This window comes from Pseudomonas sp. NPDC089554 (assembly GCF_050280645.1).
Lineage (GTDB): Bacteria > Pseudomonadota > Gammaproteobacteria > Pseudomonadales > Pseudomonadaceae > Aquipseudomonas.
On sequence record NZ_JBNNVR010000035.1, the window covers coordinates 1 to 47,756 of the forward strand.

Consider the following 47,756-nt stretch of genomic DNA (forward strand, 5'->3'; position numbering starts at 1 on the left):
TTTTTTTGTTTGGTTGGGTGGGGTTTGGGGGGGGCCCCCCCCCCCCCCCGCTCCCCGGGGGGGGGGGGGGGGCGGCACTTTGCGTGTGGGAGCGGGCTTGCCCCGCGATAGGGCCGAGCCTGCCCAGCCTAGATTTTCCCTTCACGCCATTCCGATGGGCTCATGCCCGTCCGGCGCCGGAACACCCGCGCCAGTGCCGAGGGGCTTTGGTATCCCACCTCATCCGCTACCAAGGCCAAGGGACGCCCTTCGCGAATGCGCTTCTGCGCCAGCCCCACACGCCAGCCCGCCAGGTAATCCCCCGGCGTGTCACCCACCACCGCCCGAAAATGCGCGGCGAAGCTTGCCCGAGACATCCCCGCCAAGGTTGCCAACGCCTCCACGCTCCAGTTCTGAGCTGGCGCGTCGTGCATGGCTACCAGCGCCCGTGCCAGGCGCTTGTCAGCCAGCCCCGCGAGCATGCCGGCGCCCAGGCTGCCATCGCTGAGCAACTGGCGCAGGAGTTGGATCACCATCAGCTCGAACAAGCGGTTGAGCACCAGCGCCCGTCCACACTCGTCGCTTTCGGCTTCGGCAAACAGCCAATCGGTACTGGCCTGTAGACCGGTCAGGGCGCTCAATGGGCTGATCAGTACGTCAGGCAAGGCCGCCGTCAGGGGGTTGTGCGGCCCTCCGATGAAATTCAACGTGGCGCAGACCAGTTCAGCCTGGTCGTCTTCGTACGCGCTCAAGCGATGGGCCTGGGGGCGCACCAGCAGGATCAGGCTGGGTTCCTCGACTACCGATGCCTGGCCGCCCGGCCCTTCGAAGCGCAGGCGTCCTGCTCGCAGCAGGTGGACATGGCCCACCTGGGTGTCGCCAGGATACCCTGACAGGCCACAGAAGCTGCCTTGGTGGAAGGTATCGGCACTGAAGGCGAAATGGCTGAGCAACGTGGCAAGGCGGTCCATGGCGTTCTCATGATTAGACGATCAGTCGCATAAGTTGGATTATTCGAACCCAAAAGGCAAATTCTCCTGGGTAATCTGTGCCCAAGCTTGAACAACAAGCCCTTTACCCAAACAGGAGAAACATCATGACCCGTCTCAATGCACTGACTGTCGAACAAGCCCCGAACGCCGCTCGCCCGGCCCTGCAAGGGATCGAAAAAGGCATGGGCTTTATCCCCAACGCCTTCGCCACCATGGCCCACTCGCCGGCAGCCCTGGGCGGCTACCTGGCCCTGGCCCAGGCGCTGGGCAAGAACAGCCTTACCGCGCAGGAGCGCGAAGTAGTAGCGCTGGCAGCCTCGGAAGTGAACGGTTGCGAATACTGCACCGCCGCCCATACCTTCCTGGGCGGCAAGTCGGGGCTGAGCGCCGCCGACGTGCTGGCCGCTCGCGCCGGTACCTTGAGCCCGGTGGCGGCGTTCACCCGCTCGGTCACCCTGAGCCGTGGCCAAGTCAGCGATGAGGTGTTGACGGCGGCCCGCGAAGGCGGGTTGGACGAGGCGCGGATCGTCGATGTGATCGCCCAGGTGACGTTGATGACCTTGACCAACTACCTGAACAACGTTGCCCAGACCGAGGTGGATTTCCCGCCGCCTTCGGCCTGACAGCGCAGTTGGCAACACCGGCCTCTTCGCGGGCTTGCCCGCGAAAGGGCCGGTACTGCCGCCCTCACTTTCAAAGAAATACCGAAAGTCTTCCTGCCACTCCCTGGTTTTTCAGCTAAACCCCAAGCGCTAACCTAGCTCCATTCCTACTTCACAACGGAGCCAGCCCCCATGAAAGCCATCGTCTTCACCGAACACGGCCTGCCCATCGACCACCCCGAGGCCCTGTTCGACAGCGAACTGCCCCGCCCTACCCCTGGCCCACGCGACCTGCTGGTGCAAGTGCAGGCGATTTCCGTCAACCCGGTGGACACCAAGATCCGCGCAGGCTCCGGCAGCACTGCCCAGCGCGTGCTGGGCTGGGATGCGGTGGGCATCGTGCGTGAAGTCGGCGCCCAGGTGACCCTGTTCCAACCCGGCGACGAGGTTTATTACGCTGGCGCCATCGACCGCCCCGGCAGCAACAGCGAGCTGCACCTGGTGGATGAGCGCATCGTCGGTCACAAGCCACGCAGCCTCGATGCCGCAAGCGCTGCTGCGCTGCCGCTGACCGCCATCACCGCCTGGGAACTGCTGTTCGACCGCCTGGGCGTCGTCCAGGGTGGCGGTCAGGGGCAAAGCCTGCTGATCGTCGGCGCCGCCGGCGGCGTGGGTTCGATCCTCACCCAGCTGGCCCGCCAGCTCACCGGCCTGACCGTGATCGGCACTGCCTCGCGTACCGAGACCCGCCAGTGGGTCGAAGACCTTGGCGCGCACCACGTCATCGACCACACCCAGCCGCTGGTCAGCCAGCTGCAAGCCATCGGCATTGGCCAAGTCGACATGGTCATCAGCCTCACCCACACCGACAGCCACTTCGCGCAGTTGATCGAAGCCCTGCGCCCGCAAGGCCGCCTGGCGCTGATCGATGACCCGGCGACCCTGGACGTGGTGCCGCTCAAGCGCAAGTCGCTGTCGCTGCACTGGGAACTGATGTTCACCCGCTCGCTGTACCAAACCGACGACATGATCAAGCAGCACGCGTTGCTGGAGCAGGTGGCCAAGCTGGTCGACCAGGGCGTGCTGAAAACCACCCTGGGCGAGCACTTCGGCGCGATCAACGCCGCCAACCTGCGTCGTGCCCATGCCCTGATCGAAAGCGGCAAGGCCAAGGGCAAGATCGTGCTCGAAGGTTTCCGCTGATCCCGCCCTGCTGAACGGCCCTGTCACGGTGCGGCCTGCGAAGGCGCACGGTGACAGGGGCCGCCGTTGACAGCCCGCCCCTGCTCATATGCGCCCATCGATGGTGCAAGGGCACATATCATTCCGCGTGATAATAACCTTCGCATCATTCGATTCGTGCGCCGCGCGCACGCCGAGCAGAATCCGCCCACTATCACTAATACATTGGCGGAGTTCTCCATGGATCATTCACTCAAACCTTTGCGCTTACCCCTTGCTGCCTTGGCAGTGGTGGTGCTGAGCGCGTGCGGTCGAACCCCAGATGCCGTGCAGGCTCCCGCCGCGCCCAAGGTCAGTGTGGCCAAGGTGATCGAGCAGCCAATCAATGAATGGGACGAGTTCACCGGCCGCCTCGAGGCGCCGGAAACCGTCGAGGTGCGCCCACGGGTCTCCGGCCAGATCGACCTGGTAGCCTTCACCGAAGGTGCCCAGGTCAAAAAAGGCGACCTGCTGTTCCAGATCGACCCGCGCCCGTTCCAGGCTGAAGTACGCCGCCTCGAAGCCCAACTGCAACAGGCCAAGGCCACCGCCATTCGCAGTGCCAACGAAGCCCGCCGCGGTGAGCGCCTGCGTGACAGCAACGCCATCTCCGCAGAACTGGCCGAGTCGCGCAGCAGCGCCGCTTCCGAAGCCCGCGCCGGTGTCGACGCGATCCAGGCCCAACTGGACCTGGCCCGCCTGAACCTGAGCTTCACCCGCGTCACCTCGCCGATCAGCGGCCGCGTCAGCCGCGCCGACTACACCGCCGGCAACATCGTCAGCGCCGATGTCACCCCGCTGACCAGCGTGGTTTCCACCGACAAGGTCTACGCCTACTTCGACGCCGACGAGCGCGTGTACCTCAAGTACACCCAGCTCGCCCGCCAAGGCCAGCGCGGCCAGACCACCCCGGTGTACCTGGGCCTGAGCAACGAAACCGGCAACCCGCACCTGGGCCAGATGAACTTCGTCGACAACCAGGTCAACCCGCGCACCGGCACCATCCGTGGCCGCGCCGTGTTCGACAACCGCGACGGCCAGTTCACCCCCGGCCTGTATGCCCGCCTGAAGCTGGTCGGCAGCGCCACCTACAACGCCGTGCTGATCAACGACGAAGCGGTCGGCACCGACCTTGGCAAGAAGTTCGTGCTGGTCATGGACCAGAACAACAACGCGACCTACCGCGCCGTCGAGCTGGGCCCGAAACTCGAAGGCCTGCGTATCGTGCGCAGCGGCCTGAACAAGGAAGACCGCATCGTGGTCAAGGGCTTGCAGCGCGTGCGCCCAGGCTCGCCGGTCACGCCTGAGGAAACCCCGATGGCCAGCGAACAGACCCTCGCCACCCTCGCCCAGCAGCGCCAGGCCCTCGAAGCCAGCATCCAGGCCAAGCGTGTGGTCGGCCCCAGTGTGAAAGTCGCCAGTGCTCAAGCACCGCGCGGTTAAGGGACAACACCGATGAACTTCTCTAAATTCTTCATCACCCGGCCGATCTTCGCCGCCGTGCTTTCGCTCGTGCTGCTGATCGCCGGTTCCATCTCGCTGTTCCAGCTACCGATCAGCGAATACCCGGAAGTAGTGCCGCCCACCGTAGTGGTACGCGCCAACTTCCCCGGCGCCAACCCCAAGGTGATCGGCGAAACCGTCGCCGCACCGCTCGAGCAGGCCATCACCGGTGTGGAGAACATGCTGTACATGTCCTCGCAGTCCACCGCTGATGGCAAGCTGACCCTGACCATCACCTTCGCCCTGGGCACCGACCTGGACAACGCGCAGGTGCAGGTGCAGAACCGCGTGACCCGGACCCAGCCCAAGCTGCCCGAGGAAGTCACCCGTATCGGTATCACCGTCGACAAGGCCTCGCCCGACCTGACCATGGTCGTGCACCTGACCTCGCCGGATAACCGCTACGACATGCTCTACCTGTCCAACTACGCCATCCTCAACATCAAGGATGAACTGGCCCGCCTGGGCGGCGTGGGCGACGTGCAGCTGTTCGGCATGGGCGACTACTCGCTGCGGGTCTGGCTCGACCCGAACAAGACCGCTTCGCGCAACCTCACCGCCAGCGACGTGGTCAACGCCATTCGCGAGCAGAACCGCCAGGTAGCCGCCGGCCAGCTGGGCGCACCGCCCGCGCCAGGCAGCACCAGCTTCCAGCTGTCGATCAACACCCAGGGCCGCCTGGTCAACGAGGAAGAGTTCGAGAACATCATCGTGCGTGCCGGTGCCGATGGCGAAATCACCCGCCTGAAGGACATCGCCCGGGTCGAGCTCGGCTCCAGCCAGTACGCCCTGCGCTCGCTGCTGAACAACCAGCCGGCCGTGGCCATTCCAATCTTCCAGCGCCCAGGCTCGAATGCCATCGAGATCTCCGATGAAGTGCGGGCGAAGATGGCAGAGCTGAAGAAAGATTTCCCGCAAGGTATGGACTACAGCATCGTCTATGACCCAACCGTGTTCGTCCGCGGCTCGATCGAAGCGGTGGTGCACACCCTGTTCGAAGCCCTGGTGCTGGTGGTGCTGGTGGTGATCCTGTTCCTGCAGACCTGGCGCGCCTCGATCATCCCGCTGCTGGCGGTGCCGGTGTCGCTGATCGGTACCTTCGCGGTCATGCACCTGTTCGGTTTCTCGCTCAACGCTCTGTCGCTATTCGGACTGGTATTGGCGATCGGTATCGTGGTGGACGACGCCATCGTCGTGGTGGAGAACGTCGAACGTAACATCGGCCTAGGCCTCAACCCGCTGGAGGCCACGCAGAAAGCCATGGGCGAGGTGACCGGCCCGATCGTCGCCACCGCGCTGGTGCTGTGCGCCGTGTTCGTGCCGGCGGCGTTCATCTCCGGCCTTACCGGGCAGTTCTACAAGCAGTTCGCCCTGACCATCGCCATTTCCACCGTGATCTCGGCGTTCAACTCGCTGACCTTGTCGCCGGCCCTGGCCGCCGTGCTGCTCAAGGACCACCACGCACCGAAGGACCGCTTCTCGCGCATTCTCGAGAAGCTGTTCGGCGGCTGGCTGTTCGCCCCGTTCAACCGCTTCTTCGACCGTGCCAGCAACAACTACGTCGGCGGCGTGCGCCGGGTCATCCGCTCCAGCGGCATCGCCCTGTTCGTGTATGCCGGCTTGATGGGCCTGACCTACCTGGGCTTCTCGTCCACCCCGACCGGCTTCGTGCCGGCCCAGGACAAGCAGTACCTGGTGGCCTTCGCCCAACTGCCGGACGCGGCCAGCCTCGACCGCACCGAAGCGGTCATCAAGAAGATGAGCGAAATCGCCCTGGAGCAACCGGGCGTTGCCGACTCGGTAGCCTTCCCGGGCCTGTCGATCAACGGTTTCACCAACAGCCCCAACAGCGGCATCGTATTCACCCCGCTCAAGCCGTTCGATGAGCGTAAGGATCCGAGCCAGTCGGCAGCAGCGATCGCCGCAGCGCTCAATGCCAAGTTCGCCGACATCCAGGACGCCTACATCGCGATCTTCCCACCGCCGCCAGTACAGGGCATGGGCACCATCGGCGGTTTCCGCCTGCAGATCGAGGACCGCGGCAACCTGGGCTACGAGGCGCTGTACAAGGAAACCCAGAACATCATCGCCAAGAGCCATAGCGTGCCGGAGCTGGCGAACCTGTTCACCAGCTACCAGGTCAACGTGCCGCAGGTCGATGCTGCCATCGACCGGGAAAAGGCCAAGACCCACGGCGTGGCGATCAACGATATCTTCGACACCCTGCAGGTCTACCTGGGCTCGCTGTATACCAACGACTTCAACCGCTTTGGCCGCACCTACCAGGTCAACGTCCAGGCTGAACAGCAGTTCCGCCTCGATGCCGAGCAGATCGGCCAGCTGAAGGTGCGCAACAACCTGGGCGAGATGATTCCGCTGGCGACCTTCCTGAAGGTCAGCGACACCTCCGGCCCTGACCGGGTCATGCACTACAACGGCTATATCACCGCCGAGATCAACGGTGCCGCAGCCCCAGGCTACAGCTCCGGCCAGGCGGAGGCTGCGATCGAGAAACTGCTGAAAGAGGAACTGCCCAACGGCATGACCTACGAGTGGACCGACCTGACCTACCAGCAGATCCTCTCGGGTAACACCGCACTGTTGGTCTTCCCGCTCTGCGTACTGCTGGCCTTCCTGGTGCTGGCTGCCCAGTACGAAAGCTGGAGCCTGCCGCTGGCGGTGATCCTGATCGTACCGATGACCCTGCTGTCGGCCATCACCGGCGTGATCATCGCCGGCAGTGACAACAACATCTTCACCCAGATCGGCTTGATCGTATTGGTGGGCTTGGCCTGTAAGAACGCGATCCTGATCGTCGAGTTCGCCAAGGATAAACAAGCCGAGGGCCTCGACCCGCTGGCTGCGGTGCTGGAGGCGTGCCGCCTGCGTCTGCGCCCGATCCTGATGACCTCGATTGCCTTCATCATGGGCGTGGTACCGCTGGTGTTCTCCTCCGGTGCCGGTGCCGAGATGCGTCATGCCATGGGTGTGGCGGTGTTCTCGGGGATGATCGGCGTGACGATATTCGGCCTGTTCCTGACCCCGGTGTTCTTCTTCCTGATCCGCCGTTTCGTCGAACGCCGCGAAGCCCGCAAGGCCGAACGCGCGCCTTCGCTGGAGAACCATGCATGAACCTGCTCAAACCCTTGACCCCTAGCCTGCTGGCACTGGCCCTGGCGGCCTGTGCAGTAGGCCCGGACTACCAGAGCCCGCAAACCCAGGCGGCGCGCTTCGACAGCGAAGCGCCAGTCAAAGCCCTGGACCGCAGCCGCTTCGAAGGTACCTGGTGGAAGCAGTTCGACGACCCGGTGCTGGACCAGTTGGTGCAGGCCTCCCTGCAAGGCAACCGTGACCTGCAAGTGGCCTTCGCCCGCCTGAAGGCGGCGCGGGCGATCCGCGATGACGTGTCCAACGACGACCTGCCGGTGGTCACCAGCCGCGCCAGCAGCGAGATCGGCAGAGGGCAGATTCCTGGCCAGACCGAGAGCCGGGTCAACAGCGAGCGCTACGACCTGGGCCTGGACATGGCCTGGGAAGTCGACCTGTTCGGCCGTATCCAACGTCAGATCGAGGCCAGCAAGGCTCAGGAAGACGCTGCCGAAGCCGACCTGCAACAACTGCAAGTGAGCCTGATCGCTGAACTGGTGGATGCCTACGGTCAACTGCGCGGTGCCCAGCTGCGCGAGAAGATCGCCCTGGCCAACCTCAAGACCCAGCAGGATTCGCGCAGCATCACCGTGACCCTGCGTGATACCGGCGTGGGCAACGAGCTTGACGTAGTACGCGCCGATGCCCGCCTGGCCGCAGTGGAGGCCACCGTGCCGCAGCTGCAGGCCGAGCAGGTGCGTTCGCGCAACCGTATCGCCACCTTGCTGGGCGAGCGCCCGGACAGCTTGAGCGTGGACCTTTCGCCCAAGCAGTTGCCGGCCATCGACAAGGCACTGCCAGTGGGCGACCCGGGCGAGCTGCTGCGCCGCCGCCCGGACATCCGCAGCGCCGAGCGCCAGCTGGCCGCCGCCACCGCCAATGTCGGCGTGGCCACCGCCGACCTGTTCCCACGGGTCAGCCTGAGCGGTTTCCTCGGCTTCACTGCCGCGCGCGGCTCGCAGATCGGCTCCTCGGCCGCCAACGCCTGGGGCCTGGGCCCCAGCATCACCTGGGCAGCCTTCGACCTGGGCAGCGTGCGGGCTCGCTTGCGCGGCGCCAAGGCCGATGCCGACGGTGCGCTGGCCAACTACGAGCAGCAGGTATTGCTGGCACTGGAAGAGTCGTCCAACGCCTTCAGCGACTACGGCAAGCGCCAGCAGCGCCTGCTGGCGCTGATGCGCCAGAGCGATGCCAGCCGAAAGGCGGCAGACCTGGCGTCGATCCGCTACCGCGAAGGCACGGTGGACTACCTGGTGCTGCTCGACGCCGAGCGCGAGAAGCTGGGCGCCGAGGATGCCCAGGCCCAGGGCGAGATCGAGCTGTACCGCGGCATGGTCTCGATCTACAAGGCCCTGGGTGGCGGCTGGCAGCCTGAGACGGTGGCCAGCGCGCGTTGAGATATCGGTAACTCCGGTCGGTTGGATCCCTCCCCCAACCCCACTTGCCCCGCGGGCTTGCGCTTGCGGGGCTTTTTTATGCTGGCCTTACCGGCGTCTTCGCGGGCAAGCCCGCTCCTACAGGTACTGCGCGAATCCTGTAGGAGCGGGCTTGCCCGCGAATAGGCCAGCAATGGCACCCTCACCCATCCGTCGAACGGCTAACGTCCTCCCACCTCGCAATCTCCTCCTCCATCGCCTCCAGCTTCGCCCTCACCAAGCCCAGCGCATCGCTACCCAGCAACAAATGCGCAGGCGGCTGCTCGCTGCCGATCACCGCCAGCATCGCCCGAGCAGCCTTCACCGGGTCGCCCAGCTGCTTGCCGCTCTTGGCCTCGCGGGCACTGCGGATGGGGTCGAACAGCGCGTCGTAATCGGCGATGGAACGTTCCGTACGGGCCATCGAGCGCCCTGCCCAATCGGTGCGGAACGACCCCGGCGCAACAGCCGTAACGTGGATACCGAACGCACTTACCTCCTTGCCCAGCACCTCGGAAATGCCTTCCAGGGCGAACTTGCTGCCGCAGTAGTAGGCGATGCCCGGCATCGTGATGAAGCCGCCCATGGAGGTGATGTTGAGGATGTGCCCGCGCCGACGTGTACGCATGAAAGGCAACACCGCCTTGGTCATGGCCACCGGGCCGAATACGTTCACTTCGAACTGGCGGCGCATCTCGTCCAGAGAGGACTCTTCGAGAATGCCTTCGTGCCCATACCCTGCGTTGTTGACCAGTACATCGATGGCGCCGATGTTTGCTTCGATATCGGCCACCAGCGTATCGATCGCGGCGAAGTCGGTCACATCGAGCACCCGGCCGATGGCGTTCGCCGGGTGCAACGCTGCGAAGTCCTGGCGCGCCTGCTCGCTACGTACCGTACCGACCACCCGATGCCCGACCTGAAGTGCTTCGAGGGCCAAGGCCCGGCCAAACCCGCTGCTGACGCCAGTGATGAGAATGAGTTTGCTGGATGACATGCCTACGTTCTCGCTCCAATGAATGAGAACTGTACGATATTCTTTGATTAGCTCTGGCGTCAGGCTCAAGAGACTACTTTTATTGCCTATTCCTATGAGCCCATCAGAGACATCGATGTCCTTGCAACAGCGCATGGTCAGCCAACTGCTGGCCCAGGCCCCTCAGGAGGGCTACAACCTCACCGCCCTGCCCGACGTGCGTATCCTGCGCTCGGACCGTCCGTTGGCGCGCACGCCGGTGCTGTACGACCCCGGCATCGTGATCGTCTGCCAAGGCCGCAAGCGGGGCTACTTCGGCGACCGGCTCTACCTCTACGACGAGCAGCACTACCTAGCCGTGGCAGTGCCGGTGCCCTTCACCATGGAAACCGAAGCCAGCGCCGAGCACCCCTTGCTGGCCCTGTACCTGCATCTGGATTTCCAACTGGCCGCCGACCTGCTGGTGCAACTCGAACAGCACCAGGCTCCGGCACCTGCCCAAGCGCCGCTGAGCATGATGTCCAGCCCCATGGACGACGCCTTTCGCGCCACGGTGCTGCGCCTGCTCGAGGCCCTGGGGCAGCCGCTGGAAGCGGCGGTGCTGGGCCCTGCGCTAGTGCGTGAGCTGTACTTTCGTGTGCTTACTGGCGCCCAGGGCGAGGCGATGCGCGCCGCCTTGGCCATGCGCGGGCAGTTCGGCAAGATCGGCCGGGCCTTGCGGCGCATCCACAGTGCCTACGCGCAGCCGCTGGACCTGGCGCAATTGGCCGCCGAGGCCGGCATGAGCGTGCCGACCTTCCACAGTCATTTCCGGGCAATCACCCAGACCTCGCCGATGCAGTACGTCAAATCCACCCGGCTGCACCAGGCGCGCCTGCTGATGGTGCGCGAAGGCATCAGCGCCGAAGCGGCCAGCCATGCCGTGGGCTATGCCAGTGCCTCGCAGTTCAACCGCGAATTCAAGCGCCTGTTCAGCCTGACGCCTGCGGCCGAGGCCAGGCGCCTGCGCGAGCAGTTCGCCTTGCCACCGGCATTCGCCAACGCCGACTATGTGTCATCGCACTGATACGCTGGCCTGCTCTGCACTGTCCTCGCGCGCCGCATAGCGCTGCGCCAACACCGCACAGACCATCAGCTGGATCTGGTGGAACAGCATCAGCGGCAGGATGATCGCGCCGATGCCGCTGCCGACGAACAGCACCTGGGCCATCGGCACACCGGTGGCCAGGCTCTTCTTGGAGCCGGCGAACAGGATGGTGATGCGGTCTTCGAGGTTGAACCCCAGCACTCGCCCAAGCAGGCTGGTGCCCACCAACACCAGGGTCAGCAGCACACCGCAGGCGACGAACAGGCCAACCAGATGCTGCGGCGAGACGGTGTGCCACAACCCGGTCACCACCGCTTCGCTGAACGCGGTGTAGACCACCAGCAGGATCGAGCCCTGGTCGACCTTCTTCAGCCAGCCCGCGTTACGCTTGACCCAGGCGCCGATCCAGCGCCGCGCCAGTTGCCCCGCAACGAAGGGCACCAGCAGTTGCAGGGTGATCTTCAGCACCGCATCCAGGCCAGAGCCGGTGTCGCCATCGGCGCCGAGCAGCAGCATTACCAGCAGCGGGGTCAGGAAGATGCCCAGCAGGCTGGAGGCCGCCGCGCTGCAAATGGCAGCCGGCACATTGCCGCGGGCCAGGGAGGTGAAAGCGATGGCCGACTGCACGGTGGCCGGCAAGGCGCACAGGTACAGCAGGCCCAGGTACAGCTCGTTGCCCACCAAGGGCACGAACAATGGCTTGAGCGCCATGCCCAGCAGCGGGAACAGCACGAAGGTGCAGGAGAACACCAGCGCGTGCAGGCGCCAGTGGCCGGCGCCTGCGATGATCGCCTCGCGCGACAGCTTGGCGCCATGCAGGAAGAACAACAGGCCGATGGCCAGGTTGGTCAGCCAGCCGAACACCACCGCCCCCTCGCCATAGCAAGGCAGCACCGTGGCGATGAACACCACCGCAAGCAGGGCCAGGGTGAACTTGTCGAAGAGCATGCGCAGGTACTTCATGGCGGTTCCGTGTTGTCAGGGGCTGGGGCAGACGATAAGGTCTGGCCCGGTTACCTGCTAACGCCGGAACTCCCGCCAGTGTCGCTGAACGGACACACGATCAGCCATCAAAGGACTTACCCCATGCACCTCCCTCGCTCCCTGCTGTTGGCCGTCCTCCTGGCCGCTAGCCAAGCCCAGGCCGATACCCTGCAAAACCAGGTCGACTCGGTCATCGAACCGATGATGCGCGAGCACGACATCGCCGGCATGGCCGTGGCGGTCTACGCCAACGGCCAGGAGCACTATTTCAGCTATGGGCTAGCCAGCAAGGCCGAGCGTACACCGGTGACCCGCGACACGCTGTTCGAGGTCGGCTCGGTCAGCAAGACCTACACCGCGACCTTGGTCGCCCTGGCCAGTGCCGAAGGCAAGCTCGACCTTAAAGCCCCCGCCAGCCGCTACCAGCCGGCGCTGTCCGGTACGCCGCTGGGCGAGGCCAGCGTGCTCGAACTGGGCGCCTACAGCGCCGACTGCCTGCCGTTGCAGTTCCCCGACGAAATCAAGAACGACGCCCAGGCCCTGGGTTTCCTGCAACAATGGAAACGCCGCTTCGCGCCCGCCACCCAGCGCTGCTATTCCAACCCCAGCCTCGGCCTGTTCGGCAACCTGGCGGCGCTCGCCCAGCAGCAGCCCTTCGCCCAGTTGATGGGCCAGAGCTTGCTGGCGCAGCTGAGGCTCCAGCATACCTACCTGCAAGTGCCTGCCCAGGCCCGCGGCCTGTACGCCCAGGGCTACGACGCCAAGAACCAGCCAGTGCGGGTCAACCCTGGCCCGTTCGCCGATGAGGCCTACGGCATCAAGACCAGCGCTGACGACCTGCTGCGCTATGTGCGCCTGCAACTCGACCCGCGCCTGCTCAAACCGGTGCAGGCCCAGGCCATCGCCCTCACCCAGGCGGGTTACTTCCAGGTAGGCGAGATGACCCAGGGCCTGGGTTGGGAACGCTACCCCTACCCCGTGGCGCTGGACACCCTGCTGCAAGGCAACGGCGCGCAGATGATCCGCGAACCCCAGGCGATCCGTCGGCTGGACCCACCGCAACCGGCAGCGCCGGGCTTCTGGTACAACAAGACCGGCGCCACCAGCGGCTTCGGCGCCTATGTCGCGTTCGTGCCGTCCAAGGGCATGGGTATCGTGTTGCTGGCCAACCGCAACTACCCCAACGAGGCCCGGGTGAGCGCCGCCTACCGCATTCTCACGACCCTTGAACCATGACTGACCAGTACTAATTCCTACAATAAAAACAGGATTGTCAGACAAGATGTAGTGACTAAAAATTTTCACTACAAAACCATTGACGCCTTTCCTCGGCCTTGGGCATGATGAGGCCGTCTCCCTGATCGGGAGCGGTGGCAAGGGTGTTCCAAACGGCCTGCGCGGTAACGCAGGCCGTTCGTGGAGAGGGAAACTGCCCAGAAGGCAGCGTGAGAAAGCCCCTGTTGCGATGCTGCTGTAGCAGCCTGAGGTGTGCGCTACATCCTGTGGCGCCAACTATGAAAATCACCAACGAATGGGTAATGGGGGCTTTATGATGAACTTGAACAACAATCCTACGATCGACCAATTGGCCGAACTGTTCGCTGCACGCAAGGACAGCCTCGACGACCACCTGCTGTGGGTCAGCCAGACCGGCGAGGTACGCCTCGACCGCCTGCCGCCGAACACCGTCGAAGATGAATTCGAATCGCACATGCCCAGCATGCGTGCGCGCTTCAAGGTCTACCGCCGTGGCCAGGGCTTCGTCGGCAAGAAGGCCGCCGCCGACACCCAGTTCGTCGGCCGCGTGCTCGAGACCCTGCAACAAGAATGGCCCGCCGCCCGTGAGCGGCAGGCAATCAAGGTGATCGAACCGCTGCACTGATTCGCACCACCGCTACTTGAGCCCGGCCCCTTTCAGGCCGGGCTTTTTCATGCCTGCCTGAATACTATGTTTTTTCCGTCTCGCAGGTACGCCTACACCCGTATTTACTGCGAAATCACCTTCAGAACAATGACCTGAAGCGAATCCAAAACAGCCTGGATAGTGCCGAAAAACTACAGTACAAGTACCCGGCAAAGTTCCCGATTACTTGTGAAAAGTTTAAGGTTTACCCAATAGCCAAGTGGCGACTACACTGCACTCAGCGAACAGCTCTACCTACCTGCGTGGCCGACGTTAATTGTTGTTCCATGTTCGTCACGTCACGCCACGGCTGACTTACAGGAGTGATGAAAGTGTCCAGACTTGCAGAGTTTCGTGCCGCCGAAAAAGCACTTCAGGAACAAATGGCGCAACTGGAGGCATTGAAAAAGGATGCCGGCCTGAAACGTGAAATCGAGTTCGAGCGCAAGCTGCTCGACCTCATGAAACACTACGACAAGGGCCTGCGCGAGATCATCGCCCTGCTCGACCCCAAGGCTGCCAAGGCAGGCGTCAAGGCCAGCGGCAGCGCACCGAAACAGCAACGTCGACCACGGGTGGTCAAGGTCTATGAAAACCCCCACACCGGTGAGCTGATTGAAACCAAGGGCGGTAACCACCGCGGCCTGAAAGCCTGGAAAAACCAATACGGCGCGGCCACCGTGGAAACCTGGGTGCGATGATGAAACATCCACACGCGCTTCACATTTTTTTTACATCGCCTGGCTCATTATCGAACCAGCTAAAGGATTAGCGACCCCATCACGCGCCCGCACACGCGGGCCTCTCTTCCAGGCGCCCTGCACACATTCGTGCAGGGCGCTTTCATTTGCGCAATCGCTTCACTGCCGTATCATGGCCCGCCTGTCTTCATCGTCGGCACCTTCCGAGCCGACCCCGTCTCTGGAGCCCCCATGAGCCTGCACGACCTGCAAACCCTGCCTGGCGTCACCGCACAGCCGGATACTGCCACCGCGCAATTCGTCTTCAACCACACCATGCTGCGCGTCAAGGACATCGAGAAGTCGCTGGACTTCTACACCCGCGTGCTGGGTTTCCGCCTGGTCGACAAGCGCGACTTCCCGGAAGCGGCTTTCAGCCTGTACTTCCTGGCCCTGGTCGACCCGGCGCAGATCCCCGCCGATGACGCCGAACGCCACCAGTGGATGAAGTCCATCCCTGGCGTACTGGAGCTGACCCACAACCACGGCACCGAGAACGACCCGGCCTTCGCCTACCACAACGGCAACACCGACCCGCGCGGCTTCGGCCACATCTGCATCTCGGTGCCGGACGTACGTGCCGCGTGCGAGCGCTTCGAGGCCCTGGAAGTGCCATTCCAGAAGCGCCTGGCCGATGGCCGCATGAACCACCTGGCGTTCATCAAGGACCCGGACGGCTACTGGGTGGAAGTGATCCAGCCAGCCGAACTCAAGGGCTAAGCTTAGCGGCACGCGCTCGTCGGGCCGGGAACTCCCGGCCCCTCGCTGTGGTATATGAAGGTAAGTGCTTCCAAGCCACCACAGCGAGGTAAGGACGATGCAAACCCTTCACTGTGCATACCGCGACCACACCATCACTGCCAGCGTCATGCCCCACCCGGGGTCTCCCCTGCCCTATGCCGCCGGCTGCCTGATCACCACCCCCGAAGAACACACCAGCCGACGCTTGTCGCTGCCGGTGCGCATGGCGTTCTTCTCCGACCTGGAAAATGCCCAGCATGCCGCGCTTGCCCATGGCAGGTGGCTGGTGGACCAGCAGCTGGATGGGAAACGCAAGTTGTTCTGAACCTGCCCCATAGGCGGTGTTCTTTTCGCGGGCAAGCCCGCTCCCACAGATATAGCGTCGTATTCAAGAGCGACGCTATATCTGTGGGAGCGGGCTTGCCCCCGAAGGCGTCAACGCAATCTCAAGCCTGGCGGGCAAACGCCACCGCCGCCGCCACCTGCTGGTCCGTCGGCCTCACTCCCGTGTACAACACGAATTGCTCCAACGCCTGCAAAGCGATCACATCGAGCCCGGTAATCACCGGTTTGCCCAGCGCTTCAGCGCGGCGTATCAATGGCGTTTGCGCGGGCATGGCGACCACATCGAACACCCGCTCGGCCGACTCGATCGCAGTTTCCGGGAATGCCAGTTCATCCGCTTCTGACCCACCCGCCATGCCGATCGGCGTCACGTTCACCAGCATTGGCGGGCAGATATCGTCCAGTTGCGCCTGCCAACGGTAGCCACAGGCATCTGCCAACTGGCGCCCGGCCTGCTCATTGCGAGCGACGATGACCCCCTCGGCGAACCCCGCATCGCGCAGCGCACTGGCCACGGCCTTGGCCATGCCACCGCTGCCGCGCAGGGCGAAGGCGGTACGTGGGTCTATCGCGTGCTCCTCGAGTAGCTGACGCACCGCCAGGTAGTCGGTGTTGTAGGCCTTCAGGTGGCCATCGGTATTCACCAGGGTATTGACCGAGTCGATGGCCGCCGCAGAGGGGTCGACCTCATCCACCAGCGCCAGGCACGCCTCCTTGTAAGGCATGGATACGCCACAGCCACGGATGCCCAGCGCACGGATGCCGGCCACTGCCGCGGGCAGGTCCTGGGTGGTCATGGCCTTGTAGTAGTAGTCCAGCCCCAACTGCTGGTAGAGGTGGTTGTGAAACCGCACGCCGAACGTACCCGGTCGCCCGGCCAGGGAAATGCACAACAGGGTATCCCTGCTCGGTGGAATGCTCATCGATAACTCCTTGCGCACTGACTGAATCGATTCTTCCAGCCTACCAGACTGACCGCCAGTCGCCCCTTACACAACCTTTACCTTGCGCCAGTGCCGGACGGCGGGCGTTCGTGGTCATAGTGATAAGCCCCATGTACGGGGTGTAGCCCTGTGAGGACATTTTCCATGAACCGTTTCATTCCTGGAGTCGCCCTGTTGGTCGGCGCACTGGCCATCAGTGGGCAAGCATCCGCCCATGGCGGTGGTTGGCGGGGCCCGGGCCCGGTGCTCGGCGCAGCCGTGGTCGGTGCCGTGGTCGGCGCGGCGGTTTCGGGGGGCCATGACCGCACGGTGTACGTCGAGCGTGCACCGGCCTACTACCCACCGCCGCCGGTGTATTACGGCCCTCCGCCGCCGGTGTACTACCAGCCCTACGTGGTCGAACGCTACGTACCGGCGCCGCCACCGGTGTACCGCCGCTACTACGGCCCACCGCCGGTGTACTACGGCCCGCCGCGCTGGTGATTGCAGGTCACGTTGAAAAAACCAATGACCACTATTGAGCGTGTTGATTTCAACAGCGCCCGGCCACTGGGTAAGGTAGGCCCATGTTTCAGAGGAGGTCCAACATGGCCACTATCCAGATCATGTCCGTCGTCGGCACTGCCGTTCCCCCAGCGCTTCGCGAGCAAGGCCTGCTGGCCTGCTGGTACTTGATGAGCAATGGTGAACCGGTCAGCGGCCCCCTGGCCTCCCGTGCCACTGCCCAGGCCATGGCCGAGCGCTTGCAGGCAGGCCGCCTGCTCGCCTGAACCCCGAATCTTGTTGTGCGTTGCTCCTTACGCTCTCCCTTTATGCCCGCCTCTGGCGGGCTTTTTTTTATGGGAGCGGCCTACCACCGGTGCCAGGCCCGCCCCGCCACACCGTCGGCGAAAAACCGTTCCAGCATGAAGGTTTTTTCATTTCAATGCGCCGCTGCAACGAGCAATCGACAGCCGCCGAGCCATACTCCATCATGCAGCGGCTTTTCAGGGGAAACCCTGCACAGCCAACGACATACCTACTTTTAGTGAGCCTCGACGTGAAAATTTCCCTGCCCATCGTCAGCCTGCTGCTGGCGCTCTCCGCCACCCTTACCCTTCCGTCGACCGCTGCTGCACAATCCCCGGCTCAAACGCAACGCGACCCGTCCAAGCTGCACCTGGCGTCCGGCAGTGCCTTGCTGATCGACCTGAATACCAACCAGGAGCTGTACTCCTACCACGCCGACCGGGTACGCCCAATCGCCTCGGTCACCAAGCTGATGACCGCCATGGTGGTACTCGACGCCAAGCTGCCGATGGACGAGATGCTGACCATGACCATCGCCAACAACCCGGAAATGAAAGGGGTGTACTCACGCGTGCGCCTGGGCAGCCAGCTCAACCGCCGCGAAACCCTGCTGATTACCCTGATGTCGTCGGAGAACCGCGCCGCCAACAGCCTGGCCAACCATTACCCCGGCGGCTACCCAGCCTTTATCAAGGCCATGAACGCCAAGGCCCGCGCCCTGGGCATGAGCCAGACGCGCTACGTGGAGCCGACCGGCCTGTCGACCCAGAACGTGTCCAACGCCCATGACCTGGTCAAGCTGCTGATGGCTGCACGCAAGTACCCGCAACTGGGCGAGCTGTCGAGCACTTCGGAGAAGACCGTCGCGTTTCGCAAGCCCAACTACACCCTGGGCTTTCGCAACACCGACCGCTTGGTCAACAAGAGCAACTGGGACATCGCCCTGACCAAGACCGGCTTCACCAACGAAGCCGGCCACTGCCTGGTGCTGCTGACGAAGATGGACAACCGCCCGGTGGCGATGGTGATCCTGGATGCGTTCGGCAAGTACACTCACTTCGCCGATGCCAGCCGCATGCGCCAGTGGCTGGAGACCGGCAGCGCCAAGCCGGCACCGGCAGCGGCCCTGCAATACAAGGCCGAACGCCAGAAAAGTGCGCTGGCGGCAGACTGACCGCAGCCCCGCTGACCCAGGCCTCAGGCCTGGGTATTGACCACACCGCCGGCGCTGCTGCCGCCGGCCTTGGCCAGGGCCTCGAGCAACTGCGCGGTGGCCACCTGGATCTGCCCATTGAGGGTGGAAATGCTCGCCTGCTTGGCGCTCACCAGGCTCAGCTTGGTGGTTTCATCCATTTTGCGCCTCATCAGCTCGCCCAGTTGCTTCTGCTCCTCGGCCAACTGTTTCTGCAACTGCTTGATCATCTCGCGCAATTGCTTGATGTGCGCCGGCTCGCTGTCGCCGCTACCGCTGCTGCCCTCGGCGGCTTTGCTGTTGCCGCTGCCGGTGACCCCGGAGAAGTCGACCTTGGTCGGGTCCTTTTCGCGTGCCCCGGTGTCGTCACCCTGCACCGTGACCTTCAAAGTCGACAGTTGCGAGACGCTCGATTGAATGCTGATACCCATGATGGCTGACATGTTCGCTTCCTGGCGGCAGTGACAATTATGCTGTTGCCCTTTGTATCGGCTCGCACCCGCCACGCTTGAGCCCTTCCAGCGCGTAAATTTCCCACCCTCTCGTTCGTCCACCTGATACCCGAGCCCTACCCGCCCGCAACGAGATGGCAATGACCAAGACCCGCTCCCGCAAAGCCCTGTACATCGGCCTGCCCCTGGCCCTGGCGATCGCCCTCGGTGCGGGCGCCGCCTACCTGCACTGGAGCAAGGACAGCGGGTACCCGCCACGGATCGTCGAACAGGCCAACCGCTTGCACGAGCACATGCTGTCGTTCGACAGCCACATTACCGTGCCCTTGACCTTCGGCAACCAGGACAACGAAGCCGACCGCGACGGCTTCGGCCAGTTCGACCTGGCCAAGGCCGGGCGCGGCAGGCTGTCGGGCGCAGCACTGACCATCTTCGGCTGGCCGGAAATCTGGAACGGCCCCAACGCACCGCACCGCCCCACGCCCGGCTTCGTCGACGAGGCCCGGCACCAGCAAGAGGTGCGCTACCAGATCATCCAGGGCATGGTGCGCGACTTCCCCAACCAGGTCGGCATCGCCTATACCCCCGAGGACTTCCGCCGCCTGCACCGCGAAGGCAAGTTCGCCATTTTCATCAGCATGCTCAACGCCTACCCGCTGGGCCACGACCTGTCCCAGCTCGACCGCTGGACGGCGCGCGGCATGCGCATGTTCGGCTTCAGCTACACCGGTAACAACGACTGGGCAGATTCGTCGCGCCCACTGCCATTCTTCAACGACACCGCCGACGCCCTCGACGGCCTCTCTCCCCTGGGCGAACAGGCTGTGACGCGTCTGAACGATCTGGGCGTAATCATCGACGTGTCGCAGATGTCGACCCTGGCCCTGCAAGACGTCGCCCGCCTCAGCCGCACCCCCATGGTCGCCTCGCACTCGGCGCCACGGGCGCTGGTCGATATTCCGCGCAACCTCAGCGACAAGGAAATGAAGCTGATCAAGGACAGCGGCGGTGTGATCCAGGTGGTGGGCTTCGGCCAGTACCTCAAGCCACTGAGCAAGCCGACCCTGGAGAAGCTCGAAGCCCTGCGCGCCCGCTTCGGCCTGCAACCCCTGCAAGGCCTGGCCAATGCGCTGATGCCGGGCGATGCGGTCATTGCCGCCTGGCCGGAATCACGCTTCGGCGAATACGCAGGGCAGCTGTACGCAATTCTTGAAGAAGAACCCAAGCCTGGGCTCGCCGACCTGGTCGATGCCATCGACTACACCGTGCGCAAGGTCGGTATCGACCACGTCGGCATCAGCTCGGACTTCAACGACGGCGGCGGGTTGGAAGGCTGGAAAGATGTCGGCGAGATCCGCAATGTCACAGCTGAATTGCTCAGCCGTGGGTACAGCGAAACTGACATTGCCAAGCTGTGGGCGGGGAATTTCCTGCGGGTGTGGGAACAGGTGCAGAAAGCGGCCAAGCCGGTGGCTGCCGTGGCGCCCTGAGCGGCGCCACGGCAGGTTCATCACAGGAAGGTAAACACGTCTTCGGTCGGCAGGCGCGACTTGCTCAGGCCGGCGTTGAAGTCTTCCTGGCTGCGGTAGCCCAGGCTCAGCAGCACCACGCTGGTGAAGCCTTGCTCGCGCAGGCCCAGCTCGGCGTCCAGCGCCTTGGCGTCGAAACCTTCGATCGGCGTGGCGTCCAGGCCATGAGCCACGGCGCCGAGCAGCGCGGTGCCCAGGGCCAGGTAGGTCTGCTTTTCCATCCAGTGTTGCAGGTCTTTCTGGTCGAAGCGGTGCAGGTTGACGTAGCTACGGCGCGTCTGGTCCTGCATGACGCGGCCCGGCTCGTCGCGGAAACGACCATCGGCACCTTCCTGGGCCAGCACGGCCTCGAGGTGCGCCTCGGTCATGTCGGTGCGGGTGGCGAACACGATCACGTGGGAGGCATTGAGGATCTTCGAGGTGTTGTAGGCAAAGGCCTCGGTGGCCTTGGCCAGGCGCGCCTTGCCTTCATCGCTTTGGGCAACGATGAAGTGCCAAGGCTGGGAGTTGACCGAAGACGGGCTGTGGCGCAACTGCTCGAGCAGCGCATCGATGGTTTCCTGGGGGATCTTGCGGCTGGCATCGTAGGCTTTGGTGGTGTAGCGGCGCTTGGCCAGGGTAACGGTATCCATCGAGACGGCTCCTGTAGAGAGGGAAGGTAATGGTTGCGTATCTTATCTTTCCTGTGAATAAGAAAAACCGGCACAATGCAGCAACACTTTCATTGCTGGAGTGAAAATGCTGCGTATCAGTGATCTTGAACTGTTCCTGCGCTCCAGCGCCCTGGGCAGTTTCACCGCTGCGGCCCACGAAGCAGGCCTGCTGCCCGGCCAGGTGGCCGCTGCAATCAAGCGCCTGGAACGGGAACTGGATGTACGCCTGTTCGCGCGTACCACCCGCAGCCTGCGCCTGACCGCAGAAGGTGAGCTCTACTTGCCCACCGCCCACAGCGTGCTGGAAACCCTGCGCCAGGGCCGTGACAGCCTGCATGCCAGCCAAAGCACCTTGCGTGGCATCTTGCAGGTTTCTGCCCCTTCGGACCTGGGGCGCAACCTGGTGATGCCCTGGCTGGTGGAGTTCCGCCGCCAGCACCCGCAACTGAACCTGCGCTGCTTCCTCTCCGACCAGATGGCCGACCTGTACCGCGACCCGGTGGACGTTGCCATCCGCTATGGCGGCGACGAACGGGCCAACTACATCGCCCTGCCCCTGGCCCCGCGTAACCGCCGCGTGCTGGTGGCCTCCCCCGCGTACCTGGCGCGACGCGGCCGCCCACAGCACCCGGACGACCTGCACCAGCACGACTGCCTGCTGTACCAACAGAACGAGCGCGCCTTCGACCGCTGGCAGCTGGGCGAGCACAGCGTGCAGGTCAGCGGCCCGCTGTTCTGCGACGATGCCGACGTAGTGCGGCGCTGGGCGTTGGCCGGCGAAGGCATCGCCTTCAAGTCGTGGCTGGATGTCAGCGCCAACGTCGCCGCGGGCGAACTGGAGCTGCTGCTGCCCGACTTCCCCGGCGACCTGCGCCCAGTGACGCTGGTGTGCCCGCACCGCAAGCAGCTGTCGCCGGCAGTGTCGCGGTTGCACCTGTGGCTGCGTGAACGCTTCGAGCAGTTGTTGCCCGCTACCGGCGATCAGGCTGCACATTCGTTCTAAACCCATGCCCTGCTTCTCGGTTATGGTGGGCTTTTCGCCACCTGCAAACGCGCCCATGAGCAACTGGATCGACCTCAAGCAAGACGCCGACAGCGGCATCGAGTCGGTGCGCGCGCATTTCGTCGGGCATGCCTACGACCCGCACTGGCATGACGCCTTTCTGGTCGGCGTCACCGAGCAAGGCGTGCAACAGTTCAACTGCCGCCGTGCCCGCCACCAAAGCACGCCGGGCCAGGTGTTCCTGCTCGAGCCCGGCGATATCCATGACGGCCAGGCGCCCACCGCAGAAGGCTTTACCTACTCGACCCTGTACCTGGAACCGACCTGGCTGGAAAACCAGCTGCGCCAATTGTTCGAACACGCCCCCAGTGCGTGCCTGCCCGGCTTCGCCGACACCCTGATCGCCGACCAGACCCTGGCCCTGGCTACCGCCCGCGCCTTCCAGGCCGTGCATGGCCAAGACCTGCGTATCGTGCGCCAGACCGCCACCGACGACCTGCTGGCCTGCCTCACCCGCCACCTGCTGTGGCGCCAGCGCCTGAACCCCGACCCACGCCTGCCGCTGACCGCCCAGCGCGCCCGCGACTACCTGCACGCCCACCTGGGCCAGGACATCGGCCTGGACGACGTGGCCAAGGCCTGCGGCGTCGATCGCTTTCGCCTCACCCGCGCCTTCAAGGCCGCATTCGGCCTGGCCCCGCATGCGTACTTGATCCAACTGCGACTGAACCACGCCCGGCGCCTGCTTGCACGCGGCCAGACACCCGCCGAGGTGGCCAGCAGCCTGGGCTTCGCCGACCAGAGCCACCTGGGCCGCTGGTTCCGCCGCGCCTACCGGCTGACCCCGGCGGACTACCGCAAGCGCTGCTCAAACCTTCCAGACTGACACCCTCGTCAGCGACGAGCATGGGGCCTCGATTTCCCGGAGCCCTGAGTCATGTCGCATTCGTTGTTGCCCTTCGTTCTGTTCGCCCTGGTCGCCAGCATCAGCCCCGGCCCGACCAACCTGTTGATCCTCGCCCACGGCGCGCGCCATGGCCTGCAGGCCAGCGTGGCGCCGATCCTGGCGGCCTGCGTGGCGGCCGCAGCGATCGTGCTGCTGGTCGGGTTGGGCCTGGCCGAGGTGCTGCTGCGCCACCCCCTGGCGCAGCAGCTGATGAGCTGGGGCGGCGTGCTGTGGTTGAGCTGGCTGGCCTGGCAACTGCTGCGCGCGGCGGGGGCACCGCTGCACGGCGAGGGCGAGCAACGCTTCGGCGCATTCAGCGCGGCCTCGCTGCAACTGATCAACCCCAAGGTGTGGATGATGGCCGTGGCGGTGATCGGCGTGTTCGCCACGCCCGGCCTGCCGGTGTGGCAACTGGCGCTGGTGTTCCTGGTGGTCGCCCTGCCCTGCATGACCGGCTGGGCACTGCTGGGGGTCGGCAGCGCCCGCTGGTTGCAATCGCCGCAACGGGTACGCCGCTTCAACCAGCTGCTGGCCGGGTTGCTGCTGGTGTCGGCGTGGTCGGCGGTGCTGGCCTGACTACAGGGTGCGGTCGACCAGGCGAATGCTGTTGCGCCCGCCGCGCTTGGAGGCATACAGCGCCACATCGCCCTGCTCGAGCAGCGCCGCCAGGCTGGCCGGGGCCTGCTGGAACAGGCTCGCGCCGATGCTCAGGGTTACCGCCTGGGGGGTGTGGAAAGCTTGTGTGGTGTAGGCCTGGAACTGGTCGCGCAAGGTGCCACCCAGCTCCACTACCTGCTCGCTGGACGCCTCGCCCAGCAGGATGACGAATTCATCGCCGCCCAGGCGCGCTGCCAGCGCGCCCTCGGGCAACGTGGCGCGGATCATGTCGCTCAGTGCCACCAGCAGGCGGTCGCCTGCAGCATGGCCGTGCAGGTCGTTGACCTGCTTGAAGTTATCGATATCGATCAGCAGCACGGCACCTGGGCGCTCCGGTGAAACATTCTCCAGCAGCCTGTAGGCGCGCGGCTCCAGGGCTCGGCGGTTGAACAAGGCGGTGAGCGGGTCGTGGGACGCCAGCCGGGAAATACGCTCTTCACGCCGGTAGCGCTCGCAGCCGGTCATCGACAGGGCGATCAGCATGGTCGCCATGGCGCCCTCGACCAGCGAGATCTGGATGATTTCGCCGCGAAAGTCGGTCAGGTCGATCAGGGTGCCCGGCACCACTGCCGGCACCATCTTGGCCAGGTAGAACAGGCCATGAACCAGCATCACATAGCGCAACTGCACGGCGCCCACGCTCAGCGAGTCGCCATGGGGGCGCAGCAGGAAGCTGGCACGCAGCGACAACACGGCCACCGCCAGCGAGTTGGCCACCAGCATGATCTTCGACCATTGCGGGCCTTCAGGCAGTAGAAGCAACCCAGCCCAGGCCACGAAGATCAGGTACCAGGCGCGCGATAGGCGCGTCTCGGTAAAGCGCGCCACCCCTAGCAGGAAGCAGAAATGCGCGACCACCAACAGCCCGTTGGCGAACCAGATACCTACCAGCAGCAGGCCATGCATACGCAGCAAAGCGAGGGTCGAGCCCACGGTGATGGTGGCGAATCCCGCACTCCAGAACAGCAGCGAAGGTTCGCGGATGCTACGCCACTCGATTGCCAGGTACAGCGAGGCAGCGGCTGCCAAGGCAACCGTGAGGGTAAGCATCGTGGGTGGATCGAGCGCCATAAAGCAAAGGGCCTGCATTGCGAAAAAAAGGTGATTGTAAGCGTTCGGCAGCGTTTGCGCAGGGGCCTGGAAGGCTCGCGGCAGACTGTTTGTCGGCCAAATCAAGGCCAATGGCCATTATTTAGTCATTAAGACCCCTAAAAATGTCATAACGACTACAAAATATCCTGGTCAGTATGACCATGGCGGGCCTCAACCCCAGGTTTTTCGGGCTTTCGAAGTTGGCACACATCCTGAAACCGTTGCTCATACAATCCCAACAGAGAGCCGCCCCATGAGTGAATTCATCCAACGCCTTGCCGTCGTCACCGGTGCCAGCTCCGGCATCGGCCTTGCCTTGACCGAAACCTTGCTGGAACGCGGTGCCACGGTACTGGCCATGGCCCGTCGACCCGAGGCCCCGGAACACCTGCGCGCGCGCTTTGGCGACCGCCTGCACTGGCAGGCCGGTGATGTCACCCGCCAGGCAGACCTCGATGCCCTCGCCGCCCGCGCTGCCACCCTCGGTCCGATCGACCTGCTGGTGCCCAATGCCGGCATCGCGCAACTGGCCGACGGCCTCGACGGCGAGGCCTTCGCCCGGCAATGGGCGGTCAACGGCGCCGGAGCCCTGGCGACCTTCGCCAGCCTCAGCGGGCAATTGGGCAAGCAAGCGGCGGTGGTGTTCATCGGCACTTTCCTGACCCAGGTGACATTCCCGGGCCTTGCCGCGTACATCGCCTCGAAATCGGCACTGATCGCCCACGCCCGCACCCTGGCGGTGGAGTGGGCGGCCAAAGGCGTGCGCATCAATATCGTCTCGCCCGGCCCGACCGACACGCCGATCTGGCCGTCCCTTGGGCTGGCGGACGAGCAGATTCGCGCGGTGGCCGATAGCGTCAACCAGCGCCTGCTCGATGGCAGCTTCCTCAGTGCCACGCAGGTGGCCGAGGCCATCGCCTTCCTGTTGTCGCCGCGGGCCAGCGGCATCTATGGGCAGGAGCTGATTGTCGATAAAGGCTACGGTTTGCGTTGACCCCCATGGCCTCTTCGCGGCGGTTCGGCGCGAAGAGGCCAGTACCGACACCACACCAGCCCGCTCACTGTCCCGACAGAAAACTCACCAACTGCCGCCCATGGGAACTCAACCCCTCCCAACTGCGAAAACAGATGCGCAATTCCAGGTTGGCCCAACGCTCCTCCAACACCACACGCTTCACCGCCAATTCCTGCTGGGCACGCAACGCCGCAATCTCCGGCATGACCGCAATACCCGCGCGCTGCGCCACCAACTGCGCGATGGCCTCGAAGCTCGGCGCCCGCACACGCACTTTCATCGGCATCGCCAAACTCATCGCCAGCTCCTCGACGAAACGCTGCATGGCCCGCTCGGCCGGCAGGCAGACGAACGCATGCCCCAAGGCATCGATCAGCCGCAGCTCCTCGCGCCCTGCCAGTGGGTGATCCGCCGCCACCAACAACACCAGGCGTTCGGTGCGAAACGGCAACGACACCAGGCCATCGTTGACCAGGTGACCATCGAACACGCCAATCTCGCACTCCCCAGCCAGCACCACCCGCAGCACGTCCACGCTCTTGTGCTCTACCAGTTGCAGGTCCAGCTCTGGGTAATCCGCCAGGAATGGCCCCAGCACCGTGGGCAGCAGCGTGCTATTGGTCACCGTGGACGCTGCCAGCCCCAGGTTGATACGGCGCTGGCCGGCCAACTCCTTGAGCGTGTCATCGAGCTTGCGTGCCTCGCCCAGCACGCCGCGCGCCGCCTCCAGCACCAGGCGCCCGGCAGGGGTCAGTTGCATGCCATCGGCGCGGCGGATGAACAGGGTCAGGCCACTGCGCTGCTCGAACAGGCGTAAGCGCGTGCTGGCCGCCGACACCGCCACCGGAAAGCTCGCCGCCGCCTTGCTCAGGCTGCCGGTGCTGGCAACGGCGGTGATCAGGCGCAGGTCGGCAAGGTCGAAATGCATGGGTTTCTCCAAAAGCGAACGCCACGTTCGAGAAAAAGCGATTCTAACGCAGCTCGCGTTCTGTTCAGAATAACCCGTGTCTTATTCTGTTACGGGCTCCCCATGAACCGCCTGCGCGCCTCCCTCCACCGCCAATTGCAGAACGGCAGCCTGTATGCCGTGCTGGCCGCCTTGGGTTTCAGCTTCAAGGCCATCTTCGTCAAGCTGTCCTACGCGGCCGGCCCTGTGGACGCCGTCAGCCTGCTGGCGATGCGCATGGGCCTGTCGCTGCCGCTGTTCGCCTGGCTGGTCTGGGCCAGCCGCCGCGAGGCCAACACGCCGCTGACGCCACTGGACCTGCTGCGCGTCGCACTGCTGGGCCTGCTTGGCTACTACCTGTCGAGCCTGTTCGACTTCTACGGCTTGCAGTACATCAGTGCGGGCCTTGAGCGGATGATCCTGTTCACCTACCCGACCCTGGTGCTGATTTTCCAGGCCATCGCCCTGCGCGAACGCCCCACCCCACGCACACTGCTGGCCATGGGCTTGTGCTACCTGGGCCTGGGCATCGCCTTCGTGCACGACCTGGGTAATACCAGTGGCGGGCAGCAGGTGCTGGTCGGTTCGCTGTGGGTGTTCGCCAGTGCGGTCACCTATGCGCTGTTCTATTCCGGCACCGGCATGATGCTCAAGCGCATGGGCGGCATGCGCCTGGCCGGGTTGTGCGGCGTGGCCTCGTCGTTGATGGTACTGGGGCATTTCCTGGTGGTGGCGGACATCAAGCAGTTGTGGCAATTGCCGCCGGCGATCTGGACCTATGCCGGCATGATGGCGCTGTTTTCCACGGTGTTGCCAATCTACTGGGTCGCATTGGCGATCCAGCGCCTGGGGCCAACGCAAACGGCGGCGGTGGGCAACCTGGGGCCGGTGCTGACCTTGCTGGCGTCGTGGGCGATCCTCAGCGAGGCGATCTCGGCCTACCAGCTCGCCGGGCTGGCCCTGGTGATGCTGGGCGTCTCGCGACTCAAACCTGCGAAGAAGGTGGAAGCGCCAGCCAAGGAGGCCGCCGTGTGAGGTGGGCGGCGCGCTCGTTTTTCCGGCGCCGCCAGGCTAGTCTGCTCGGCCAATAAGCGATGTTTGCGAGATTCGACCATGGACCGTATCGATACCCTGCGCCTCTTGCTGGATGTGGCCGATAGCGGAAGCTTCTCGGCGGTGGCCCGCGCACGGTCCATCGCCACCTCCACCGTCGCCCTGGCCATCACCCAATTGGAAGACGAGTTCGCCACTCGCCTGCTGATTCGCTCCACGCGCAAGCTGACCTTCACCCATGAAGGCGAAACGCTGCTGCAGGACGCCCGCCGCATCGTCGCGGAATGGGATGCGGCCATCTACAGCCTGCGCGACAACGGTCCGTTGACCGGCCCCCTGCGGGTAACCGCCACCAACGATTTTGGCCGGGTGCATATCCGCCCATTGCTCGACGCCTTCCAGCAACAGCACCCCGGCGTACATATCACCTTGCTGATGAACGACGGCGCGCTCGACCTCATTGAAAACCATATCGACCTGGCGATTCGCAGCGGCCCGCTACCGGACTCGAACCTGCGTGCGCGCCTGCTGATCCAGGGACCAAGGCTGGTGTGCGCATCGCCCGACTATTGGCGCCGTGCGGGCAAGCCCAAGCACCCGCGCGACCTTGCGGCGCACAACTGCATCATTCTCGCCCGCCCGGGAGCGCCGATCTCCGTCTGGCCTTTTCGTGAAGGTGAAAAGCAATTCAGCGTGAAAGTGAGCGGCGATCGTTCGGTCAGTGACGGGGACATGATTCGCCAGTGGGGCATCGAGGGCCACGGCGTGATTCTCAAGAACCATTGGGACATAGAAGCCGACCTGAACGCGAAGCGTCTTGAGGCGGTGCTGCAAGACTTCACCGATGCGCCTGTCGACCTCTACGCGGTCACCCCCGCCGGCGGCGCGACCAGCCGCCGGCTCAATGCGTTGGTCAATTTCATTGCGGACGGCCTGGTATCCAGAGCGGCTGGTTGACCAGTATTACCTTCCACAATCGAAAGGTGATTTCGAAACCGCGCCGATTGTCTGTATTTCCAGGTGAATTCATAGTTTGGCGACACAACTTGAGGTGTCGCCATGAACATAGATTTCACAGGCCGGCGTGTGCTGGTCACCGCATCAACCGCAGGCATCGGCTTCGCTACCGCGCAGGGTTTCCTGAAAGCAGGCGCGCAGGTAGTGGTCAATGGACGCAGCGAGAAAAGTGTCGAGGAGGCGATTCATAAGTTGCGGGCAACGGGTTCGAGCGTTACCGGCTTCGTTGGTGACCTGAGCAGCGCCGCCGGGTGCTCGACGTTGATCGCCGAGCATCCGCACTTCGATATCGTCGTGAACAACCTGGGCATCTATAACCCGCAGGACTTCTTCGACACCCCCGATGAAGAATGGGAGCGGTTCTTCCAGACCAACGTGATGTCCGGTGTAAGGCTATCCCGCGCTTATGCCAAAGGCATGGTCGACAAAGGCTGGGGACGTATCGTGTTCATTTCCTCGGAGTCGGCGGTGAACATCCCTGCCGACATGATCCATTACGGCTTTACCAAGACCGCCCAGCTTGCCGTCTCCCGCGGCCTGGCCAAGCGCCTTGCTGGAACCGGCGTCACCGTCAACTCGGTATTGCCCGGCCCGACTCTTTCCGAAGGCGTGGTGCAGCTGCTGACCAACGGTGACAACAGCCCAGGCGAAAACATCGATGCCATTGCGACGGACTTTGTGGCCGAGCATCGCGGTTCTTCGATCATCCGCCGCGCGGCCACGGTCGATGAAGTCGCCAACATGATCCTCTACGTCAGCTCGCCCCAGGCATCGGCGACCACCGGCGCTGCCCTGCGCGTCGATGGCGGCGTGGTCGACAGCATCTATTGATCAACTTCGCCGCCGCCCGGCCCACTCCTGCTGTGCGGCGGCCCTTTCCAGGAAATCTCCATGAGCAATGCAATCAGCAGCGCCATCCGTGCGCGCCGTACGACCGTGCTGTTCGACCAGGATCGAGATATTACCGACGACCAGGTCAACGAACTGATCGAACTCGCCACCCGCGCGCCTACGGCGTTCAACCTTCAGAACTGGCGGTTCATCGCCGTGCGCACACCAGAAGCAAAATCTCGGTTGCGGGCCGTGGCCTGGGATCAGGCAAAGATCACCGAGGCGCCGGTTACGTTCATCATCGTTGGCCAACTGGCGGATGAGAAAACCTTGCCAGCGCGGCTCAAGCCCGCCGTGGACGCCGGTTTCATGCCGCCCGCCATGGTCGATGGCTGGGTCGCAGGCGCAGGCAGTCTCTATGCAGGCCAGCCTTGGCGCCAGCGTGACGAGGCCGTGCGCTCGGCGTCGTTTGCGGCGGCGACGCTGTTCTATGCGGCGCATGAAATGGGGTTGGGGTCGGGGCCGATGATCGGGTTCGATCCAGAGGGTGTGGCTCAGGCGTTCGGTTTGGGCGCAGACGAAGTGCCCGTCGTGCTGGTGGCGGTGGGTTACGGCACGCCCGATAACTGGCCACAGAAGCCGCGTCGTCCGCTTTCAGAGGTGTTGAGCGCCGTGTAGCACGCAGCATCTGACTAGAAACAAGCGCTTGCGCAATACATATGGAGATACGTATATTCGAATCTCCATATGTAAAAGTACCTCCTCATGATCACCCCGCCCGACGTCTTCAAAAGCCTTTCAGACGAAACACGCACCCGCGCCATCCTGCTGATCGCCAGCCTGGGCGAACTGTGTGTGTGCGAACTGATGTGCGCCCTGGGCGACAGCCAGCCGAAGATCAGCCGCCACCTGGCGCAATTACGCAGCAACGGCATGCTACTGGACCGCCGCCAGGGTCAATGGGTGTACTACCGCCTCAACCCGCAGCTGCCCGCCTGGGTGCACGACATGCTGCAAGTCACCCTGCACGCCAACGCGCAATGGCTGGCCGACAACACCTTGAGGCTGAAGCATATGGACGGTCGCCCCGTCCGTGACGCTGCCTGCTGCTGACCCTCACGGAGCGAGACATTCATGCTGGTCGCCCTCGCGGTCTTCGTCTTCACTCTCACCTTGGTCATCTGGCAGCCCAAGGGGCTCGGCGTCGGCTGGAGCGCCGCACTCGGCGCCATCATCGCCCTGGCCGTGGGCGCGGTTTAGCTGCACGATATCCCCACCGTGTGGGCCATCGTGTGGAACGCCACCGCCACCTTCATCGCGATCATCATCATCAGCCTGCTGCTGGACGAAGCCGGTTTCTTCGAATGGGCCGCGCTGCACGTGGCGCGCTGGGCCAACGGCAGTGGCTGCCGCTTGTTCGCCTTCTGCGTGTTGCTCGGCGCCGCGGTTTCGGCGCTGTTCGCCAACGACGGCGCGGCGCTGATACTCACGCCTATCGTGATGTCGATGCTGCTGGCGCTGCGATTCTCGCCTGCGGCGACACTGGCGTTCGTCATGGCCGCAGGGTTCATTGCCGACACGGCGAGCCTGCCGCTGGTGGTGTCCAACCTGGTGAACATCGTCTCGGCCGACTACTTCGGCCTGGGCTTCGCCGAATACGCGGCGGTGATGGTGCCGGTGAACCTCGTCAGCGTGGCCGCGACGTTGCTGGTGCTGTTCCTGTTCTTTCGCCGTGATATTCCCAGGCAGTACGCGGTCGAGGCGCTGAAGGCGCCGCGCACGGCGATTCACGACCGCACCACGTTCATGGTCGGTGGGTGGGTGCTGCTGGTGTTGCTGGTCGGCCTGTTCGTCCTGGAGCCACTGGGGGTTCCCGTCAGTGTCGTGGCGGGCGTCTGTGCGGCCATCCTGTTCGCCGTCGCTGCGCGCAGCCAGCGCATCTCGACCCGCCGGGTGCTGCGCGAGGCGCCGTGGCAGGTGGTGATTTTCTCCCTGGGCATGTACCTGGTGGTGTACGGCCTGAAGAACGCTGGCCTCACCGACACCCTCTCCCAGCTGCTCGACTGGCTTGCCCAGCAAGGGCTGTGGAGCGCGACCCTCGGCACCGGCCTGGTGTCGGCGCTGTTGTCCTCGGTGATGAACAACATGCCCAGTGTGCTGGTCGGTGCCTTGTCGATCCATGCCAGTGACGCCCAAGGCGTGGTACGCGAGGCGATGATCTATGCCAACGTCATCGGCTGCGACCTCGGCCCGAAGATCACCCCTATCGGCAGCCTGGCCACCTTGCTGTGGCTGCACGTGCTGGCGCGCAAGGGCATGCGTATTACCTGGGGTTACTACTTCAAGGTCGGCAGCCTGCTGACCCTGCCGGTCTTGTTGGTCACCCTTTCGGCCTTGGCATTGCGCCTGAGCCTCTGACATCCGCCATTACGCCGAGGAGCCCTCGATGCGAGTCCTGTTCATGTGTACGGCCAACAGTTGCCGCAGCATTCTTTCCGAAGCCTTGTTCAATCACTTGGCGCCAGAAGGTTTCGAGGCGGTCAGCGCTGGCAGCTTTCCCAAGGGCCAGGTGTTGCCCCGCAGCCTGGTGACGCTCCAACAGGCCGGCATTGCCACCGAGGGCTTGAGCAGCAAGGGCAACGAGGCATTCGAAGACAACCCACCGGACATCGTCATCACCGTCTGCGACAAAGCGGCCGGCGAAGCTTGCCCGGTGTACTTCGGGCCCGCGTTGAAATCGCACTGGGGGTTGGAAGATCCGTCCGAGGTGGTGGGTGACGAGGCCTCTGTCGAAGCGGCCTTCCGCGCCACGCTGGCGAGTATCGAATTGCGCTGCCGAGCTTTCTTCGCCCTGCCCTTCGATAACCTGAGCCGCGAACAGCTCAAGCAGGAGCTGGACCGTATCGGCGCGCTTTAAGCAGATGTATCAATTGAAGTGCGCATGCAAATGACGCACTCATTTGGCGGAACTCCTACATGAAGAAATCAGATTTTCCTCATTTCATGTAGTCCCTTTCCCAAGCATCCTTTGGCCGCTTTTGTGCCATCGAGATGACGGCTAGTCTCGCCGGGCCGCTGCCAAATCAGCGGCCGAGCCTGCAAGCCCGAAGATGAGAGTCCCTAGCGGTGGCCGAGCGTACTCGGCGGTGCCGCTCATGGTGGCTGCGTACGGGAGGTTTTCGGACCTGCCGGTTTTCTCGTCTTCCGGTCTTGCAGACCTGTACGTAGCCGCCACCCATCAAATGCAAGTGGTGTCGTGGTGGTCCAATCGAATAGACAAGATCACGCCAATGCTCAAGATCGTTCCTGATCCACCCTGCCCCGCCGAGTCAACCGACTACCTTGAGGACATCCTGGTCGACGCCATGGAGCACGCCCTGTGCGGCCTGGCCGTATCCAACCAGTCGATTGCCTGCCTACCCAAATCCCCTGCCACGATCATGCTACGCACCGTGTCGCATGAGCTCGATGCTGTGCATTCACTGCTGGAGTGCGCGCTGGAGCGGGTGCAGCTCAAGCGCCAATCAACCTTGTCACCGATACACTGAACCGCCCACGCAAGCAGGGCGTACGCGGTCCCTGTGGGAGCGGGCTTGCCCCGCGATCACCGGCAAAGCCGGTGCCATCCACCTCACAATTCCCGGACTCCTGCCACACTCACCGCCGCATTGCATCCTGAAAGGACTTCCCCATGGACAAGGACACCCCCGACCGCTTAGGCAAACTCGGCTGGACCGTTGGCTCCGCCACCTGCCTCGACGGCGCAACCCCAGAAAAAAAGCTCTTCCGCGTAGAACCCGGCAACTGCGCCGACCACGCCCTGGAACAGGCTTCCGTACTTCTCGATAGCGCTCGCCGCGCGTCGTTCATCGGTGTGATGGACAACGAACCGGTGCTGATATGGGCTTCGCACTTTCTCAGCGAGATGGCGAAGGCGTTGATGGATGATGCGCATATGGGGATGCAGAAAACTTAGATTGCATTGACGCTTGGGCGGTACTGCGTTGCCCGCCCAGCTCGACATCTACCTCGGGAGTGTAATCTTGGACCTGGTCCTGTTGTTTGCATTTCATGCCTTTCAGCGTTTGGCGACCTCGACACGACTTGCCAATGCATCGAGCACAGGCAGCAGCTCACTGGGCTCTGGCCGCTGGGTGTAGTCAGGGTTGACCTCAGCATACGCAACGACCCCATCGGTATCGATGACATAGCGTGCAGGCATCGGCAGCGTCCAGCTGGGTTCGCCATTGAACATTTCCAGGTTGACACCGAACTGTTCAAACAACGCCTTGATATCGCCCGCCAATGCCCAACGGATGCCGAATGCATCGGCGACCGAACCACCCTGATCGACCAGGATAGGAAAATGCAGCGCGTTATCAACACGCGAGGCTCTGTTGTTGCGCGCCGTTTGTTGGGAGATGGCAATCAGTGAAGCACCGCGCGACTCGATCTCTGCGCGAACGCTTTCCAGCGCCTGCAACTCAAGGTTGCAGTATGGGCACCACACGCCACGGTAGAACGTCACGACCAAAGGGCCTTTTTGAAGCAGCGCCTGGGACGAGACGATATTGCCCTCCGAGTCCACCAAGCTGAAGCGCGGTGCGAGGTCGCCACGTTTTACCGCGCGCGCCGCTTGGTCGGAGTCGACCAGCGCTTGGGTGGACGCACGCATGACGGCGAGCGCTTGTGCCGGCACGCTGGCTTCAAATTCCTGCTTGATGGTGTCCAGCTTGAGTTGCAGTGACATTTTCGACTTCCTGATGGGTTCGATCACGGCAGAGGATCCTCAATTCGAAGCGTGGCCAGTAGCCCTCGGCGGCGACTTTCAATTATTTGCAAACTGAATACGTGGCCTTGTGCCGAGGGCATTTTCCAGATGCGCTTAGCGCAAGCCGCCCGAGGCGTTGATACGCTCGCCGGTCAGCCAGGCGGCGTCATCCGATGCCAGGAACACTACCGCCGGGGCGATATCCTGCGGCTTGCCAAAACGGCCCAAGGGTGTGGCTGCGGCCATGATGCGTTGCTGCTCGCTGCCGACCAGGCCGATGCGCTCCGTGCCTTCGGTTTCAGTTCCACCTGGGGCTACGACGTTCACCCGGATGTTGCGCGGCCCCAGTTCCTTGGCCAGCCCTGCCGATAACGCATCGATGGCGCCTTTGGTGGAGGAATACAGCACAGCGGTCGGCACTGGGTTCTTGCTTGAAATCGAACTGATGTTGATCACGCTCCCACCCGTTTCGGGGAAGTATTTCAACGCCTCCTGAATGGCGAGAATCGGGCCCAGCACATTGGTGTTGTACTCCTTGTGAAACTCCTCTTCGGTCACGTTCTCGAACGGTTCGAATTCAAAGGTGGCGGCGTTGTTGACCAGCACCGAAGGCGCCCCGAAGGCGGCCTGGGTTTCGCTGAACATGCGCTTGATGTCGGCAGAAGACCCCACATCGCCCTGAACCGCGATGGCCTTGCCACCACTTTCCAGAATCTCGGCAACGGTACGCTCTGCACCGGACTTGCTCGATGCGTAGTTCACCGTTACGCAGGCGCCCGCTGCCGCCAGTGCCTTGGCGATCGCCGCACCGATACCTTTGGATGCACCTGTCACGATGGCAACTTTGCCAGTCAGATCATTCATGTCTTCAACTCTTGAGGGGGGTTGGAAAAGCTGGCGCTAAAGCCAGGGATGAAACAGCAGTGGACGCAGGGCTCACACGGCGGTGAAGCCACCGTCCACCACCAGGTCGGAGCCGGTCATGAAAGACGCGTCGTCGCAAATGAGGAACGCGATGGTTTTCGAAATCTCGGCAGGCGCGGCGGCACGCTCCATCAGCGTGGTGCCCAACAGTTGCCGGGCGAGCTGCGGGTCTTTGAAGAAGTCAGCCGCCATGGGTGTCTTGACCACGCCGGGGTGCACCGAGTTGACCCGGATATTGTCTTTGGCCAGGTCCGAGGCGACGGCCTTGGTCAGCATCCTGATCGCGCCTTTGCTGGCGCAATAGGCCACCTCGCCGTCGAGGTTGGCGACCATCGCGGCGATCGAGCCAGTGTTGACGATGACACCGCCACCTTGCGCACGCATGGAGGGGGCAACAGCCTTGCACCCCAGGAACGTGCCCTTGACGTTGATCGCCATGAGCGTGTCGAACTGTTGCGCGGAAATGTCTTCGAGGTCGCTGCGCAAATAGATGCCCGCGTTATTCACCAGTGCGTCGATACGCTGATGCTGCTTGAGCACCTGTTCGACCAACTCGCGCCACTGGCCCTCATCGCGCACATCCAGTTCGTGAAAGCTCGCCGCATGCCCCATTGCAGTCAGTTCTTGCGCAAGCTTGAACCCGGCGGCGGACTCGACATCGGTGATGACCACCTGCGCACCGCACTCGGCGAGCAGCCGTGAGTGAGACGCGCCCAGCCCTTGGGCGCCCCCCGTGATAACGATTACCTTGCCGTTCAGCTTGTTCATTCGCGCCACTCCGATTTAAGGTTTCGGCTATCCTAATCGGGTTAATTTTTTGCGCTATCCGCCAGATATTCGCTTCTTTTGTTCCTGGAATTCTTGAATGGTCACCATCGTTGAAAAAACCGCAGGCCTTGTGGCGTTCGTGCGTACGGTCGACGCCGGGTCGTTCAGTGGCGCCGGACGGTTGCTGGGCGCAAGTCCCTCCGCCGTGTCCAAGAGCGTGGCCCGGCTGGAGAAACGACTGGGGGTGAGATTGCTGCAACGCTCTACTCGGACCCTGAGCCTGACGGCGGAGGGGAATGTCTATTACGACTTCGTCGCGCCCCTGCTCCAGGGCATCGAGAATGCCGAAGATGTGGTGCAGTCCGAGGCGTCCGCCAAAGGGCTCTTGCGCGTTACCGTACCGGTCTTGGTCGGCAGGTCGCTGGTTTCTGGTTGGGTGAGGGAGTTTTCTCAGCGCTGCCCGAACATCAAGCTTGAGGTCACGGTGACTGACCGCAACGTGGATATCATCCGCGAGGGGTACGACCTGGCAATACGCATCGGCAACCTCGAAGATACCGGTTTGATTGGTCGCCACCTTGCCGACACGTCCTACATCCTCGCCGCATCACCTGGTTACCTTGCCGATCATGGGCAGCTTGAAACGCTTGCCGACCTGAAGCACCACGCCTGCCTCAGGTATTTACTGGCGGGCCGGCCTTTCCCGTTCATGTTCACTGACGGCTCGAGTTTTCTTCCTGACGGACGTTTCGATACGGACGACGCCGTCACGCTGACGCAAGCGGCATTGGACGATGCCGGCATCATTCAACTGCCCGCTTTTGCGCTACGCGATGACCTTCTGCGTGGAACGCTCATTCGGGTACTGCCACAAGAGGCGATGGCAACGACCTCGATTCATGCACTGCATGCCTTCGGAAGACAGGTGCCCATGCGAGTTCGGCTGTTCATCGAGTACCTGCTGGAAACTCGCCAGCGATTCATTTGATGCATCAATAAGATTGATGTTTACTATCGAACCGCTCGCCTGACCCTTCACCCCATCCGACTTCTATAATCGTCACTACATATTTCCCCCGCCTCCACCCGCCTCCCCCTCAGGCAGGCGAGTCCCCGCTCTGGAACCCCGCACCATGCCAAGCGCCAGCCAAGCCCCCCAGGGGCTGCACGAACCTATTCCCGAACACAGCCAGCAAAGCCTCAAGCAACAGTGGCTCGCCATCCTCTCGGTGGCCGTGGGCGCCTTCGCCCTGGTCACCAGCGAATTCCTCCCGGTAGGCGTACTCAATGACGTCGCCAGCGACCTGGGCATCAGCGCCGGCCACGCCGGGCTGATGGTGACCCTGCCCGGCATCATGGCTGCCCTCGCCGCGCCGCTGCTGTCGGTGGGCATTGGCGCCATGGACCGTCGCTACCTGCTGATCGGCCTGACGCTGATCATGATCATCGCCAACGCCATGGTGGCCTATGCCAGCGACTTCAATGTGTTGCTGGTAGGCCGTGTGCTGCTGGGTATCAGCATCGGTGGCTTCTGGGCCACGGCCATTGCCCTGAGCGGGCGCCTGGCGCCCAGGGGCGTGGGGGTCGCGCAGGCGACGTCGATCATCATGCTGGGGGTGACCCTTGCGACGGTGCTGGGCGTGCCGGTAGGCACCTGGCTGAGTGGGCTGATGGGCTGGCGCATGACGTTCCTGGTGACCGCACTGGTGGGCGTGCCCGTGCTGTTGGCGCAAATTTTCCTGCTGCCACGGCTCAACCCGGATAAAGCCATTCGCGCCAGTGACCTGCCCGCGTTGCTCATTCACCCGCTTGCGCGGGTCGGGATGATCGCGGTGTTGCTGATTGGCCTGGCGCATTTTGCGGCCTATACCTATGTGGCGCCGTTCTTCAAGCACAGCTCAGGGTTCGATGGGCAGACTATTGGTTCGTTGCTGTTGCTCTACGGCGCGGCCGGGGTGGTGGGGAATATCTTCGCGGGCTTTGCCGCCAACCGCAGCGTGCGTTACACCCTGCTGCTGGTGGCGGTGATGATTGGCGTCAGCACTGCGCTGTTTCCCTACTTCGCCACCAATCTGGTCGGCGCGGCTTTGCTGATCGGGCTGTGGGGCTTTGCCTTCGGTGCATTCCCGGCGTGTGCGAGCGTATGGATGTTCGTGGTGGCGCCCAAGGATGTCGAGCGTGGCATGCCGCTGTTCGTGGCCATGTTCCAGGTGATCATTGCGCTGGGTTCGTTCTTTGGTGGGCGGATTGTCGACCAACTGGGAACGTCGGTGCTGTTGGCGCTGGCTACGGGGCTGGTGGCGTGTGGGTTTGTCACCGTGGCGGTGTTGGGGCGCAAGGTCAGCAACCGTCTTGCAGCGCAGGCCTGACAAACGCTGAAAAGATGAAGCTCGTGCCGTAAAAAACCGGGGCCGCAAAAGCGGCCCCGGTTTTTTATCTCAGGTTCGACTAGCGCAGATCGAACCTGTCCAGCTCCATCACCTTCACCCACACAGCGACGAAGTCCTTCACGAACTTCTCCTTCGAATCGCTGCTGCCATACACCTCACTAAGCGCACGCAGTTGGGCATGTGACCCGAACACCAGGTCCACCCGGCTACCACTCCACTTCACCTGGCCGGTCTTGCGATCGCGGCCTTCGAAGGTTTCGTTGTCGCCCGAGGTCGGCTTCCACTCCACGCCCATGTCCAGCAGGTTGCGGAAGAAGTCATTGCTCAAGGTGCCTGGCTTGTCGGTGAACACGCCCAGCTTGCTGCTGCCATGGTTGGCACCCAGCACCCGCAGGCCGCCGATCAGCACGGTCAGTTCGGGGGCGCTGAGGGTCAGCAGTTGGGCTTTGTCGAGCAGCAGCTTCTCGGCCTTGACGCTGTAGCGAGCCTTGGTGAAGTTACGGAAACCATCGGCCAGTGGCTCCAGCACGGCGAACGACTCGACGTCGGTCTGCGCCTGGGACGCATCGACTCGCCCCGGACGGAATGGCACGCTGACGTTGTGCCCGGCATCCTTGGCGGCCTTCTCTACCGCAGCGCTGCCGGCCAACACGATCAGGTCGGCCAGGGAGATTTTCTTGCCGCCGCTGTTGAACTCGCCCTGGATCTTCTCCAGCGCAGCCAGCACCTTGCCCAGTTGTTCGGGCTGGTTGGCCGCCCAGGATTTCTGCGGTTCCAGGCGCAGACGCCCGCCATTGGCGCCGCCGCGCTTGTCGGAGCCGCGGAAGCTCGAGGCTGCGGCCCACGCGGTGGAGACCAGCTCGCCGACGCTCAGGCCCGACGCCAGCACCTTGGCCTTGAGCGCGGCAATGTCCTGCTCACCCACCAGCGGGTGGTCGACTTTCGGCAGGGGGTCTTGCCAGAGCAGCTCTTCCTGGGGCATTTCCGGGCCCAGGTAGCGGGCCAGCGGGCCCATGTCACGGTGGATCAGCTTGTACCAGGCGCGGGCGAAGGCATCGGCCAGTTGCTCGGGGTGTTCCTTGAAACGCCGGGCGATGGGTTCGTAGATCGGGTCGAAGCGCAGCGCCAGGTCGGAGGTGAGCATCATCGGCGCGTGACGCTTGGCCGGGTCGTGGGCATCCGGCACGGTGTTGGCGCCTTTGCCATCTTTCGGGCGCCATTGATGGGCGCCTGCCGGGCTCTTGGTCAGTTCCCACTCGAAGTTGAACAGGTTCTCCAGGTACTCGTTGCTCCACTTCGTCGGGGTGGAGGTCCAGGTGACTTCCAGACCGCTGGTGATGGTGTCGCCGCCCTTGCCGCTGCCGAACTTGTTGGACCAACCCAGGCCCTGCGACTCGAGGCCCGCCGCTTCGGGCTCGGCACCGACGTTGTCGGCGGGGCCGGCGCCATGGGTCTTGCCGAAGGCGTGGCCGCCGGCGATCAGCGCCACGGTTTCTTCGTCGTTCATGGCCATGCGGCCGAAGGTTTCACGAATGTCCTTGCCCGAGGCGACCGGGTCGGGGTGGCCCTCAGGGCCTTCGGGGTTCACGTAGATCAAGCCCATCTGCACGGCGGCCAGCGGGTTCTCCAGGTTGCGCTCGCCTTGCAAGGTGCGGCTTTCTTCCTCGCCGTGCTTGGCCGGTTCCGCCACCAGGTCGCCCTGGCCCGGCGGCTGGGCCTTGCCATAGCGGGTATCGCCGCCCAGCCAGACCTTCTCCGAGCCCCAGTAGACGTCTTCGTCCGGCTCCCACACATCGGCGCGGCCGCCCGAGAAGCCGAAAGTTTTGAAGCCCATGGACTCCAGCGCGACGTTGCCGGTGAGCACGATCAGGTCGGCCCAGGAGATCTTGTTGCCGTACTTCTGCTTGATCGGCCACAGCAGGCGCCGGGCCTTGTCCAGGCTGACGTTGTCCGGCCAGCTGTTGAGCGGGGCGAAACGTTGCTGGCCGGAGCCCGCGCCACCACGGCCGTCGGCAATGCGGTAGGTACCGGCGCTGTGCCAGGCCATGCGCACGAACAGCGGGCCATAGTGGCCGAAGTCGGCCGGCCACCATTCCTGGGAGTCGGTCATCAGGGCAGTCAGGTCTTGCTTGAGGGCCTGGAAGTCGAGGCTCTTGAACGCCTTGGCGTAGTCGAAGGCCGGGTCCATCGGGTCGGACTTCGAGGAATGCTGGTGCAAAATTCTGAGGTTGAGCTGGTCAGGCCACCAGTCTCGGTTGCTAGTGCCACCGCCTGCGGTTTGATGGAACGGGCATTTCGATTCGTTCGACATCTGCGGGTACCTTTTGGGTCGGTTATCCAGATTTCTGGTCTATGCCAGTTTGCGTGCGGTCGAGCGGGTGGCTCGGCCGTCTCCTCATCAGGTGGGTCGACTTCACGCCGACGCGGCTGCGCGCGCGTTGCGCGGGGCCACAGGCAAGACTAGTCGAGCCTGGGCAGAGGTCTAATAGAGGGAGTATTCAGGGGCGATAGGCTCGCTCTGTCAGCACCGAAAATCAGCTTTGCAAGGCGCGCTGAGTAGTGGCATATATTTCATCCCCCCTTACCCTGGAGACCTTTCCCATGCTCGGCGTAACCGACTACGGCGCCTTCGTCGTCGCCTTCATCGTATTGCTGGCGATTCCAGGCCCCGGCAACTTCGCGCTGATCACCGCCACCGGCAAGGGCGGTATCAAGGGCGGGCTGGCGGCCACCTGTGGGGTGATTCTGGGGGACCAGGTGCTGATGTGGCTGGCCGTGGCCGGGGTCGCAACCCTGCTGGCCACCTACCCCACCGCCTTCCACGTCGTGCAATGGGCGGGCGCGGCGTACCTGGCCTGGCTGGGCCTGCGCATGGTGTTCAGCAAGCCGGGCGCGGCGCCACGGGAAAGCCGCATGGACAGCGGCCACTACCTGCGCCAGACGATGATGATCACCCTGCTCAACCCCAAGGCGATCATGTTCTACATGGCCTTCTTCCCGCTGTTCATCGACCCGGTGCGCCACCAAGGCGTGGTCACCTTCGCGTTCATGGCCTTCACCGTCGCGGCGCTGACCTTCCTTTATGGCCTGGTGGCGGTGCTGCTGACCCAGCGCCTGGCCGAGCGCATGCGCGCCAGCCCGCGTATCGCCAACTTGCTGGAGCGGCTGGCCGGGGCGTGCTTGGTGGGCTTTGGTATCAAATTGGCGGCGATGCGCTAGGCATCGCGCAGCAAGTCGTGGGCATCGAGCAGGCGGAACGCCACTTGCGGGTTGCGCTCGAGCCCACGGCGGATGGCTGCGGGAATCGACTGGCGGGTCTTGCGGCACAGGCCGGGTTGCTCTTGTAGCTCGATGACGATACCGCGCATGGTGCGCACCTCGTTGAAGCTGGGGGCGATGTTCACGCGGATGCCCAGTTGCTCGTACAGACGTGCTTGCAGGCGCTGCAGGTCTTCGAGGTCTTTGAGGTTTTCCAGGCGTTCGAGCAGGCGCTTTTCTTCCTGGCGCGTCAGCAAGAGGATGCGCTGGGCGGCCAGCGGGCCGTCGTCCAGGCGCTCGCGACCGCAGTCGCAGGCGCCCGGTGGGCAGGGGTTACGTTGCAGGGGCGGCGTACTCATGCGCCAAGAATAGCGGTTTCCCGTTGCCTGAACAGGCCCCCTTTCAGCCTTGGTTGGTCATGCCGATGAAGTTCGCCAGCTCCGCCGTTTGCGGCGCCGCGAACAGCTGCGCAGGGGGGCCCACTTCATGCACCTTGCCCTGGTGCATGAACACCAGCTTGTCGCCCACTTCGCGGGCAAAACGCATTTCGTGGGTGACCATCACCAGGGTCATGCCCTCGCTGGCCAGCTGGCGCACCACGCCCAACACCTCGTTGACCAACTCCGGGTCCAGCGCCGAGGTGATCTCGTCGCACAGCAGCATCCTGGGCGACATCGCCAAGGCCCGGGCAATCGCCACCCGCTGCTGCTGGCCGCCGGAGAGGCGGTCCGGGTAGGCGTCGAACTTCTCCGCCAGGCCCACCCGCGCCAGCATCTGCTCGGCCAGCTCGCGGGCTTGGGCCTTGCTGGCCTTTTTCACCACCTGCGGGGCGAGCATGACGTTCTCGCCCACGCTCAGGTGCGGGAACAGGTTGAACTGCTGGAACACCATGCCGACCTTCTGGCGCAAGGCGCGCAGGTCGGCGCGACTGGCGTCGAGGTATTCGCCGTCCACCTCGATCACCCCGTCGCTGATCGACTCCAGGCCATTGAGCGTGCGCAGGAAGGTGCTCTTGCCCGAACCGCTGCGGCCGATGATGGCGACCACCTCGCCCTCCTCGATGCTCAGGTCGACGCCCTTGAGCACGTGGTTGTCGCCGTAGTACTTGTGCAACGCGGACACTCTAAGCAGGGGCATGCAGCCTCCTTTCCAGATAACGGGCGCTCAGCGAGAGCGGATAGCAGAGGATGAAATAGCCCAGCGCGACCAGGCCGTAGATCATGAACGGCTCGAAGGTGGCGTTGGCGAGCATGCCGCCGGTCTTGGTCAGTTCGGTGAAGCCAATGATCGAGGTCACCGCAGTGCCCTTGACCACTTGCACGGAAAAGCCCACGGTCGGCGCGATGGCGATACGCAGCGCTTGCGGCAGAACCACATGGCGCAGCAGTTCCAGACGGCTCAAGGCCAAGCTTTCGGAGGCCTCCCACTGCCCTCGCGGGATCGACTCCACGCAACCGCGCCAAATTTCGGCGAGGAAGGCACTGGTGAACAGGGTCAGGGCAATGGCCGCCGCTGCCCAGGCAGACACATCGATACCGAACAGGGCGATGCCGAAGAACACCATGAACAGCTGCATCAACAGCGGCGTGCCCTGGAACAGCTCGATATAGCCACGCGCCAGGGTGCGCGGCGCCGACAGCGGCGAAATGCGCCCAAGTAGCACCAGCAGCCCGGCGATACCGCCGCACAGAAACGCCACCAGCGACAACGCCAGGGTCCATTGCAGGCCGATGAGCAGGTTGCGCACGATGTCCCAGAAGGTGAAATCCATCAACGTCTCCCCATCAGCAGGCGTCTGCCAAGCCAGGCCAGCAACTGGCGCAGGGCGATGGCCATGCACAGGTACAGCAGCGTGGTCAGCAAGTAGGTCTCGAAGGCGCGGAAGTTACGCGACTGGATGAAGTTGGCAGCGAACGACAGTTCTTCGGTGGCGATCTGCGAACACACCGCCGAGCCCAGCATCACGATCACCACCTGGCTCGACAGCGCTGGCCACACCTTGGCCAAGGCCGGTTGCAGCACCACGTAGCGAAATGCCTCCAGGCGGCTCATGGCCAGGGCCGCGGCGGCTTCCAGCTGGCCACGGGGGGTGGCCTGGATGCCGGCGCGGATGATCTCGGTGCTGTAGGCACCGAGGTTGATCACCATGGCCAGCACCGCCGCCTGCCACTCGCTCAGGCGAATGCCCAGCGCCGGCAGGCCGAAGAAGATGAAGAACAGCTGGACGATGAACGGGGTATTGCGGATCAGCTCCACGTACACCCCGAACAGCGCATCGAACGGGCGCAGGCGCCAGGCCCGCACCACGGCGCCAAGCACGCCGATGGCAATGCCCAGCACGGTGCCGACCACCGTCAGCTGCGCGGTGAACCAGGCGCCTTTGAGCAGCAGGTCGCCCTGGGCCAGCACTGGCGCAAAGTCGAATTGATAGGCCATGGCTACAGGTTCCGGGCGCCGCTTACAGGTCGGCCGGCAGTGGCTGCTTCAGCCATTTCTCGGCGTTGCGGTTCAGGCTGCCGTCGGCCTTGGCGGCTTCCAGGGTGGCGTTGACCTTCTCCAGCAGCGCTGGCTCGTTCTTGGCCAGGCCTACGTACACTGGCGAGTCCTTGAGCTTGACCTTGACCACCGGCACTTTCTTCGGGTTCTTCTCGGCGATGGCGGACATCACCACGCTGCCGCTGGCGATCAGATCGACCTGCCCGGAGAGGTAGGCGGCGATGGTCGAGTTGTTGTCTTCGAAGCGCTTGATGGTCGCGCCCTTGGGGGCCACGGCACTCAGCTCCATGTCTTCGATCGAGCCACGGGTGACGCTGATGGTCTTGCCGGAGACTGCCTCGATGTTCTCGACGGGGGTCTCGGCCGGGCCGAACACCGCCAGGTAGAACGGCGCGTAGGGGCGGGAGAAGTCGATCACGGCGGCGCGCTCGGGGTTCTTGCCCAGGCTCGAGATCACCAGGTCGACCTTGCCGGTGGTGAGGAAAGGAATGCGGTTGGTGCTGTTGACCGGGGTCAGCGCCAGCTTGACGCCGAGTTTGTCGGCCAACAGTTGCGCGGTGTCGATGTCCAGCCCACGGGGCTTGAGGTCGGGGCCGACCGAGCCGAACGGCGGGAAGTCCTGAGGCACGGCCACCTTGAGCACGCCACGGGCGCTGATGTCGGCCAGTGCGTCGGCCTGGGCCGTGGGCAGGGCCAGGGAGGTGCCGCAGAACAGGGTCGCCAGGAACAGGGAGCGGAACTTCGTCATGGAATGGCCTCGCGTCGAATCCGAATGATGGGTTGATCCTGGCTGGCTATTGCACGGGGCATGCCAGACTGCGCTTGGCGGTGGCTCGAAGGGCTGCGCAGGCGCTGCGACAAGGTCTTACTGGTCTGAACAGTTGTAGGGCAGTGCCTATTTTCGTACACGGCTGCGCCCCGCTTTCGTGCAAGGCCCGGGCAGCCTGCGCCAGCACGGGGCAAAGCTTGCCAGGGCGGGCCAATGGTCGTAAAACGTCACCGTCATTCACCTCTGACTGGTCTGAACAGATGTTCGAAACCCTCCCACGCGCCGTGCCGGAAATGGCCCTGCAAGGCATCCGCAAGCTGATCGACGAAGGCCATTACCAGCCGGGCGACGCCCTGCCGTCGCAGCGCGACCTGGCCGAGCGCCTGGGGGTTAGCCGTGCGTCGCTGCGCGAGGCGTTGTCGTCGTTGAGTGCACTGGGGTTGGTCAGCGTACAGCCAGGCAAGGGCGTGTTCGTCCAGGCGCCCGCCCCTGCCACCGGGTTCGCCTGGCCCTATGCCGAGCAGGTGTCGGCCGCCGACACCTTCCAGTTGCGCTACGCCCTGGAAGGTTTCGCTGCCGGGCAGGCGGCGCTGGCCTTGACCACCGATGACCTCGACCGCCTCGAGGCCAATGTCGAAGCCATGCGCCAGGAACTGCAAGCCGGGCGTTTCGAGGCGGCGGCGCGGCTGGATTTCGCTTTCCACCAAGCGCTGCTGCAAGCCTGTGGCAACCACGCGATGGTGCAGGTGATTACCGCCAGCCAGGACATTTTCCTGGAAAGCCAGAAGCTGCCGTTCATTCGCCCGGAGCGGGCCATGGAAACCTGGCAGGAACACCGCAAGATCCTGCGGGCCCTGGGGCGACGCTCGCAGGCGGCGGCGCAGAAGGCCATGCAGGAGCACATTCGCAATGCCGCGTCGCGCACCGGGGTAGTGTTCGCGGTGTAACGGCTGTATCAGGCATCTCGATGTCGCCCTCGAAGAAGCTCCCTGCCCCACCCTCCGTTCTACTGGCCGTTGAAACCAGAAGCTGCGGCCATGACCGCGCCACTTCTTTCCAGGCTGCCTATGAACAATGGAGCACATGCGCATGTCTGCATCCCACGAGGTATCCCCCGCCACCTTGCGCCGGGTGATCGCCGCCTCGGCGATCGGTAACTTCGTCGAATGGTTCGACTTCGCCGTCTACGGTTTCCTCGCCACGTTGATCGCCAGCCAGTTCTTCGCAAGCTCCGACCCTGGCGTCGGCTTGCTCAAGACCTTCGCCGTGTTCGCCGTGGCCTTCGCCCTGCGCCCGCTGGGTGGCATCGTGTTCGGCGCCTTGGGCGACCGCCTGGGGCGCAAGCGGGTGTTGTCGATGACCATCCTGCTGATGGCCGGCTCCACCACCTTGATCGGCCTGCTGCCCACCTACGCCAGCATCGGCCTGGCAGCGCCGGCGCTGCTGACGCTTGCGCGTTGCCTGCAAGGCTTCTCTGCGGGGGGCGAATATGCCGGTGCCTGCGCCTACCTGATGGAGCATGCGCCGAATCACAAGCGGGCGTTCTATGGCAGTTTCATTCCGGTGTCGACGTTCTCGGCGTTCGCCTGTGCGGCAGTGATCGCCTATGCGCTGGAGGCCAGTCTTTCGGCTGAAGCGATGAACAGCTGGGGCTGGCGGGTGCCATTCCTGATCGCCGCGCCCCTGGGGCTGGTGGGGCTGTACCTGCGCTGGCGCATGGAGGAGACCCCGGCGTTTCGCCAGGCGCTGGCCGAGGGTCGCGAGCATGAGCATTCGCCATTGATGGACACGCTGCGCAACCATGGCCGGGCCATTTGCAACCTGGGGGCGTTCATTTCGCTGACGGCGTTGTCGTTCTACATGTTCACCACCTACTTCGCGACCTACCTGCAACTGGTGGGTAACCTCAGCCGTGCCCAGGCACTGCTGGTAACCACCGTGGCGCTGTTGTTCGCAGCGGTGGGTTGCCCCCTGGCGGGAGCGTTCTCGGACCGGGTCGGCCGGCGGCGGACCATTGGCTTCACGTGCCTGTGGGTGATGGCGGTGGTGTTTCCGTCCTATTGGCTGGCAAGCTCAGGGTCGATGTCGGGAGCGTTGCTGGGGGTGGTTTTGCTGGCGGTGGGGGCACTGCTCAGTGGCGTGGTGACGGCGGCGTTGCTGTCGGAAAGCTTCCCTACGCGGACGCGCTATACGGCTTCGGCGATCACCTACAACGTGGCCTATACGCTGTTTGGCGGCACCGCGCCGTTGGTGGCGACTTGGTTGATCGGGCAGACTGGCAGCAGCCTGGCGCCGGCGTTCTACCTGGTGGTGATCGCGGTGGTGGCGTTGGTGGGTGGGTTGGCGTTGCCGGAGACGTCGCGGATTTCGTTGCATGAGGACGTGGCGGGGGAAACGGGGCAGGTTCAGGTGTCGTAGGGCTGTAGGCCGGGGCCTGTCGAGGCCCCCACGAGCGCGTAGCAGCTGCTCTCGCTTTTGATCTTGATCTTGATCTTGATCTTGATCTTCGCGACTTCCAGAAGGCCGAGCGCAGGCGTCTGGAGGGCCATGGCGCGCAGCGCCCTTCGGCGTAGCCGAAGTCGCGAGATGTAGACTTGCGAAGCAAGTCGTAGGCCGCGAAGGCCCG

50 protein-coding genes and 1 pseudogene are annotated in these 47,756 nt (G+C 63.8%); 33 read left to right on the forward strand and 18 right to left on the reverse strand.

Going from position 1 to position 47,756, the window contains the following annotated elements; all coding sequences use genetic code 11:
• Positions 1 to 128: 128 nt before the first annotated feature.
• A complete protein-coding gene (locus ACQKPE_RS12680) occupies positions 129 to 950 on the reverse strand; it encodes a cupin domain-containing protein (protein WP_427666273.1) in 822 nt (273 codons plus the stop codon).
• Positions 951 to 1,075: 125 nt separating this feature from the next.
• Between ACQKPE_RS12680 and ACQKPE_RS12685 the strand changes: the two genes are divergently transcribed.
• The 5 genes from ACQKPE_RS12685 (at position 1,076) to ACQKPE_RS12705 (ending at position 8,841) form a co-directional block, all read left to right on the forward strand.
• Positions 1,076 to 1,594: a carboxymuconolactone decarboxylase family protein gene (locus ACQKPE_RS12685; RefSeq protein ID WP_427666275.1), complete on the forward strand. Its 519-nt coding sequence runs from the start codon at positions 1,076 to 1,078 to the stop codon at positions 1,592 to 1,594.
• Positions 1,595 to 1,765: 171 nt separating this feature from the next.
• Positions 1,766 to 2,776, forward strand: a complete 1,011-nt coding sequence (locus tag ACQKPE_RS12690; RefSeq protein ID WP_427666277.1) for a zinc-binding alcohol dehydrogenase family protein — start codon at positions 1,766 to 1,768, stop codon at positions 2,774 to 2,776.
• A 219-nt stretch (positions 2,777 to 2,995) separates the two neighbouring features.
• Positions 2,996 to 4,237 (forward strand): multidrug efflux RND transporter periplasmic adaptor subunit MexE, encoded by a 1,242-nt coding sequence (gene mexE, locus ACQKPE_RS12695; RefSeq protein ID WP_427666279.1) that lies wholly within the window; start codon positions 2,996 to 2,998, stop codon positions 4,235 to 4,237.
• A gap of 12 nt (positions 4,238 to 4,249) precedes the next feature.
• A complete protein-coding gene (locus ACQKPE_RS12700; protein WP_427666280.1) occupies positions 4,250 to 7,429 on the forward strand; it encodes an efflux RND transporter permease subunit in 3,180 nt (1,059 codons plus the stop codon).
• A complete protein-coding gene (locus ACQKPE_RS12705) occupies positions 7,426 to 8,841 on the forward strand; it encodes an efflux transporter outer membrane subunit (RefSeq protein WP_427666281.1) in 1,416 nt (471 codons plus the stop codon). Before ACQKPE_RS12700 ends, ACQKPE_RS12705 begins: the two co-directional genes overlap by 4 nt.
• A gap of 181 nt (positions 8,842 to 9,022) precedes the next feature.
• Here the strand turns inward: ACQKPE_RS12705 and ACQKPE_RS12710 are convergent, their stop codons facing one another.
• On the reverse strand, positions 9,023 to 9,856 hold the full coding sequence (locus ACQKPE_RS12710; protein WP_427666283.1) for an oxidoreductase: 834 nt from the start codon (positions 9,854 to 9,856) through the stop codon (positions 9,023 to 9,025).
• 94 nt (positions 9,857 to 9,950) lie between these two features.
• On the opposite strand from ACQKPE_RS12710, the gene ACQKPE_RS12715 reads away from it, so the two are divergent.
• Entirely contained in the window at positions 9,951 to 10,901 is a 951-nt protein-coding gene (locus ACQKPE_RS12715) for an AraC family transcriptional regulator (RefSeq protein WP_427666285.1), read from the forward strand.
• Here the strand turns inward: ACQKPE_RS12715 and ACQKPE_RS12720 are convergent.
• Complete coding sequence (locus ACQKPE_RS12720) at positions 10,890 to 11,885, reverse strand: bile acid:sodium symporter family protein (protein WP_427666287.1); 996 nt, start codon at positions 11,883 to 11,885, stop codon at positions 10,890 to 10,892. The genes ACQKPE_RS12715 and ACQKPE_RS12720 overlap by 12 nt on opposite strands.
• A 99-nt stretch (positions 11,886 to 11,984) precedes the next feature.
• Between ACQKPE_RS12720 and ampC the strand changes: the two genes are divergently transcribed.
• From ampC to ACQKPE_RS12745, 5 genes are all read left to right on the forward strand, one after another.
• A complete protein-coding gene (ampC, locus tag ACQKPE_RS12725) occupies positions 11,985 to 13,142 on the forward strand; it encodes a class C beta-lactamase (protein WP_427666354.1) in 1,158 nt (385 codons plus the stop codon).
• Positions 13,143 to 13,455: 313 nt separating this feature from the next.
• Positions 13,456 to 13,788 carry a hypothetical protein gene (locus ACQKPE_RS12730; protein WP_427666289.1) on the forward strand — a complete coding sequence of 111 codons (333 nt, stop codon included), beginning with the start codon at positions 13,456 to 13,458 and terminating at the stop codon, positions 13,786 to 13,788.
• A 353-nt stretch (positions 13,789 to 14,141) separates the two neighbouring features.
• Positions 14,142 to 14,510, forward strand: a complete 369-nt coding sequence (locus ACQKPE_RS12735) for a histone-like nucleoid-structuring protein, MvaT/MvaU family (protein ID WP_427666290.1) — start codon at positions 14,142 to 14,144, stop codon at positions 14,508 to 14,510.
• 231 nt (positions 14,511 to 14,741) lie between these two features.
• A complete protein-coding gene (gene gloA / locus ACQKPE_RS12740) occupies positions 14,742 to 15,269 on the forward strand; it encodes a lactoylglutathione lyase (RefSeq protein ID WP_427666292.1) in 528 nt (175 codons plus the stop codon).
• A gap of 97 nt (positions 15,270 to 15,366) precedes the next feature.
• Positions 15,367 to 15,615 (forward strand): hypothetical protein, encoded by a 249-nt coding sequence (locus ACQKPE_RS12745; protein ID WP_427666293.1) that lies wholly within the window; start codon positions 15,367 to 15,369, stop codon positions 15,613 to 15,615.
• Between the two features lie 121 nt (positions 15,616 to 15,736).
• Here the strand turns inward: ACQKPE_RS12745 and ACQKPE_RS12750 are convergent, their stop codons facing one another.
• A complete protein-coding gene (locus ACQKPE_RS12750) occupies positions 15,737 to 16,558 on the reverse strand; it encodes a shikimate 5-dehydrogenase (protein ID WP_427666295.1) in 822 nt (273 codons plus the stop codon).
• 165 nt (positions 16,559 to 16,723) lie between these two features.
• On the opposite strand from ACQKPE_RS12750, the gene ACQKPE_RS12755 reads away from it, so the two are divergent.
• The 3 genes from ACQKPE_RS12755 to pbpG all read left to right on the forward strand — a co-directional run bounded on the left by ACQKPE_RS12755 (position 16,724) and on the right by pbpG (position 18,542).
• Entirely contained in the window at positions 16,724 to 17,062 is a 339-nt protein-coding gene (locus tag ACQKPE_RS12755) for a hypothetical protein (RefSeq protein WP_427666297.1), read from the forward strand.
• A 104-nt stretch (positions 17,063 to 17,166) separates the two neighbouring features.
• Positions 17,167 to 17,349, forward strand: coding sequence for a hypothetical protein (locus ACQKPE_RS12760; protein WP_427666298.1), 183 nt, complete (start codon positions 17,167 to 17,169; stop codon positions 17,347 to 17,349).
• A gap of 269 nt (positions 17,350 to 17,618) precedes the next feature.
• Complete coding sequence (gene pbpG, locus ACQKPE_RS12765) at positions 17,619 to 18,542, forward strand: D-alanyl-D-alanine endopeptidase (protein ID WP_427666300.1); 924 nt, start codon at positions 17,619 to 17,621, stop codon at positions 18,540 to 18,542.
• 23 nt (positions 18,543 to 18,565) lie between these two features.
• Here pbpG and ACQKPE_RS12770 read toward each other — a convergent pair whose 3' ends face one another.
• On the reverse strand, positions 18,566 to 19,003 hold the full coding sequence (locus tag ACQKPE_RS12770) for a hypothetical protein (protein WP_427666302.1): 438 nt from the start codon (positions 19,001 to 19,003) through the stop codon (positions 18,566 to 18,568).
• A gap of 149 nt (positions 19,004 to 19,152) precedes the next feature.
• Here ACQKPE_RS12770 and pvdM point away from each other — a divergent pair, with 149 nt between their 5' ends.
• Positions 19,153 to 20,502, forward strand: a complete 1,350-nt coding sequence (pvdM, locus tag ACQKPE_RS12775; protein WP_427666303.1) for a pyoverdine-tailoring dipeptidase-like protein PvdM — start codon at positions 19,153 to 19,155, stop codon at positions 20,500 to 20,502.
• Between the two features lie 20 nt (positions 20,503 to 20,522).
• On the opposite strand, the gene nfsB is transcribed toward pvdM, so the two are convergent.
• Positions 20,523 to 21,173: an oxygen-insensitive NAD(P)H nitroreductase gene (gene nfsB, locus ACQKPE_RS12780; protein ID WP_427666305.1), complete on the reverse strand. Its 651-nt coding sequence runs from the start codon at positions 21,171 to 21,173 to the stop codon at positions 20,523 to 20,525.
• A 106-nt stretch (positions 21,174 to 21,279) separates the two neighbouring features.
• Here nfsB and ACQKPE_RS12785 point away from each other — a divergent pair, with 106 nt between their 5' ends.
• The 3 genes from ACQKPE_RS12785 to ACQKPE_RS12795 are packed head-to-tail and all read left to right on the forward strand — an operon-like array spanning position 21,280 to position 23,719.
• Positions 21,280 to 22,197, forward strand: a complete 918-nt coding sequence (locus tag ACQKPE_RS12785; RefSeq protein WP_427666307.1) for a LysR family transcriptional regulator — start codon at positions 21,280 to 21,282, stop codon at positions 22,195 to 22,197.
• A gap of 55 nt (positions 22,198 to 22,252) precedes the next feature.
• A complete protein-coding gene (locus ACQKPE_RS12790; protein ID WP_427666308.1) occupies positions 22,253 to 23,083 on the forward strand; it encodes an AraC family ligand binding domain-containing protein in 831 nt (276 codons plus the stop codon).
• Positions 23,084 to 23,134: 51 nt separating this feature from the next.
• A complete protein-coding gene (locus ACQKPE_RS12795) occupies positions 23,135 to 23,719 on the forward strand; it encodes a LysE family translocator (RefSeq protein ID WP_427666309.1) in 585 nt (194 codons plus the stop codon).
• On the opposite strand, the gene ACQKPE_RS12800 is transcribed toward ACQKPE_RS12795, so the two are convergent.
• The gene (locus ACQKPE_RS12800) at positions 23,720 to 24,871 is read right to left on the reverse strand and encodes a GGDEF domain-containing protein (protein WP_427666310.1); all 1,152 of its coding nucleotides are present in this window, start codon (positions 24,869 to 24,871) and stop codon (positions 23,720 to 23,722) included. It lies immediately after the preceding gene.
• Positions 24,872 to 25,145: 274 nt separating this feature from the next.
• Here ACQKPE_RS12800 and ACQKPE_RS12805 point away from each other — a divergent pair, with 274 nt between their 5' ends.
• Positions 25,146 to 25,886, forward strand: a complete 741-nt coding sequence (locus ACQKPE_RS12805; RefSeq protein ID WP_427666312.1) for an SDR family NAD(P)-dependent oxidoreductase — start codon at positions 25,146 to 25,148, stop codon at positions 25,884 to 25,886.
• A gap of 64 nt (positions 25,887 to 25,950) precedes the next feature.
• Here ACQKPE_RS12805 and ACQKPE_RS12810 read toward each other — a convergent pair whose 3' ends face one another.
• Entirely contained in the window at positions 25,951 to 26,835 is an 885-nt protein-coding gene (locus tag ACQKPE_RS12810; RefSeq protein WP_427666314.1) for a LysR substrate-binding domain-containing protein, read from the reverse strand.
• 102 nt (positions 26,836 to 26,937) lie between these two features.
• On the opposite strand from ACQKPE_RS12810, the gene ACQKPE_RS12815 reads away from it, so the two are divergent.
• The 9 genes and pseudogenes from ACQKPE_RS12815 to ACQKPE_RS12855 all read left to right on the forward strand — a co-directional run bounded on the left by ACQKPE_RS12815 (position 26,938) and on the right by ACQKPE_RS12855 (position 33,730).
• A complete protein-coding gene (locus ACQKPE_RS12815) occupies positions 26,938 to 27,888 on the forward strand; it encodes a DMT family transporter (RefSeq protein WP_427666316.1) in 951 nt (316 codons plus the stop codon).
• A gap of 78 nt (positions 27,889 to 27,966) precedes the next feature.
• Positions 27,967 to 28,863: a LysR substrate-binding domain-containing protein gene (locus tag ACQKPE_RS12820; RefSeq protein ID WP_427666317.1), complete on the forward strand. Its 897-nt coding sequence runs from the start codon at positions 27,967 to 27,969 to the stop codon at positions 28,861 to 28,863.
• Between the two features lie 102 nt (positions 28,864 to 28,965).
• Positions 28,966 to 29,754 (forward strand): SDR family NAD(P)-dependent oxidoreductase, encoded by a 789-nt coding sequence (locus ACQKPE_RS12825; protein WP_427666318.1) that lies wholly within the window; start codon positions 28,966 to 28,968, stop codon positions 29,752 to 29,754.
• Positions 29,755 to 29,814: 60 nt separating this feature from the next.
• The gene (locus tag ACQKPE_RS12830) at positions 29,815 to 30,432 is read left to right on the forward strand and encodes a nitroreductase family protein (RefSeq protein ID WP_427666320.1); all 618 of its coding nucleotides are present in this window, start codon (positions 29,815 to 29,817) and stop codon (positions 30,430 to 30,432) included.
• A gap of 87 nt (positions 30,433 to 30,519) precedes the next feature.
• Positions 30,520 to 30,867 (forward strand): metalloregulator ArsR/SmtB family transcription factor, encoded by a 348-nt coding sequence (locus tag ACQKPE_RS12835; RefSeq protein ID WP_427666322.1) that lies wholly within the window; start codon positions 30,520 to 30,522, stop codon positions 30,865 to 30,867.
• Between the two features lie 21 nt (positions 30,868 to 30,888).
• Positions 30,889 to 32,172 (forward strand): annotated as a pseudogene (locus ACQKPE_RS12840) (arsenic transporter).
• Positions 32,173 to 32,200: 28 nt separating this feature from the next.
• Positions 32,201 to 32,671, forward strand: coding sequence for an arsenate reductase ArsC (locus tag ACQKPE_RS12845; RefSeq protein WP_427666324.1), 471 nt, complete (start codon positions 32,201 to 32,203; stop codon positions 32,669 to 32,671).
• A gap of 373 nt (positions 32,672 to 33,044) precedes the next feature.
• Positions 33,045 to 33,302, forward strand: a complete 258-nt coding sequence (locus ACQKPE_RS12850; protein ID WP_427666326.1) for a hypothetical protein — start codon at positions 33,045 to 33,047, stop codon at positions 33,300 to 33,302.
• Positions 33,303 to 33,445: 143 nt separating this feature from the next.
• Positions 33,446 to 33,730: a DUF3077 domain-containing protein gene (locus tag ACQKPE_RS12855; protein WP_427666327.1), complete on the forward strand. Its 285-nt coding sequence runs from the start codon at positions 33,446 to 33,448 to the stop codon at positions 33,728 to 33,730.
• A 102-nt stretch (positions 33,731 to 33,832) separates the two neighbouring features.
• Here ACQKPE_RS12855 and ACQKPE_RS12860 read toward each other — a convergent pair whose 3' ends face one another.
• From ACQKPE_RS12860 to ACQKPE_RS12870, 3 genes are all read right to left on the reverse strand, one after another.
• Positions 33,833 to 34,531 (reverse strand): peroxiredoxin-like family protein, encoded by a 699-nt coding sequence (locus ACQKPE_RS12860; protein ID WP_427666329.1) that lies wholly within the window; start codon positions 34,529 to 34,531, stop codon positions 33,833 to 33,835.
• Between the two features lie 108 nt (positions 34,532 to 34,639).
• Positions 34,640 to 35,389, reverse strand: coding sequence for an SDR family NAD(P)-dependent oxidoreductase (locus tag ACQKPE_RS12865; RefSeq protein ID WP_427666331.1), 750 nt, complete (start codon positions 35,387 to 35,389; stop codon positions 34,640 to 34,642).
• A 72-nt stretch (positions 35,390 to 35,461) separates the two neighbouring features.
• The gene (locus ACQKPE_RS12870) at positions 35,462 to 36,217 is read right to left on the reverse strand and encodes an SDR family NAD(P)-dependent oxidoreductase (RefSeq protein WP_427666333.1); all 756 of its coding nucleotides are present in this window, start codon (positions 36,215 to 36,217) and stop codon (positions 35,462 to 35,464) included.
• A 97-nt stretch (positions 36,218 to 36,314) separates the two neighbouring features.
• Between ACQKPE_RS12870 and ACQKPE_RS12875 the strand changes: the two genes are divergently transcribed.
• The gene (locus ACQKPE_RS12875; RefSeq protein ID WP_427666335.1) at positions 36,315 to 37,205 is read left to right on the forward strand and encodes a LysR substrate-binding domain-containing protein; all 891 of its coding nucleotides are present in this window, start codon (positions 36,315 to 36,317) and stop codon (positions 37,203 to 37,205) included.
• 145 nt (positions 37,206 to 37,350) lie between these two features.
• On the forward strand, positions 37,351 to 38,586 hold the full coding sequence (locus ACQKPE_RS12880; RefSeq protein WP_427666337.1) for an MFS transporter: 1,236 nt from the start codon (positions 37,351 to 37,353) through the stop codon (positions 38,584 to 38,586).
• A 79-nt stretch (positions 38,587 to 38,665) separates the two neighbouring features.
• On the opposite strand, the gene katG is transcribed toward ACQKPE_RS12880, so the two are convergent.
• The gene (katG, locus tag ACQKPE_RS12885; protein ID WP_427666338.1) at positions 38,666 to 40,918 is read right to left on the reverse strand and encodes a catalase/peroxidase HPI; all 2,253 of its coding nucleotides are present in this window, start codon (positions 40,916 to 40,918) and stop codon (positions 38,666 to 38,668) included.
• A gap of 290 nt (positions 40,919 to 41,208) precedes the next feature.
• On the opposite strand from katG, the gene ACQKPE_RS12890 reads away from it, so the two are divergent.
• On the forward strand, positions 41,209 to 41,826 hold the full coding sequence (locus tag ACQKPE_RS12890; RefSeq protein ID WP_427666339.1) for a LysE family transporter: 618 nt from the start codon (positions 41,209 to 41,211) through the stop codon (positions 41,824 to 41,826).
• Here ACQKPE_RS12890 and ACQKPE_RS12895 read toward each other — a convergent pair.
• Genes ACQKPE_RS12895 through ACQKPE_RS12915 form a run of 5 tightly spaced genes read right to left on the reverse strand, consistent with a single transcriptional unit; the run spans position 41,823 to position 45,109 of the window.
• Positions 41,823 to 42,224 (reverse strand): hypothetical protein, encoded by a 402-nt coding sequence (locus tag ACQKPE_RS12895; RefSeq protein WP_427666340.1) that lies wholly within the window; start codon positions 42,222 to 42,224, stop codon positions 41,823 to 41,825. The two genes, ACQKPE_RS12890 and ACQKPE_RS12895, sit on opposite strands and share 4 nt — an antisense overlap.
• Positions 42,225 to 42,267: 43 nt before the next feature.
• Positions 42,268 to 43,002, reverse strand: coding sequence for an amino acid ABC transporter ATP-binding protein (locus ACQKPE_RS12900; protein ID WP_427666342.1), 735 nt, complete (start codon positions 43,000 to 43,002; stop codon positions 42,268 to 42,270).
• Positions 42,989 to 43,639, reverse strand: a complete 651-nt coding sequence (locus ACQKPE_RS12905; RefSeq protein WP_427666344.1) for an amino acid ABC transporter permease — start codon at positions 43,637 to 43,639, stop codon at positions 42,989 to 42,991. Before ACQKPE_RS12905 ends, ACQKPE_RS12900 begins: the two co-directional genes overlap by 14 nt.
• A complete protein-coding gene (locus ACQKPE_RS12910; protein ID WP_427666346.1) occupies positions 43,636 to 44,301 on the reverse strand; it encodes an amino acid ABC transporter permease in 666 nt (221 codons plus the stop codon). The genes ACQKPE_RS12905 and ACQKPE_RS12910 overlap by 4 nt, the downstream gene beginning before the upstream one ends.
• A 22-nt stretch (positions 44,302 to 44,323) precedes the next feature.
• Complete coding sequence (locus tag ACQKPE_RS12915; protein ID WP_427666347.1) at positions 44,324 to 45,109, reverse strand: transporter substrate-binding domain-containing protein; 786 nt, start codon at positions 45,107 to 45,109, stop codon at positions 44,324 to 44,326.
• 281 nt (positions 45,110 to 45,390) lie between these two features.
• Between ACQKPE_RS12915 and ACQKPE_RS12920 the strand changes: the two genes are divergently transcribed.
• The gene (locus ACQKPE_RS12920) at positions 45,391 to 46,077 is read left to right on the forward strand and encodes a FadR/GntR family transcriptional regulator (protein ID WP_427666349.1); all 687 of its coding nucleotides are present in this window, start codon (positions 45,391 to 45,393) and stop codon (positions 46,075 to 46,077) included.
• A gap of 142 nt (positions 46,078 to 46,219) precedes the next feature.
• Positions 46,220 to 47,548, forward strand: a complete 1,329-nt coding sequence (locus ACQKPE_RS12925; RefSeq protein ID WP_427666350.1) for an MFS transporter — start codon at positions 46,220 to 46,222, stop codon at positions 47,546 to 47,548.
• Here ACQKPE_RS12925 and ACQKPE_RS12930 read toward each other — a convergent pair.
• The coding region (locus ACQKPE_RS12930; protein WP_427666352.1) for a hypothetical protein at positions 47,536 to 47,756 on the reverse strand (221 nt) is incomplete at its 5' end. The genes ACQKPE_RS12925 and ACQKPE_RS12930 overlap by 13 nt on opposite strands.

Coding starts and splice junctions, on each gene's coding strand:
- ACQKPE_RS12680 (WP_427666273.1), bottom strand. CDS start 950: ATGGACCGCCTTGCCACGTTGCTCAGCCATTTCGCCTTCAGTGCCGAT.
- ACQKPE_RS12685 (WP_427666275.1), top strand. CDS start 1,076: ATGACCCGTCTCAATGCACTGACTGTCGAACAAGCCCCGAACGCCGCT.
- ACQKPE_RS12690 (WP_427666277.1), top strand. CDS start 1,766: ATGAAAGCCATCGTCTTCACCGAACACGGCCTGCCCATCGACCACCCC.
- mexE (WP_427666279.1), top strand. CDS start 2,996: ATGGATCATTCACTCAAACCTTTGCGCTTACCCCTTGCTGCCTTGGCA.
- ACQKPE_RS12700 (WP_427666280.1), top strand. CDS start 4,250: ATGAACTTCTCTAAATTCTTCATCACCCGGCCGATCTTCGCCGCCGTG.
- ACQKPE_RS12705 (WP_427666281.1), top strand. CDS start 7,426: ATGAACCTGCTCAAACCCTTGACCCCTAGCCTGCTGGCACTGGCCCTG.
- ACQKPE_RS12710 (WP_427666283.1), bottom strand. CDS start 9,856: ATGTCATCCAGCAAACTCATTCTCATCACTGGCGTCAGCAGCGGGTTT.
- ACQKPE_RS12715 (WP_427666285.1), top strand. CDS start 9,951: ATGAGCCCATCAGAGACATCGATGTCCTTGCAACAGCGCATGGTCAGC.
- ACQKPE_RS12720 (WP_427666287.1), bottom strand. CDS start 11,885: ATGAAGTACCTGCGCATGCTCTTCGACAAGTTCACCCTGGCCCTGCTT.
- ACQKPE_RS12730 (WP_427666289.1), top strand. CDS start 13,456: ATGATGAACTTGAACAACAATCCTACGATCGACCAATTGGCCGAACTG.
- gloA (WP_427666292.1), top strand. CDS start 14,742: ATGAGCCTGCACGACCTGCAAACCCTGCCTGGCGTCACCGCACAGCCG.
- ACQKPE_RS12745 (WP_427666293.1), top strand. CDS start 15,367: ATGCAAACCCTTCACTGTGCATACCGCGACCACACCATCACTGCCAGC.
- ACQKPE_RS12750 (WP_427666295.1), bottom strand. CDS start 16,558: ATGAGCATTCCACCGAGCAGGGATACCCTGTTGTGCATTTCCCTGGCC.
- ACQKPE_RS12755 (WP_427666297.1), top strand. CDS start 16,724: ATGAACCGTTTCATTCCTGGAGTCGCCCTGTTGGTCGGCGCACTGGCC.
- ACQKPE_RS12760 (WP_427666298.1), top strand. CDS start 17,167: ATGGCCACTATCCAGATCATGTCCGTCGTCGGCACTGCCGTTCCCCCA.
- ACQKPE_RS12770 (WP_427666302.1), bottom strand. CDS start 19,003: ATGTCAGCCATCATGGGTATCAGCATTCAATCGAGCGTCTCGCAACTG.
- pvdM (WP_427666303.1), top strand. CDS start 19,153: ATGACCAAGACCCGCTCCCGCAAAGCCCTGTACATCGGCCTGCCCCTG.
- nfsB (WP_427666305.1), bottom strand. CDS start 21,173: ATGGATACCGTTACCCTGGCCAAGCGCCGCTACACCACCAAAGCCTAC.
- ACQKPE_RS12785 (WP_427666307.1), top strand. CDS start 21,280: ATGCTGCGTATCAGTGATCTTGAACTGTTCCTGCGCTCCAGCGCCCTG.
- ACQKPE_RS12790 (WP_427666308.1), top strand. CDS start 22,253: ATGAGCAACTGGATCGACCTCAAGCAAGACGCCGACAGCGGCATCGAG.
- ACQKPE_RS12795 (WP_427666309.1), top strand. CDS start 23,135: ATGTCGCATTCGTTGTTGCCCTTCGTTCTGTTCGCCCTGGTCGCCAGC.
- ACQKPE_RS12800 (WP_427666310.1), bottom strand. CDS start 24,871: ATGGCGCTCGATCCACCCACGATGCTTACCCTCACGGTTGCCTTGGCA.
- ACQKPE_RS12805 (WP_427666312.1), top strand. CDS start 25,146: ATGAGTGAATTCATCCAACGCCTTGCCGTCGTCACCGGTGCCAGCTCC.
- ACQKPE_RS12810 (WP_427666314.1), bottom strand. CDS start 26,835: ATGCATTTCGACCTTGCCGACCTGCGCCTGATCACCGCCGTTGCCAGC.
- ACQKPE_RS12815 (WP_427666316.1), top strand. CDS start 26,938: ATGAACCGCCTGCGCGCCTCCCTCCACCGCCAATTGCAGAACGGCAGC.
- ACQKPE_RS12820 (WP_427666317.1), top strand. CDS start 27,967: ATGGACCGTATCGATACCCTGCGCCTCTTGCTGGATGTGGCCGATAGC.
- ACQKPE_RS12825 (WP_427666318.1), top strand. CDS start 28,966: ATGAACATAGATTTCACAGGCCGGCGTGTGCTGGTCACCGCATCAACC.
- ACQKPE_RS12830 (WP_427666320.1), top strand. CDS start 29,815: ATGAGCAATGCAATCAGCAGCGCCATCCGTGCGCGCCGTACGACCGTG.
- ACQKPE_RS12835 (WP_427666322.1), top strand. CDS start 30,520: ATGATCACCCCGCCCGACGTCTTCAAAAGCCTTTCAGACGAAACACGC.
- ACQKPE_RS12845 (WP_427666324.1), top strand. CDS start 32,201: ATGCGAGTCCTGTTCATGTGTACGGCCAACAGTTGCCGCAGCATTCTT.
- ACQKPE_RS12850 (WP_427666326.1), top strand. CDS start 33,045: ATGCTCAAGATCGTTCCTGATCCACCCTGCCCCGCCGAGTCAACCGAC.
- ACQKPE_RS12855 (WP_427666327.1), top strand. CDS start 33,446: ATGGACAAGGACACCCCCGACCGCTTAGGCAAACTCGGCTGGACCGTT.
- ACQKPE_RS12865 (WP_427666331.1), bottom strand. CDS start 35,389: ATGAATGATCTGACTGGCAAAGTTGCCATCGTGACAGGTGCATCCAAA.
- ACQKPE_RS12870 (WP_427666333.1), bottom strand. CDS start 36,217: ATGAACAAGCTGAACGGCAAGGTAATCGTTATCACGGGGGGCGCCCAA.
- ACQKPE_RS12875 (WP_427666335.1), top strand. CDS start 36,315: ATGGTCACCATCGTTGAAAAAACCGCAGGCCTTGTGGCGTTCGTGCGT.
- ACQKPE_RS12880 (WP_427666337.1), top strand. CDS start 37,351: ATGCCAAGCGCCAGCCAAGCCCCCCAGGGGCTGCACGAACCTATTCCC.
- katG (WP_427666338.1), bottom strand. CDS start 40,918: ATGTCGAACGAATCGAAATGCCCGTTCCATCAAACCGCAGGCGGTGGC.
- ACQKPE_RS12890 (WP_427666339.1), top strand. CDS start 41,209: ATGCTCGGCGTAACCGACTACGGCGCCTTCGTCGTCGCCTTCATCGTA.
- ACQKPE_RS12895 (WP_427666340.1), bottom strand. CDS start 42,224: ATGAGTACGCCGCCCCTGCAACGTAACCCCTGCCCACCGGGCGCCTGC.
- ACQKPE_RS12900 (WP_427666342.1), bottom strand. CDS start 43,002: ATGCCCCTGCTTAGAGTGTCCGCGTTGCACAAGTACTACGGCGACAAC.
- ACQKPE_RS12910 (WP_427666346.1), bottom strand. CDS start 44,301: ATGGCCTATCAATTCGACTTTGCGCCAGTGCTGGCCCAGGGCGACCTG.
- ACQKPE_RS12915 (WP_427666347.1), bottom strand. CDS start 45,109: ATGACGAAGTTCCGCTCCCTGTTCCTGGCGACCCTGTTCTGCGGCACC.
- ACQKPE_RS12920 (WP_427666349.1), top strand. CDS start 45,391: ATGTTCGAAACCCTCCCACGCGCCGTGCCGGAAATGGCCCTGCAAGGC.
- ACQKPE_RS12925 (WP_427666350.1), top strand. CDS start 46,220: ATGTCTGCATCCCACGAGGTATCCCCCGCCACCTTGCGCCGGGTGATC.